This is a genomic window from Neobacillus sp. 19, assembly GCF_049463095.1.
Taxonomy (GTDB): Bacteria; Bacillota; Bacilli; order Bacillales; family Cytobacillaceae; genus Neobacillus.
Window position 1 is genome coordinate 1 of the sequence record NZ_JBMPZU010000097.1, and the last position, 57,671, is coordinate 57,671.

The 57,671-nt window shown below is 42.7% G+C and carries 39 protein-coding genes (1 of these 39 running past the window's edge); 5 read left to right on the forward strand and 34 right to left on the reverse strand.

Translation table 11 applies throughout. The features are described 5' to 3' along the window. The 15 genes from ACO1D1_RS26040 to ACO1D1_RS26110 all read right to left on the reverse strand — a co-directional run. A partial coding sequence (locus ACO1D1_RS26040; protein WP_423337595.1) for a hypothetical protein occupies nucleotides 1–213 on the reverse strand: 213 nt, incomplete at its 3' end. Nucleotides 214–255: 42 nt separating this feature from the next. After that, a complete protein-coding gene (locus ACO1D1_RS26045; protein ID WP_149871952.1) occupies nucleotides 256–1,128 on the reverse strand; it encodes an ROK family protein in 873 nt (290 codons plus the stop codon). A 24-nt stretch (nucleotides 1,129–1,152) separates the two neighbouring features. Next, nucleotides 1,153–2,067, reverse strand: a complete 915-nt coding sequence (locus ACO1D1_RS26050) for an ROK family protein (RefSeq protein WP_149871953.1) — start codon at nucleotides 2,065–2,067, stop codon at nucleotides 1,153–1,155. Between the two features lie 42 nt (nucleotides 2,068–2,109). Continuing rightward, nucleotides 2,110–3,525, reverse strand: coding sequence for a glycoside hydrolase family 1 protein (locus tag ACO1D1_RS26055; protein WP_149871954.1), 1,416 nt, complete (start codon nucleotides 3,523–3,525; stop codon nucleotides 2,110–2,112). 263 nt (nucleotides 3,526–3,788) lie between these two features. Beyond that, entirely contained in the window at nucleotides 3,789–5,294 is a 1,506-nt protein-coding gene (locus ACO1D1_RS26060) for a response regulator transcription factor (protein ID WP_149871955.1), read from the reverse strand. Further along, nucleotides 5,287–7,089, reverse strand: a complete 1,803-nt coding sequence (locus ACO1D1_RS26065) for a sensor histidine kinase (protein WP_423337596.1) — start codon at nucleotides 7,087–7,089, stop codon at nucleotides 5,287–5,289. Before ACO1D1_RS26065 ends, ACO1D1_RS26060 begins: the two co-directional genes overlap by 8 nt. A 68-nt stretch (nucleotides 7,090–7,157) precedes the next feature. Next, nucleotides 7,158–8,615: an ABC transporter substrate-binding protein gene (locus tag ACO1D1_RS26070; RefSeq protein ID WP_423337597.1), complete on the reverse strand. Its 1,458-nt coding sequence runs from the start codon at nucleotides 8,613–8,615 to the stop codon at nucleotides 7,158–7,160. Between the two features lie 21 nt (nucleotides 8,616–8,636). Next, a complete protein-coding gene (locus ACO1D1_RS26075; RefSeq protein WP_149871958.1) occupies nucleotides 8,637–9,626 on the reverse strand; it encodes a carbohydrate ABC transporter permease in 990 nt (329 codons plus the stop codon). Nucleotides 9,627–9,670: 44 nt separating this feature from the next. Beyond that, on the reverse strand, nucleotides 9,671–10,600 hold the full coding sequence (locus tag ACO1D1_RS26080) for an ABC transporter permease (protein ID WP_149871959.1): 930 nt from the start codon (nucleotides 10,598–10,600) through the stop codon (nucleotides 9,671–9,673). Nucleotides 10,601–10,788: 188 nt separating this feature from the next. Beyond that, a complete protein-coding gene (locus ACO1D1_RS26085) occupies nucleotides 10,789–11,709 on the reverse strand; it encodes a glycosyltransferase family 2 protein (RefSeq protein ID WP_190284732.1) in 921 nt (306 codons plus the stop codon). A gap of 235 nt (nucleotides 11,710–11,944) precedes the next feature. Beyond that, a complete protein-coding gene (locus ACO1D1_RS26090) occupies nucleotides 11,945–15,052 on the reverse strand; it encodes an alpha-mannosidase (RefSeq protein ID WP_149871961.1) in 3,108 nt (1,035 codons plus the stop codon). 36 nt (nucleotides 15,053–15,088) lie between these two features. After that, nucleotides 15,089–16,969, reverse strand: a complete 1,881-nt coding sequence (locus ACO1D1_RS26095) for a beta-N-acetylhexosaminidase (RefSeq protein WP_423337598.1) — start codon at nucleotides 16,967–16,969, stop codon at nucleotides 15,089–15,091. Nucleotides 16,970–17,004: 35 nt separating this feature from the next. Next, a complete protein-coding gene (locus ACO1D1_RS26100; RefSeq protein ID WP_423337599.1) occupies nucleotides 17,005–17,625 on the reverse strand; it encodes a YesL family protein in 621 nt (206 codons plus the stop codon). 39 nt (nucleotides 17,626–17,664) lie between these two features. Beyond that, nucleotides 17,665–18,993, reverse strand: coding sequence for a glycoside hydrolase family 125 protein (locus tag ACO1D1_RS26105; RefSeq protein ID WP_149871964.1), 1,329 nt, complete (start codon nucleotides 18,991–18,993; stop codon nucleotides 17,665–17,667). 18 nt (nucleotides 18,994–19,011) lie between these two features. After that, a complete protein-coding gene (locus ACO1D1_RS26110) occupies nucleotides 19,012–21,699 on the reverse strand; it encodes an alpha-mannosidase (RefSeq protein ID WP_423337600.1) in 2,688 nt (895 codons plus the stop codon). Between the two features lie 274 nt (nucleotides 21,700–21,973). On the opposite strand from ACO1D1_RS26110, the gene ACO1D1_RS26115 reads away from it, so the two are divergent. Continuing rightward, on the forward strand, nucleotides 21,974–23,857 hold the full coding sequence (locus tag ACO1D1_RS26115; RefSeq protein ID WP_190284733.1) for a beta-N-acetylglucosaminidase domain-containing protein: 1,884 nt from the start codon (nucleotides 21,974–21,976) through the stop codon (nucleotides 23,855–23,857). 104 nt (nucleotides 23,858–23,961) lie between these two features. Here ACO1D1_RS26115 and ACO1D1_RS26120 read toward each other — a convergent pair whose 3' ends face one another. The 3 genes from ACO1D1_RS26120 to ACO1D1_RS26130 all read right to left on the reverse strand — a co-directional run bounded on the left by ACO1D1_RS26120 (nucleotide 23,962) and on the right by ACO1D1_RS26130 (nucleotide 32,689). Further along, the gene (locus tag ACO1D1_RS26120) at nucleotides 23,962–26,958 is read right to left on the reverse strand and encodes an endo-beta-N-acetylglucosaminidase (RefSeq protein WP_423337601.1); all 2,997 of its coding nucleotides are present in this window, start codon (nucleotides 26,956–26,958) and stop codon (nucleotides 23,962–23,964) included. Between the two features lie 48 nt (nucleotides 26,959–27,006). After that, nucleotides 27,007–29,676, reverse strand: coding sequence for an endo-beta-N-acetylglucosaminidase (locus tag ACO1D1_RS26125; protein WP_423337602.1), 2,670 nt, complete (start codon nucleotides 29,674–29,676; stop codon nucleotides 27,007–27,009). A 433-nt stretch (nucleotides 29,677–30,109) separates the two neighbouring features. Further along, complete coding sequence (locus tag ACO1D1_RS26130) at nucleotides 30,110–32,689, reverse strand: beta-N-acetylhexosaminidase family protein (protein WP_423337603.1); 2,580 nt, start codon at nucleotides 32,687–32,689, stop codon at nucleotides 30,110–30,112. Between the two features lie 575 nt (nucleotides 32,690–33,264). Here ACO1D1_RS26130 and ACO1D1_RS26135 point away from each other — a divergent pair. Then, the gene (locus ACO1D1_RS26135) at nucleotides 33,265–36,351 is read left to right on the forward strand and encodes a beta-N-acetylglucosaminidase domain-containing protein (RefSeq protein WP_423337604.1); all 3,087 of its coding nucleotides are present in this window, start codon (nucleotides 33,265–33,267) and stop codon (nucleotides 36,349–36,351) included. Between the two features lie 111 nt (nucleotides 36,352–36,462). Here ACO1D1_RS26135 and manA read toward each other — a convergent pair whose 3' ends face one another. Both manA and ACO1D1_RS26145 read right to left on the reverse strand, forming a co-directional pair. After that, complete coding sequence (gene manA, locus ACO1D1_RS26140) at nucleotides 36,463–37,422, reverse strand: mannose-6-phosphate isomerase, class I (RefSeq protein ID WP_423337605.1); 960 nt, start codon at nucleotides 37,420–37,422, stop codon at nucleotides 36,463–36,465. Nucleotides 37,423–37,589: 167 nt separating this feature from the next. After that, entirely contained in the window at nucleotides 37,590–38,654 is a 1,065-nt protein-coding gene (locus ACO1D1_RS26145) for a mechanosensitive ion channel family protein (RefSeq protein ID WP_423337606.1), read from the reverse strand. Nucleotides 38,655–38,914: 260 nt separating this feature from the next. Between ACO1D1_RS26145 and ACO1D1_RS26150 the strand changes: the two genes are divergently transcribed. Continuing rightward, a complete protein-coding gene (locus ACO1D1_RS26150; RefSeq protein WP_423337607.1) occupies nucleotides 38,915–39,115 on the forward strand; it encodes a hypothetical protein in 201 nt (66 codons plus the stop codon). Between the two features lie 596 nt (nucleotides 39,116–39,711). Here ACO1D1_RS26150 and ACO1D1_RS26155 read toward each other — a convergent pair. The 10 genes from ACO1D1_RS26155 to ACO1D1_RS26200 form a co-directional block, all read right to left on the reverse strand. Then, entirely contained in the window at nucleotides 39,712–40,701 is a 990-nt protein-coding gene (locus ACO1D1_RS26155; protein WP_423337608.1) for a DUF3231 family protein, read from the reverse strand. A 140-nt stretch (nucleotides 40,702–40,841) separates the two neighbouring features. Continuing rightward, on the reverse strand, nucleotides 40,842–41,666 hold the full coding sequence (gene dat / locus ACO1D1_RS26160) for a D-amino-acid transaminase (RefSeq protein ID WP_423337609.1): 825 nt from the start codon (nucleotides 41,664–41,666) through the stop codon (nucleotides 40,842–40,844). After that, the gene (locus ACO1D1_RS26165; protein WP_423337623.1) at nucleotides 41,663–42,745 is read right to left on the reverse strand and encodes a P1 family peptidase; all 1,083 of its coding nucleotides are present in this window, start codon (nucleotides 42,743–42,745) and stop codon (nucleotides 41,663–41,665) included. The genes dat and ACO1D1_RS26165 overlap by 4 nt, the downstream gene beginning before the upstream one ends. Nucleotides 42,746–42,790: 45 nt before the next feature. Beyond that, nucleotides 42,791–44,548 carry a sigma 54-interacting transcriptional regulator gene (locus ACO1D1_RS26170; RefSeq protein WP_423337610.1) on the reverse strand — a complete coding sequence of 586 codons (1,758 nt, stop codon included), beginning with the start codon at nucleotides 44,546–44,548 and terminating at the stop codon, nucleotides 42,791–42,793. Between the two features lie 21 nt (nucleotides 44,549–44,569). After that, nucleotides 44,570–45,538 carry an ABC transporter ATP-binding protein gene (locus ACO1D1_RS26175; RefSeq protein WP_423337611.1) on the reverse strand — a complete coding sequence of 323 codons (969 nt, stop codon included), beginning with the start codon at nucleotides 45,536–45,538 and terminating at the stop codon, nucleotides 44,570–44,572. Nucleotides 45,539–45,541: 3 nt separating this feature from the next. Further along, nucleotides 45,542–46,531 carry an ABC transporter ATP-binding protein gene (locus ACO1D1_RS26180; RefSeq protein WP_423337612.1) on the reverse strand — a complete coding sequence of 330 codons (990 nt, stop codon included), beginning with the start codon at nucleotides 46,529–46,531 and terminating at the stop codon, nucleotides 45,542–45,544. An 18-nt stretch (nucleotides 46,532–46,549) separates the two neighbouring features. Continuing rightward, nucleotides 46,550–47,455 carry an ABC transporter permease subunit gene (locus tag ACO1D1_RS26185; protein WP_423337613.1) on the reverse strand — a complete coding sequence of 302 codons (906 nt, stop codon included), beginning with the start codon at nucleotides 47,453–47,455 and terminating at the stop codon, nucleotides 46,550–46,552. An 18-nt stretch (nucleotides 47,456–47,473) separates the two neighbouring features. Next, nucleotides 47,474–48,394: a glutathione ABC transporter permease GsiC gene (gene gsiC / locus ACO1D1_RS26190; protein WP_423337614.1), complete on the reverse strand. Its 921-nt coding sequence runs from the start codon at nucleotides 48,392–48,394 to the stop codon at nucleotides 47,474–47,476. A 76-nt stretch (nucleotides 48,395–48,470) separates the two neighbouring features. Further along, nucleotides 48,471–50,090: a glutathione ABC transporter substrate-binding protein gene (locus ACO1D1_RS26195; protein ID WP_423337615.1), complete on the reverse strand. Its 1,620-nt coding sequence runs from the start codon at nucleotides 50,088–50,090 to the stop codon at nucleotides 48,471–48,473. A gap of 39 nt (nucleotides 50,091–50,129) precedes the next feature. Next, nucleotides 50,130–51,140 (reverse strand): asparaginase, encoded by a 1,011-nt coding sequence (locus ACO1D1_RS26200; protein WP_423337616.1) that lies wholly within the window; start codon nucleotides 51,138–51,140, stop codon nucleotides 50,130–50,132. 147 nt (nucleotides 51,141–51,287) lie between these two features. Between ACO1D1_RS26200 and ACO1D1_RS26205 the strand changes: the two genes are divergently transcribed. Both ACO1D1_RS26205 and ACO1D1_RS26210 read left to right on the forward strand, forming a co-directional pair. After that, entirely contained in the window at nucleotides 51,288–52,106 is an 819-nt protein-coding gene (locus tag ACO1D1_RS26205) for a M55 family metallopeptidase (RefSeq protein ID WP_423337617.1), read from the forward strand. A gap of 458 nt (nucleotides 52,107–52,564) precedes the next feature. After that, nucleotides 52,565–53,824, forward strand: a complete 1,260-nt coding sequence (locus tag ACO1D1_RS26210) for an SH3 domain-containing protein (protein WP_423337618.1) — start codon at nucleotides 52,565–52,567, stop codon at nucleotides 53,822–53,824. 133 nt (nucleotides 53,825–53,957) lie between these two features. Here ACO1D1_RS26210 and ACO1D1_RS26215 read toward each other — a convergent pair whose 3' ends face one another. From ACO1D1_RS26215 to ACO1D1_RS26230, 4 genes are all read right to left on the reverse strand, one after another. Next, a complete protein-coding gene (locus tag ACO1D1_RS26215) occupies nucleotides 53,958–54,695 on the reverse strand; it encodes an amino acid ABC transporter ATP-binding protein (RefSeq protein WP_423337619.1) in 738 nt (245 codons plus the stop codon). Between the two features lie 15 nt (nucleotides 54,696–54,710). Beyond that, nucleotides 54,711–55,370, reverse strand: a complete 660-nt coding sequence (locus ACO1D1_RS26220) for an amino acid ABC transporter permease (protein ID WP_423337620.1) — start codon at nucleotides 55,368–55,370, stop codon at nucleotides 54,711–54,713. Nucleotides 55,371–55,621: 251 nt separating this feature from the next. Next, on the reverse strand, nucleotides 55,622–56,413 hold the full coding sequence (locus tag ACO1D1_RS26225) for an amino acid ABC transporter substrate-binding protein (RefSeq protein WP_423337621.1): 792 nt from the start codon (nucleotides 56,411–56,413) through the stop codon (nucleotides 55,622–55,624). 1,251 nt (nucleotides 56,414–57,664) lie between these two features. Next, a protein-coding gene (locus ACO1D1_RS26230; protein ID WP_423337622.1) for an IS256 family transposase crosses the window boundary here: on the reverse strand, nucleotides 57,665–57,671 show its 3' end. 1,157 nt of this gene lie beyond the right edge of the window; only the last 7 of its 1,164 coding nucleotides appear in the window; its start codon lies beyond the right edge, outside the window; its stop codon occupies nucleotides 57,665–57,667.

The window sequence follows — 57,671 nt, forward strand, 5'->3', positions numbered from 1 at the left end:
ATCTTGATAAAAACGGTCTGGTCCATGGAAGGGATTTTCAGCATAATGAAATTTCCACATTCCATTTAACAGCTTAAACCCTTTGGAATTTGCCCTTTCATACGTTAATGCTGATAGAGTATCCGTAAACGAATAGAAGTAAGCTCGCTCAGGCAATCGTCCTCTTTGAAGGATAGAAATGTTTTCCCAGTCATTTTTCTTAGTCTGAACCACTTAAAGATCTCCCTTCCATACTGCCCATTAATGCGGGACAGATTATCTTTGTATTTCTTCTGTAAACGCCTGATGGGCAATTAGAAGTGATCCCGTAATCCCTGCATCATCGCCTAGTCCAGGGCGCACTATGTATTCTGTTAAGTCTGGCAAAGAAACATAATCAGAAAGAAACTCCTGCAAATACTTATAAATAGAAGAGAATACTTGTTTCTGATTCATCACCCCGCCGCCCAGAATAATCCGTTTTGGTGATAGGATTAAAATATACTGCATCAGTGCTTGGGCAATATAGTAGCCTTCTAAATCCCATACTTCCTTTCGATCCACCAAGTCAATCCCCTTGGCTTTCCAGCGTTCTTCAATTGCGGGGCCAGCCGCAAGACCTTCTAAACAATCTCCATGATAGGGGCACTTACCTTGATAGTGATCATTCGGATGACGCCTTACAAGGATATGGCCCATTTCTGGATGTGACAGGCCTTGAAGAAGCTTGCCTTGAACCACGGCACCCGCTCCAATTCCCGTACCAACTGTAATGTACAAGCAGCTGTCCAAGCCTTTAGCCGCACCGAGGGTGGCCTCCCCTAAAGCTGCCGCATTCACATCTGTATTGAAACCAATCGGTACCGAAAAGGCATCTCTCAATGCTTGAACAAACGGATAGCCCGTCCATGCCAGCTTCGGTGTAGATGTAATCGTTCCATATGTCGGACTTTCTCGATTGACATCAATAGGGCCAAATGAACCAACCCCAATTGCATCAAGTTCATATTTCTTAAAAAATGCCATTACCTCAGCCATCGTCTCCTCAGGCACTGTGGTTGGGATCTTGATTCGCTCAATAATTGTGCCCGACTCATCTCCAACCGCACAAACAAATTTTGTTCCTCCTGCTTCAATTGCACCATACATTTTTTGGTTTCCTCCAAATCATTATTAGTTAATGCTTTTGTGCACCCGTAAGAAATGAAACAAGGCGCCCATTAAGTTTGCGTCGTTATCAAATTGGCAGGCTTCCACCTCAATAGACAGCGTCGAGATATCATCCTTTAATCCCTTCAATTCGCGATTAATCCCGCTAATGACTTCCCGGCGCTTACTAATCCCGCCTCCGATAAGAATCTTTTCAGGATCTAAAGCATATTTCAAATTATAAATTCCAATCGCTATCCGTTTATAAAATTGTGCAATACTTTCTAGAGCAATGGAGTCTCCCGACTCTGCCAGACGAAATACTTCCTCTCCGTCTAATGAACAGTGTGTCAGTGATTTCTTCCTTTCAACTTCTCGGACAAGGGCATTCGTGGAGGCTGATTGACTCCAGGTTGAATGAAGCGGATTCTTCCCCGCTTGGAGGGCTCCGCCCATGATCATGTACCCAAACTCACCGCCATGAAGCGTTGCCCCGCGTAATATGGAATGGTTCATGACAATGCTGCCACCAATGCCTGTACCAATCACAATACAAATAAAGTAATCCACATCTTTAGCCGCCCCTAACCAGCCTTCCGCCAAAGCAGCGCAATTGGCATCATTTTCAATCGATACCGGAAGACCTGTCCGTTCCTTTATCAGGCTAGTCATGGGAACTCCATGAATATAAGGAAGAGCACTTGCACCGCCAATAAATCCTGTTTTCACTTCGACAGCACCGGGTGAACTTAAAGCAATGCCCTGGAGTTCATAGGAATCTCTCAAATCTTTTACGATCTCACAAATGGTTTGCAAAAAAGGCTCTAATCCTTCCTTCGGTGTTGGAAACTTCCCGCTGACCAGTTTGTTCCCCTCTTGATCCATTACAGCATATTTTATATACGTGCCGCCGATATCAAATACCATATAAGCTTTCATCGGAATCCCCTCTTTAAGAATTTCGTTTGCCTTGGAACCTGGTTAAAAACCGTTATGATCAGACAACTGTTTATACCATCTGCCTGATTTCTTAATGGTACGTTTTAAATCATTGTTTAAATCTACTTCTACTAATCCATAGCGATTCTTATATGCATTTGCCCATGACCAGTTGTCCACAAATGTCCAAAGGTGATAGCCAAGGCATTTGGCCCCTTCCTCTAGTCCTTTATGCACCCATTTCAGGTGTTCTTGAATAAATTCAATCCGATAATCATCCTCAATAAATCCTTCTGCATTGCGGAATTTCGCTTCCCCTTCAACTCCCATACCGTTCTCTGAGATAAAGAAAGGAATATTGTCATAATGATCACGAATATCGATCATAATGTCATAGATGACCTCCTCGCAGATTTCCCAGCCTCTATGTGGATTGATCTTCCGCCCAGGCATAATGTACGGATCAAATAGATGCTCCGGCATGAACGGGGCACCCGCCGGCACCGGCTCTTCCTTAGCTTTAACGCGGCGCGGCTGATAATAATTCACGCCCAATAGATCAATCGGGTTATTTTTGATAATCTCTAAATCTCCCATTTCGACTACCGGAAGCAGTTCTCTTTCTTTTAAAATGGCAATCAAATCGGCAGGGTACTCCCCTTTTGTAACCGGATCAAGAAAGCTGCGGTTAAAGAAAAGGTCGGAGATATGTGCGGCCTTGACATCTGCCGGATCCTGACTTCGCGGATAGGATGGCGTTAAGTTTAGGATAATACCAATCTTACCGTCGCCTAGATTCAATTTTTTAAATGCTTCTACTGCCTTGGCATGGGCCACAATCGTATGATGGGCCACCTGCGCGCCTCGCTTGAAATCTACGATATTCGGATAATGCCAATTATATAAATAGCCGGCCTCGACTGGAACGATTGGTTCGTTAAAGGTAAACCAATATTTAACCCGGTCGCCAAACAATGTAAAGCAGGTTTCAGCAAATTTCACATAGGCCTCAACGACTTCCCGGCTTTCCCAGCCGCCTTTTTCCTGCATGCACATCGGCATATCGAAATGGTAGAGATTCATGAATGGTTCAATATCATTTGCAATCAGTTCGTCAATGACGCGATTGTAAAAATCAACCGCCTGCTGATTGACTTCCCCGACTCCATTCGGAATTAACCGCGACCATTGAATCGAGGTCCGGAATGAATTATGCCCCGTTTCCTTCATTAACTCGATATCCTGTTTATATCGGTGGTAGAAGTCTGAGGTTTGCTCCGGTCCTACTTGATTATGAAAGCTCTCCGGTTCAATGCTGTACCAATAGTCATATAGGTTTGGCTTTTTCCCATCGATATTTGCTGCCCCTTCTGTTTGCGGACCAGATGATGCACTTCCCCACCAGAAACCATTTGGAAAGCGATAAGTAGGTTGATTCTTAAGCGAAGTATTTTTCATAATTTATCACCGTCTCTTTTTATAATATAAGATTTATAAATTCTGACTTCGAGAATTGTCTAGCTCCAGCGCGCTTGCGGCTAGTGTCCTTCGCTCTCCGCCCTACGATAAGTCAACATCGAATCGCCTCCGGCTCTTCGTGTTTCCTTTATCTCAGTTGGAGCGCTCCACAAGGAAAGCTTCGGCAGCATAGGCATCGCACGAAGAAAAAGCGTTAGCTTTTTCGAGGAGGCCATACGCCGCTGACCAGGGCGCTTGCGCTTTTATATTTTTCTCCACTCACTTGGTGTGAGCCCAATTGTTTTCTTAAATTGTTTATAAAAATATGTCGTATCAGAATAGCCTACTTTTTTGCCAATTTCTCCTGCCCGATAGTGGGTTGTTTTTAACAATTCCTTTGCTTTTTCCAATCGATACCGGTTTAGGTATTCAGAAAAGACAACCCCTACTTCTTTTTGAAATAGCTGTCCTAAATAAATGACATTTACATGAAACTGTTGTCCCAAGGTTTTTAACGAAATCCCTTGGTCATAGGAAGCATGAATATAATCAAGGACATTTTGGACAATGGGACTGCGCATATTTGCCTGATTATGAATGGATAAAAGCAATTCGCGACAATATTCCTTCATAATTGCTTTCAGATGCTCCACGTTTTGGCTATAGGCTATTCTTTCCACGGCAGCTGTATAATAGGAAACATCGTCTTGCTGCAGCGAATAATGGATATAGGAAATAAGATCAAACGTATATTTTCTGGCAGATTGAGGGGAGATAAAAGGCGACTTCTTGGTTAATTCCTCAAAAAACAGGTCAACCACTTGCAAGGTCTCTCCATCCGCTTTCAATAGCTGCTTAACGATACATTCTTTGAATTCCTGCTGTTTTTTGACTTCTTCATGCCTATCAATCGGTAACATTTCTGAAAGAAGTACATTAGGATTTGAAAAGGGCTGCAGCAAACAAAACCCAATGGCATTCGTAAAACTCTCTTCCAATTCCTCTATCCTTTTAACCGGATTTCCCATCGATAAATAGAATAAACCTGAAGCGCTTCCTTCATTATTGAGATGCTCCACCAGGCTTTGATTCAATTGATGTAACTCCTCTTCACTCTTTCCGCCAAAAATAATAATTAATTCTTGGTTTGGACTGTATAGACAGGCCGCTGAATAATGCTCTTCAATATAGTTCCTAATTTCCTTTGATATTTCCGCATTTTGAAACTGTTCGAAACTTAATATAGAGACATTATGAAATGGCTGAACAAATTGGATATTATATAATGATAGTCTTTCAAAGCAATCATTTTTATTAATTTCACCGTTTAAATATCGCCATAATGTATTATCCAAAAGTGTGGACCGTTCCTGTATCTGATTGCCGCCTGTCATGGTTTTCAATTTACGCCCAACATTTTGGATGGTTGTGACTAATTCATCCTCATCCACTGGTTTGACTAAATAATTTTCAATTCCCAATAACAGACCCTGCTTAATAAACTCAAACTCCTGGTAACCTGTTAACACAATACTTTTAACCTTTGGCTGGATTTTCTTCACTTCTTTAATTAGATCTAACCCGGACATCTCACCCATCATAATATCTGTGATCAGAATGTCGATTGGGTTGTCTTTTAAAAAAATGAGGGCCTCTTCTCCGCTTTCTGCTGTTAACACAATTTCAAACCCATAATCCTCCCAATCTAACAGTGCCTGAAGGCCAATTGTAATCAGTGGTTCATCATCGACAAGCATCACCCTATACATTCGTGCCCCCCCTTGCTGGAATCAATAGTGTGACAATTGTTCCCTTATCTTTGGTGCTTTTTAGTGTTAGACCGAACGGAGCCCCGTACTTCAGTTTCAGACGCTGATGGATATTTCTTAATCCAATTGATTCCATTTCATCACCCTCTTCACAATTGATATGATGGATAATCTTTTCAAGTGCCTCTATTGGCATGCCCTTACCATTATCCTCCACACTTATTTCAACCATTTCTTCATGAGACGTGGCACGTATGAATAATTCGTTATCTGACTGGCCTTTCCTAAAACCATGCACAAAATAATTTTCAACAATTGGCTGTAAAATTAATTTTTGTACCAGTGTTTGTTCAACATTACATGGAATATCAAAGTGAACCTGTAATTTGTTTGGAAATTTAAATTGCATCAATTTTAAATACTGATTGACATACTCTATTTCTGTATATAAGGGAACGGTGTCTTTTGATTCTAACGAGTAGCGGAACAGTTTCGATAAATGGAAAATCATTTTACTTGAAGTCTTAGACCCCTCGACAACGGCAACCATCCGGATCGCCTCTAGCGTATTAAATAAAAAATGCGGATCAATTTGTGCCTGGAGTGCTTTTAATTCAGCTTCCTGCTGTTTCAGATTTAATAGATAAAATTCTTCAATATAGTTATTCAACTCATCTAACATGGAATTGATATTAACCGCAATCTTTGATAATTCATCTTCACGCTTTGATTTTGGAATTCTTGCATCAAGGTTTCCCTTTTCCACCTGACGAATAATGGCAACAATCCGATTAATTCGCCGTGAATAATTGTAAGTAAAGGAATAGGTAATCAAAATCGATATGATGATGAAAAAGATGATCACACCCCACATAGTTCCCCTTACAATGGTAAGCTTCTGCCATCCCTTGTCGGGAATCACACTGATGTAGGTATAATCTCCCTTGTTGGCAATCGTATTTATATAAAAATGGTCATTGTTCCACTTCATTTTCGTTTCATTTGTTTCTTGCTTGATCTGTTTGATCATATCTGTTGGGACATGAGCCTTATTTACCGAATAGATGATCTCGCCCTCATCATCCATTAAAAAAAAGGAAGCAGGCGTCCGGTCATGCTTTTTAACAATTTTGTCTAAACGGTTAGTAGAGTAATAAATTTGTATTTCTCCTAGTTTTTTCAATGTCACTGGATTATTAATGAAAACCTTTTTTGTAATGGTATCCTTTAATTTCCGGTGATTTTCCCGGTCCCCGTTGGACCTTGGAAGCAGTTCCGCCAAAAGCGAATTTGAGTTTAATACATCAGAATTTGCTATTATACTTTTATCCCATCGCAAACGATTGTAGATTAACAAATATTCAATCGCGGGATTTTCTACCGATTGTAAATTGATGGCATTAATATCGCTGTCTTGACCAAAATATGCATTAAAATACGTATCAATATTCGTAGGTTGAAACGATGGACTTTCCGAGAATTTATCTAAGCGATATTCTAAATATTTCTCATAGCCGTTATGAAGAGCGAAGGAAAAGTCATCAATCACATCCCCTTTTACATAGAAGTCACGTTTTGCCCGATTAACATCTGAGTCTTTAGCGGAAAAGTAGTCCTCGACCCTTTCCAATGTTCTTGTATTAATATTCACTTCCTTTTGTATGATCACATCGGAATAATAGTTGCTTATGGTAACAATTAAGATAATAACGGTTACAATAATTGTGAGTGAGGAAATGAAAAATAGTTTATTGAAAATGTTTTGGCTAAACCGTAATTTTCTTCTTTTTAACATGTTGAGGCCCTCGATTATACGGAAATAAAATCAAGCCGGAATGTTACACCCAGCTTGATTTTTACTATTTACTTTTGCTTACTTTTCCAATCATCATATTGCTTTTGAATTTCTTTTAACACTTTGTCAATGCCAGCTTCTTTTAATTTCTTATTGAATTTTGGCAGGTATTCTTCAGGGTTAACAGATCCTGTTGCCAATGCCGGATAGAACTCTTTAGAGATATTCGTAATCGCTGCAAGCTCAGATCTCACTGGATCACTGTCAAAGTGGAAACCAAGTGTTGGTGCTGGTTTTGCGGATGTATTAAACTCTTCAAACTTTTCCCATTTGTCTTTAGGATCATTGTCGTATAAATCTAAGATAAAGAAGTTTCCTAAAGAATAGGTTGGAACATTGTAACGATCAATACGAGCTGGAAGATCTTTAATCGTCCCATCATCGCTCTTTTCATAGTGAACGCCTTCAATTCCTTTGTCTACTAGGTTACGAAGATATGGATCAGTGTTAAGCAGATTTAAGAATTCCATTGCTTTTTCAGGGTTCTTAGATGTTGCAGAGATGGACTGAATGGAACCGGATACAGAATCATTAATCGTAACTGGGTTTTCAGCCGGAACAGAAACCACATCGTACTTAGCAGCACGGCTCCAAACTAAATCAGCGTACGGTTGGGAATCGCCCATACGGACAAACCAGTTTTCTACATCCATTGGCCAGCTGTCTTTGCTTGTTGCCGCATCTTCTTTAAGATAGCCTGCTTTGTAATAATTATGCATTGTTTTATACGTTTTCATGGCTAGATCAGATTCGAATGGGTTAATGACCTTGTCTCTGTCGCCTTCAAACGGGATGGCAAATGGCATTTCATTATTAAAGATATAGTCAAATGGAAGATACGCTTTGAATGTTGCCATTGGCGTAATCTTTGTTTCATTTTCTTTAATGACTTTTAGCATTGGTTCAAGGTCTTCCAGGCTTTGTACCTTTGAAATATCGAAGTTGTATTTTTCGACTAGACGTTTGTTGAATGTATAAACCGTTTGTCTTGCAGCCTCTTTATTAGTCGGAACACCGTAAATTTTTCCATTTACCTTAATTCCTTCTAATAACGCAGGATTGATTGCTTGTTTTACATCTTTTCCTTCCTTATTTAACAGATCATCAATGGCCAGGAAAGCACCCTTTTGTGAATTTTGAACATAATCAGTACCATTTGTAAAGATAATATCAAATGGTTCGCCTGAATTAATCATCACTTGTGATTTTTGCGCCCAATCGCCCCAGTCTATTTGAGTCATCTTCACTGTGGCATTAATTTTCTTCTTCGTATACTTGTTTACTTCAGCAAATACTTTATCAGTATCCTTTTGTGGTGTACCAATAGTGTACCATTTAATTTCGTATGGCTCGCCTTTCTTACCGCCCTTATCTGCTGCAGAAGTGTCTTTATTGCTGCTGCAAGCAGCTAGAATGGTGCCAAGTGACAAAACTAATGCCAGTAATACAGCTAATTTCTTCTTCATTCAACTCTCCTCTTTCTATTTTTATTCTTTAACGCCGCCAATAGTCAGTCCGCTAATAAAGTACTTTTGGAAGAACGGGTACGAAACTGCTATCGGTAAGGTGGCGATTACAACCATGGCCATTTTGGCTGACTCTTGTGGGATGGTGTCAAACAAGCTTAACTGCATGCTGGCCACATCCATATTTTGTCTCATAAATTCAAGGTTTGCCTCTATTTTCATCAATAAAGATTGCAGTGGTACTAGATTTGGATCATCAATATACAGCAGCGCCGTAAACCAATCATTCCAATATCCTAGTGTACTAAACAAGGCAATCGTGGCAATCCCCGGTAATGAAAGCGGGAAGATAATTTGGAAGAAGATCCTCCACTCACTCGCTCCATCCATCCTTGCTGATTCTAAAATCGATTCGGAAACGGATTTTAAGAAGAACGTTCTCATAATGATAATATAAAACGCATTCATTGCAAGCGGCAGAATCAATGCCCAAATGGTATTCTTTAAACCTAAAAACTGGGTGACAACAATGTAAGTCGGTACCAGACCGCCGCTGAAAAGCATCGTAAAGAACGCCAGAAAGGTGAAAAATCTGCGATACTTAAATTGCGGTCTTGAAATGGCATAAGCATAAAACGTGATCATCAATACACTGATAATGGTACCGACAATCGTAATAAAAATCGTAACACCGTAAGAGCGGAAGAATTGTGCCTTCATCCCCCATAGATACTGGTAAGCATCCGTACTCCATTCTTTCGGAATCAGTTGAAATCCATTTCTTACAATACTTTCTTCACTTGTAAACGAGATAATAATGACATAGATAAAAGGAAAAATACACGCAAGCGCGAGAATCCCTAATAACACACTAAAAATGGTATTGACAACCGGGTGCAGGTGTTGAGGATCTCGGTATTTTTTCCTAACAATACTTGCCCCACCCCCTTTCAAATCTTGTGTTGATTCTGATATAGCGGCAGATGGTTGTGTTTGTAAGTTCTTTGGCATAATGAAGCCGCTAGGCGACTTTCCCTCCCTTCATGAAGGCGCTCTTAAAATAATGCGCTTTCTTCATCTACTTTTCTTACAATATAGTTCGTTATGATCACAAGGGTAAATCCAACAGCTGACTGATAAAGACCTGCTGCTGTACTCATTCCAATGTCACCTAAATTCATTAGACCGCGGTATACGAATGTATCGATAACATTTGTAACCGAATAAAGCGCACCTGAATCTCTTGGTACTTGATAAAATAATCCAAAATCCGAGTTGAAGATTCTGCCGATATTCATAATGGTTAAGATAATCATTAATGGTTTAAGCATTGGCAAGGTTACGTGCTTAATCTGTTTCCATTTTGATGCCCCATCAATCATCGCTGCCTCATAATACGTTCGATCAATTCCGACGATGGATGCTAAATACACGATACTGCCGTAACCGACACCTTTCCATAGACTCATAAACACGAGAATGAACGGCCAATATTTCGATTCGCTATACCATGAAACCGGGTCGATATGGAACCAGCCAAGAACATGGTTTAACAGGCCGTGATCCGTACTTAAGAAAGTGAAGACAAAGTAGCTTCCGATAACCCATGAAATAAAATGCGGAAAGAGAATGGAAGTCTGATAGACCTTTGATAACCTCTTATTCACCAGTTCACTGAGCAGGATCGCTGTTGCCACAGCTGCGATTAGCCCTACTACAATAAAGATAAGATTGTATACGAGGGTATTTCGCGTAATAATCCACGCATCACTCGTACTAAACAAATATTTAAAGTTATCCCAGCCGACCCAATCACTATTCATGATACTGGCAAAGAAGCCATCCGGATGAATCCGGAACTTCTTAAAGGCCAAAACTTGTCCAAACATCGGCAAATACGAGAATAATAGCAGCCAAATCGTTCCGGGTAAGACCATCAGCAGCCAGATTCTATTTTTATATATATCACTCAATATATTTTTCATGTTTTTCCTCCTCTCGGGTGTTGTAAGCACTTCCATACCTTTATTTTATAGGGAAAGGGGGCCTTTTTATAGTTGACTAATTTGGGATTAAGTGCAAAAATCTTAGAAATTATTTCACTATGTGTTTAGGGAATATGTAAATAAAAAAGCAAGTATAGAATAATTGTCTATACTTGCCCTACAAGCTACTAAAAACTATATCTTACTTTTATATGATTTAGTTTCTCTCTTAAAATGGTATCAAATAGTGTTTCATCAATCGGCAAACTCTCCGCTTGTGTTTTTAATTTACTAAACACATGTAATAGTTTATCAAAATCTCCTTTTTCAGGGATAATGACGTTGGCATCGCCAAAAAACATATTAAACGTAACTAGCTCATCGTCATTCAAATTAAACTGGTTGTTTTTGAGTGCAGTGATATGTATTTTATCAAGAATCTCCTTTCTCTTCGTTCTTAGTCCTGGATCGCGTTGGGAGGTACCTGTTGAATTGTTATGACCCGTTCGGTATTTCAAAAAGCATTTATTTATATTCTCAAGTTTACCAATTACGGATAGATCAACCCAGAATGCGTAATCTGAACAAGCGAAATAGTCCTCCCGGTGTTTTACATTCGCATTCCTCACTGGCTCCATCCTGATCATAGCCGCCGGATTAGCGATGGGATTATGAAATAGTAACGAGAGATGAATATTTTCTGAGCCACTAGGCATTTTACTATATTTATCCGTTGATCCAAAAAACTGGAAATCACTGGAAACAGCTACAATATCTTGGTTCTCATTTAAAAATTCCACTTGCTCTTTCAGTCTGTCAGGAGTTGCCAAATCATCAGAGTCAATGAATGCGATATATTCACTCTCAGTTAATTGCAATCCTAAATTAATTATTTCCGGCAAACTTATTTTTTTCGATAGTTCAATTAATCGGATTCGTTTATCGGTATAGCTTTTGATGATTTCTTTAGAAGAATCGGTTGAGCAGTCATCGATAATTAAAAATTCAAAATCCCCGTATGTTTGCTCTAAAATACTGTCAATTGTGTCTTTCACATATTGCTCAGTATTAAAAACCGGCATGAATACCGTTAATTTTTTTGAGTCCATTATCATTCCCTCTAACTTTCCAATTATTTTGACTATTCACACTTCCCGTTATTGTATCAATTTGATATGAAATGTACAATTCTTCGTTTGGCCTCCTCCCTTTTCTACACAAAAAAACGCATTGGGATTCACATATATGTGAATCCCATGCGTTTATGTTTATTAGCAGCTTGTTCAAGCCACTGGAACGGATTGAGACCAGTAAAAAAGTCTCCTTGGCAATTTTTTCAGCCTGTTACTGAATTCTAAAGGTTTTGATTTCATACGGTTTGATGTCAAACTCAATTGGTCCAGTTGATGCTACACCCATTGGCTCTTCCATCAAATTGGTTTCCACCCATGAGGTGATGTTTTCAGCAATATTAATGGCAACCTTTCCTCTGCGTCCCTCAAACTCATGTAAACGGATAATGATTCCATTGCCATCATAAGCAGGCTTCACAGCGTCAAACCAAACATGGTCAGCAGTGGCTTCTAAGAATGACGCTTCTTTCGTCCATTTGCCTTCCACAGCAGTAATCGGATCATTGAGATCCCATGCTTTTTCCACTGTCTTCCCTTGGCGCCAGTCACCGATATGCGGATACAGCGAATAAGTGAAGGAATGCTGTCCCTGGTCTGCTTGCGGATCCGGATGGATCGCTGATTTTAATAAGGTTAAGCGCATCACATTTTCCTTAATGTCATAGCCATATTTAGAGTCATTCAGTAAACTTACCCCGTAATCCGGCTCTGACAGATCAGCCCACTGATGGCCGACGGTTTCAAACTTCGCCATTTCCCAGCTTGTGTTCCAGTGTGTCGGACGTTTCACATTACCGAATTGAATATCATAAGTAGCTTCTGTTGCCCGGATATTGACTGGGAACGACGCCTTCAGCAACTTCCGCTTCTCATGCCAATCAACATTCGTTTCAAAATCAATGCGGCGGTCATTATGATAGAAGACAATCCGTTGAGAAATTTCAGAATGATGATACTTCCACGTAACAAGAATACTAAAGGCAAGCTCCCCGTTTTCTGCCACTTCGAATGTTGCGATATCACGGATTTCCTCCATTTTCTCCTGATAGAACAGATCAATATCCCACGCATCATGTGCAAGCGGTTTATCTTCAAAAATTTGCAGGACATTGCCCTTCGTGCCTTCTTCTAGCACCGAGCGCTGTGATTCCTTATCATAAAGTTTCGTCAGCTGACCGAACTCATTCCACTGAACTAGATAATATGGTGTTTCCAGCTTTCGGTCTTGATAGACAAAATTCGATGATACTGGAGCGGCTTCAGCCGGATCAAAATATAAAGTTGCCGCACCAAAAGATGGAAGACTGTTGACTTCCACAAGCCAGCCATTCTCACGTTTTTGATGATTTAGCACATTGCCGTTGCTGTCTTTCCAGACTCCTGCGGCAAAATCATCAAACTGAGAAACGAACACATTTCTTCTGTCTTTTTGATGGCTCGAATTGATTACAACGACAGAATGATCCGCTGCGGCAATTCCGTTTTGCAGAATCTCCTTGTCGACTTGCTGGACAATTTGGAAGGCTTCCGCATATTCTTCCTTTGCATCTTCATACACTTCATGAATCGAAGAGCCCGGAATAATATCGTGGAATTGATTTCGTAAAATAATCTTCCAGCCGTCTTTTAGCTCAGTATCGCCCATCCAGGCGCCATTTTCAGACAGCCAGGAGGATAGGAATTCTGATCTGCGATATAAAAGCTCAAGTTTCCGATTCATTTTTTTCATGAAGGCCTGGCTTGTATACGTACCCCGATGGTATTCCAGATACAGTTCCCCATCCCATTTATGAATATAACCTTTAGACTCTGCCACATTTTGATGAAGCTTTTCGAAGAAGTCACCAGCCGTTGACGCCTTTACATTCGGCATTCCAGGCATCATGTCTAGTTTCTCTCTCATTTCGAGCATGTGGCGATTGACGCCGCCGCCGCCGTCACCATATCCGTAGGAAAGAAGCAGGTCTTTCGATAAATCCTTATCGCGATAGCCTGTCCAGGCGCCTTTCACCGTTTTCGCGGTGATAAATCCGTTATACGTGTAGAACCAAGAGTCCGGACCGTTCCACGGTTCTGGCGTCGTGATAAAGTGTGTTAAAATCTCTGAACCATCGATTCCCTTCCAATAAAAGGTATCATGAGGCATGCGGTTGTATTGATTCCAGCTGATTTTCGTTGTCATCATGGTGTTGATGCCTGATTTTTTCAAAATCTGCGGCAGTGCCCAGCTGTAACCAAACACATCTGGCAGCCAAAGATAGGTACAATCTACACCAAATTCTTCTTTAAAGAAGTTCTTCCCGTGGAGGATTTGCCGTACCAAAGACTCGCCGCTTGGAATATTACAGTCGGCTTCCAGCCACATCGCACCGCCGGCTTCCCACTTTCCTTCGGCAATTCTCGCCTTCATTTGCTCGTAAATGTCCGGATAGTCAGTTTTGATATAATCATAGAGCTGCGGCTGGGTTTGCAGGAATAGATATTCTGGGAACTGCTTCATTAAATGCAGAACCGTTGAAAAGGAACGGGCAGATTTTTCCCTTGTGTTCCGTAAACGCCAAAGCCAAGCGACATCAATATGTGTATGACCAACCGTATGAATCGTAATATCGGACGTTTTCTCGATTGCTTGAAGCGCTTCTGTTAAGCTTGAATCTGCTTCGTAGCACGATTGATAAAATTCAGCACTTCCAGGCTCGGTCCAATTAATTTGCAGCAAGGCATCTTGAAGCAGTTGTTTTAAAACGGAATAATTAGGGTCCGCTTCATTCGTTTCTTTTAGCACTTCATATCCGGCTAAAAGTGTATAGTATAAATTATCCACTTGTGTATCGAGCCAGCCGATTTTCGCCATTTCCAGTTTAAATTCGTTCTCAACCGGAACGCCGCCACCTTCAAGACCCGACCAAAGGCGAAAATCCAGACTCATTGGCCCTTTAGTGATTTCCTTATCAAAGAGGACCTCTTCGTGATTGGAATCGACACCCTGGTATGGTTTTCCATTTACAAATAGTAAGGATTCAAACCCTGAATTATTCCCGCCGCCTGTCTTGCCGAAGGAGAACAGCCCGGCTACCTGCTTGCTGCTGATTGGCAGATGACTATCAATATCTGCATGAAGCCAAATATATCGATCCCGCCCTTTCCAATAATCACCCAGCTTCATCACGCTAGTTTCATCATAAGAAACAGGTGGATAGGCTCCCACTTTGCCATCATCTTCCTGTGCGATAAATTGCTCAATCGCAATGCAATCACGATAACGATAACCCTCTAATTCGTGAATACGGGCTTCAAATTTTCTTTCCGTTAAAAACAATCCGTTCACCCCATTTTGTTATTTTCGAATTTCCCCTTATAAAGAGAAGTTTCCTGCTGTGACGATACGGTGATACACATTGCCGCCAATTAAGCCGTCAAACATTTCCCAAGGCCCATCATGGCGTAATCGTTCCTCTTCTAATTCCTCAATAGCAGAAATCCTGCCCTCCAGCCATTCATGAATCCGATATTTTACCGAGTCCATCCGGGTAATGACACCGCCGTAACGAATATCAATAACCTCCCAGCCAAATGGTTTATAGGCAGCAAACCAGATGTTTCGATGCATTTGACGCAACAGATTCACATTGGCTTGGATCCAATCGAGCTTTGGCAGGAACGCCCTCATTTGCTCGAAGTCTTTTTTCTCATACACTTCTTTGATTTTTATTCCGATTTCCGCCTTCACACTTAAAACTCTGGCCAATTGCTCATAAAACTCAAATAGCTTTTCCCATTTGGGGTTATTGTGTTTCGCTTGTTCCATTTCCGGGACTAGTTTTTGATAATGCTCACCAATGGACAGTCCGCGAATATTTTCATCATATAATCCAATTAAGACATCCTGGTACAATAACACTTTAGAGGTCATCGATATATTCATGTTATCTTTCATCACACCGGGCGTCTCATCCAATCTTTTTAACATCATAAAGTCATCAAAGTGTCCTTCATTAAGGAAAGCAAATCGCTTGGCGGTATGGGCTATGGTTACTTCCTTATGATAGGTGTGTTCTGCAAATAATTGTAAGATTGGCATTGAGGTGGAGAATGGGGTTTCGGCTCCATTGTCGCCCCATAACGTCACAAATACTTCTTTAATACCTTCTTTTTTACATGCAGCCATAGCGGCTTCCGTTGTCGCAATGGCTTTTCCGTAGTTCGGAGCAAGCCCATTCCACGTCCAGGCCCCGCCGGCAAAAATGGTCTTCTTGGCAAGCTGTTTATGATGCCTGAAATAGGTTTCATACACTTCCTGCTCTCCCTGATAATAATTCCAATAAACAAGCTCTACATCAGGAATGGAAGCTAGAATTTCCTCGCGAATGCGGCCGTTTTCATCGCGGTATTTGCTGTCTTCTGCAAACAGCGTGAAGTACATGTCACTCCAGATCATTGGTTTAAGACCATACTTATCGGTAAGGGAAACAACTTTTTGCAGATGACGGTTCATGAGATCGATATGATTCTCAAAACCGTGCTTTTCTAAATATTTACCTAAACCGAGCTGGAAGGTCTCATCCATGCCAATATGAATCCGCTTCGTCTGAAACGGTTCCGAGGCTGCCCTAATACAGTTTTCCAAGAATTCATACGTCTTCGGCTCATCTACTAATAAAATGTCGTCTGTGTCTTTTATACTAGCAGCATCATTCCATTTAAGCGCTTCCCGCAGGTGGCCCAATGCCTGAATACAAGGGATCATTTCAATCCCTAATTTTCCGGCATAGTCATCACAGGCTTTCAACTCTTCTGTTGTATATCTTCCCCGCATATAGCCAAAATAGGGATATTCCTTTACCTCGTACGTATCCTCTGTATAAAGCATCAAGGTATCTAATCCCATAACTGCCATTCTTCGGAGCAGCTTTTCGATATCAGCAACGGTTGGCACGGCATTTCTTGATGCATCCAGCATCACACCGCTCAATTCAAACTGTGGATTTTCCGAAAGATCAAACTCATGGTCTTTATGAAAATGTTCGAGCCATAATCCTAAAGCCCGGAAAAAATGAATCGGCTTATCAAACGTTATTTCCCCATGGCCGTCTTTATTGGCTGCCCTTAATGGTCCATGTTGATTTTTCACATCAATCGGATAACCTTTCGTTGATAGGTGAATATTTAACTGTTTTGCGATACCTCGAAGACCCTCCGCAACAGAAGATACGTCTCCCCTTACGTGCAGTTCCATGATCATTCCCCCTGTTTTTCCAACATCCAACATGATTACTGCTGTTGTACTCGTTTTTCTAATGAGGCAAATCGGCCAAGACAAACCTTCATCATCCAAAGGGCCGGTGCGACCGCAGATATAAACAGGACGAGGCCGGGATACCGATTCATCACATAGCCGATAAAAATTAACCCAATTCCAATCAAAAGGGTAGATGGTAAACTTGTCACGGTAAACAGAAACGACTGCCTGATATATTCTTTATTTGACAGCTCGTAATGGACATAGATGGCAAAGAAATAACCAACAGCCATTAATAGGACAAAGATTAGACTGTAAAGAATAATTAATAGAAGGCTGGCAAAAACACCTGTCATCAACTGTTCAGCAATACGGATATCAACAAAGAGAAAAAGGCCAATGCTGTAAAACACAAGGCCTATTCCATTGCTTCTTTTCCATTCTTTAAAATAGACTTGCTTAAACGTCTTCCATACAGGTATATCCGTATCTTTTCTCAGCCATTTCCGGACAATAGTGAACAGGGCGACGGATGCCGGAAAAAAGCCAAAGACCCCTAATCCCAAGATGGTAAAGGCAATCCAGTACAGATTGGCCAAGATTGCCCTCCAAATCCATTCACAAACGACAATCATCCATGGCACTTTTTTCATGATCCATCACCCTTTCAAATGACTAAACTTGACTGTTTCTTACGCTTGATTGCCTTTGTTCTTCATTAATTGATTATAAAGCGGACTTCCTTTTACTGCCTTACCCGTTAAACTTAAGACGAATTCACTGAACATGGTGTTGGCCCATGCAAACCAATCCCTTGTAAATTCTTCAGGGCTATCAGCGTTAAAGCCTTCATGCATAAAATGAGTACCACCGTCTGTTTGTTTAAAATAAGCTAAAATTTCTTGTTTTTCTGCTTCACTCGTTGTGGTCATTCCTTGGATGGCCAATGCGATATGCCAAATATAATGATCAGGCGTATGCGGACTGCCAATTCCATTAGCATATTTTCCTTCATAATAATAAGGATTATCCCTGCTTAAAAGGAAGGAACGTGTGTGTAAATAGGTTGGATCATCATACGAAAGATAGCCTAAGTACGGTGCTGCAAGCAGGCTCGGAACATTGGCATCATCCATGACATTCACTCGGCCTTCTCCGTCTGTTTCGTATACATACATGTCGCCATGAATCGGGTGGTCCAGCTTCGCGTATTGTTCAATCCCCTTTTGAATTTCACCGCGAAGTTTCAGGCATTCTTCTTTAAGTGCTGGATGGTTTAATACATCACACATTTCCGCTGCATACCCTAAGACGACTACGGCAAACATATTAGCCGGGACAAGGTAGCCGTATGTGCAGGCATCATCGCTTGGACGGAAAGCACTCCAGGTCATACCTGTCGGAACAACTCGTCCTCCCTTGCCTTCACGGATCAACGTATCTGACTGGCGGCAATCCGTACGCTCAAAGCGGTAAGGAGATAGCTCTTCATGATCCTGCTCTGTCCGCCATACCTGAATAATGGTTTCCACTACCTGTTGGAACGTTTCATTTATTAGAGTAGTCCGTCCTGTCGACTTCCAGAATAGGTAGGCTAGCTGGATCGGATAACATAAGGAATCAATTTCATACTTCCGCTCCCAAATATGCGGTGTCATCTTGGTTAAATCCGTTTGATGCCCTTTGCCATTTGCTGTTTGATTAAACGCATTGGCATACGGATCATGCAGGATGAAATCAAATTGCTGGCGAATGACTCCTTCAAGTAGAGCAGCCATTTCTTCATCCTCTTCAGCAGCAAGTAAATAAGGTCTAACCTGTGCGGCTGAATCTCGCAGCCACATTGCCGGGATATCCCCGGTAATCACGAATGTTTTCCCATCTTCTTGTTTCTTCAACGTAGTGGTATACGTATTAACAAAGCATTGCTCAAACATATGCTGTAACTTTTTATCGTGCGGAAAAAATTCGTTTACATGTTGAATCAGTTTTTGCATGGATTCAGGAATTACTGAAGTCATTTGTACCCGCTCCTATCTCTATTTTTGAAAACCTAATGTGATAATTTCGTATTTTCCTACTTCATATGAATCTTTGGCATTGTCTGACTGTTTTTCTAGGATGTTGCTTTTATAGGATTCATGGTCCTGGATATTGGCCTGAAGATTAGTCTTTTCTTCGGCCGGATTAAACCAGCGAACCATCACATCATCTCGCTCTTCCGCTACCCTCATGGACGTCCATACAAGTCCATTGGATTCGGATTGAACAAATTGATGTGTCTCCGGGAACGCCCCTTCATGGATGTCCGTCTGAACAACGACGAGCGGAACTTTGTATTGATAGGCATCGACAAAGGCTTGTGACTGAATGACATCTTTCTCGTGCGGCAGCACTTGCCATTCTGCAGTCTGCATCCCTAAGCATTGTGCTTCCGGTGTCGGGAAGTAGCCCCAGTCCCCAAGCTCGGCTGTCGCACGAAGCACGGTAACCGCAATGGTGCCATTCTCCGGGATAATTTCATATTCTTGCAAACCATCTGTTGCTACGGTTAATCCCATTCTCTCATCCGCCAGGCTGGCAAAGCGCTGCTGGTGATGGCAGAAGCTCGGATTCTCCCACTCTTTTTCCGGTGTGTTCGGGCGGGTGACTATTTCAAAAATACTGTCTGCTTGATGTGTTTCTGTCTGTAAACCTGTTGGGAACAATACACGCAGACGGTGGTCTGTAGCTTGGTTGTCAATGGTCAGTTTAAATGCCGGACCCTTCATTCCCTTTTCAAGGGTAACAACCGTTTTTAAGGTAATCGCAGTCATTTCGTTCGATCTGCCTGACGCTCTTTCTTTGTGCCAAATAAGCTTATTGCGTTCGATTGCTAAGCGATCGTCCGCTGAAACCGGGATCGATAACGTATGTGTAAACTCCAGGACGGTTCTGAGTGTGCTTCTTTCTAACCATGTAAATTCTGCCGGTACACCCTTTGTCGTAATTGGGGCATGTCCCTCTGCTTCCTTGTACATATATTCGTTTCCAACATCTCCTGTGTCCTCATAAATGCCAAGCTGATGGAACGACTCCCCTGTTTCCTTCTGCATGAGATCATAGCTGCCGTCTTCATGAAACTGTAGATGTACATATTCATTTTCCATTTCGAACTGGGTATCGGAAGCAGGTACATCCTGCTGCACTCCTTCGGTACCCTGTACAAGGTAGAAGGTTTTATAACCAAATGACGGTACGCCCTCCGCGAAGAACGAAACCTTTGCCCGTTTGGCAAAATACGGCTGACGGAATTTATCATCCGGCAGATCGTAGCCAAATTCGACTGCAGGTTCCTCTAGCTGCATGTCTACCATATTACCTTCCCCATCAACCAGCATATAGCTTGGCGTTTCCTTATCCTGTAGGTAGGCTGGAATTTCTTCGAAGTGCATTTGTGAAAAATACACTCTTTCCAAGTCAACTATTTGGGTGATGACTTCATTTTTCTCCCAGCCTGTCGTATTCATAATAACGAGTGGAATACCGCCTTCAGGTGTCTGCGAAGTATCAACTGTTTGTGCCAGCTCAGCTGCTTTTTCCCTGACAAACACCTCTCCCATTTGCGATACCGTTTCAAAACGGGTAACCATTTCACGGTGAACTTCATCTACACTGCAGCCGCAAATACTGTCATGCGGGTGGTTCTTCATGAGCGATTTCCACATGAAGCGGACATATTCCCTTGGGTAGCTGCCGCCTGCTAAATAATTCATGGCCGCCAGCGGCTCAGCATTTTTCTCTAAAAGGGTTTGACAGTGATGATTCATTTGCTTTAAATAAATCCGGCTTGACGCCGTATTGACTAGGGTGGACCAGCCGTCTGTCCGCTGATTGCGCAATTCCCCTTCAATGACCTGCAGCTCCTCAGGAAGAGCTTGTTTTAACTCTTCCGTATATTCATTAAAACTTGAATGCTTAAATTGATAATCAGGATAAAGAGCCGATGCTGTTTCAATCGCCTGTGGAATCGACTTTTGCAGCGGCTGATGATCACAGCCGTTCATAAACAATAATTGATTCGTTGAAGCATATTTTTCAGCATCCTCGAGTTTCTTATCCCAGAACGCTTTCGCTTCCTCTTGATCCACCGGGATTTCATTCCCATTGGAATACCAGTTAGCAAATAAAATTCCTAAAACACTTGAACCATCCGGTGATTTCCATATCATTTCGGAATAGGGTGATTCATAATCAGGCACATCTGATACGGTGTTATTAAAGCCCGTCGGCTTCACTCCCCTGCCAAAGGCAGCCGTATCGATTCCCGCCTGCTTTAAGAGCTGAGGGGCCTGCCCGTAAATACCGAATGTATCCGGAAAATAGCCGATTTTTGAAAAATGTCCATAGGCTTTCGTATCATTCAACCCAATCAAAAGGTTGCGGACATTCGCTTCCGAGCTTGTTAAAAAAGCATCCTGCAGTACATACCAAGGGCCGATATGAAGTTTTTCCTCTTCTATTAATTGCTTAACCAGTTCTCGATTTTCCGGGTGGACAGCGAAATAATCCTCGAGCAGAACCGTCTGCCCATCTAGATGAAACGACTGAAAACCGCTGCCGTCCTTTTTGAACTGTTCAATAAGATTATTCATAAGCTGAATGAAATAATAGCGGTGTGTTTCGAAAGGCAAGTACCATTCCCTGTCCCAATGGGAATGGGAAATAATATGGGCTGTCTTTTTCATGAGACTTCCACTCCTTTTACTATTTAAATGCGAAAACGCTGTCATTATTGAATGATAAAGTATTTCCACTCTTACAATAAAAAAAGCTGTCATAAACAGCAATAGATTCACCACAAGTCATAAAGTTATTTCAGTGTATATAAAATTAATCCATTTAAAAAGAAAAGCGCAAACGATAAAATAAACATAACGGATGGAACGTATAAATGTAAGCGTTATCCAATCAAGTAAAATAATTGGTTTCTTGTTACCAGATGATAAAGGAGATTTACTTATGACTAATACAACTGTTTCTGAAACAACAGCTGCTGCGGCATCTGCAGAAGAAAAAGCACAAATCGAATATGAGATCTATCCTATACCACATCAAGTCACCTATCATGAAGGTTCATTGAAATTTGACATGGCGATCCAAGTCATCTACGACGATACCATTGATTCCGTTACGAGAAAAAAGCTGGAAACCGTGTTGAAACAAAATGGCTGCCCGGCTCCGAGTGAAGGGACCACGCCCGCTGATGACAAAATCAATATTTTAGTAGGAACAATAGGCTCAAACGGCCCTGTCGATACCTATGCGGCAAAAGAAGTAAACGCTGATGGCATGGATTTTTCTAAAATTGATGCGTATCAACTAGACATTCAAAAGAATGTGATTACGATTCTGGGAAAAGACACAGATGCCAGCTTCTATGGTGTCCTATCGTTACATGCCATTTTATCGCAAGCCGCTGACAAAGTCGTCCGGAATGTAACCATTCAGGATTATGCCAATACAAAAATCAGAGGGTTTATTGAGGGGTACTACGGCATTCCTTGGAGCAACGAAGACCGCATGTCGCTTATACGCTTTGCCGGCCAATTTAAAGCGACCTCTTATGTATTCGCACCAAAGGACGACCCGTATCACAGGGAAAAATGGGCGGAAGTTTACCCGCCTGAAAAATTAGCGGAAATTAAAGAAATGGCGCAGGTTGGAAATGAAAATAAAACCCGTTTCGTTTGGACGATTTCCCCATTAACAGAGGTAGCCAAAATCTCGCAAACAGGCGGCGACCCGATGCTTGAGCTTGAGGAAAATACCGATAAGATGCTTGCCAAGTTTGAACAATTATATGCTGTCGGTGTACGGCAATTTGGTGTGTTGGGCGACGATGTCGGCAGCCTGCCGCATGATTATGTTGTTGCCTTAATGCATTCAGTTTCGGAATGGGCAATAGCAAAAGGCGATGTCTATGATACCTTGTACTGTCCGGCAAGCTACAATTCCGACTGGGCTTGGATTCCTGCCGAGTTGAATGCCTATGAAAAAGGATTCGATCAAAACATCCAAATCTTCTGGACTGGGTCAACGACTTGCGGGCCGATTGTCCAGTCAACCATCGATACATTTAAAACTTTAGAGAATGACGGTGTTGACAGAAGGGATCCATTATTCTGGCTTAACTGGCCAGTAAATGATGTCGATATGTCGCGCGTCTTTTTAGGCAGAGGGGAAATGCTCCAGCCGGGGATTCAACATCTAGCCGGTGTGGTGACAAACCCCATGCAGGAAGCAGAAGCATCAAAGCTGTCTATCTTCGCTGTATGTGATTATGCATGGAACACAGAGGCATTTCATGCGCAAAAAAGCTGGGAAGACAGCATGAAATATTTCGAGCCTGAAGCAGCGGAAGAGTTTTATACTATCGCAAAACATATGTCAGACGCTGACCCGAATGGTCTTAAACTGTCCGAGAGTGAAGAGATTAAGCCTTTGCTAGACTCCATCACATCTAAAGTAAATAATGGTGAATCGTTAAAAGACGCGGCTCCCAAAGCCATGGCCGAACTGCAAAAAATCGCCGATGCCGCAGATGGATTTTTGGCAAAAACCAAAAATGAAAAGTTAAAAAATGAGCTCGCACCCTTTGTCCAGTCATTACGTGATCTGGTTCTGGCGGATATTGAGTATATTAAAACGATTCTCGCTGTTGAAGCAGACAACAAAGCAGGCTCAAGGGATCATTTTGAAAAAGCAACGGCATTACGCCAGCAAAGCTTAAACTATGATCGCCCGCTCTTAGAAGGCACGATGAAAACAATGCCCGCAAAGAAAAGACTGCAGCCATTTACAGCTAACCTGGAGGAAAAGATTTTACCAATGGTCGCACAATAATAAATCGGTCCAAAAAGGGGCTAGGCCACCGCTGGATAAAAGCAGCGGAGACCTAGCCCCTTACTTGTTAATTCTGAAGAGAGGATGAAACAGGAAAACCGCTCCTATGATTCCTTCTTCAATTGCTGGATCTTTTCCATGGCCTGAACGAGTCGGTCATAGTTTGTGACTTGCTTTCTTAGTGTTGGATGGAGCTTATTGTAGGCTACTTTACAATCGTTGACGATGTGTTTATCGGCAAGCGTCAAATCGTTAACATCTGGCAGATTGTTGATTTGATGAATGACCTCGGTTACCTTTTCGTTCAAATAGGCCACGCTGTATCTTAGGCTTTCTCTTTCACCTTCGGTTTGAACCGTATAATAGATTCTTCCCGCTTCCGTGCTGCCAAAGTCTAACTGATCGAATGTGATGGTTCCATCCGTTTCAACTGTCTTCTCTGCCAGAGCAACATCCGTATCCAACGATTTATATAAGCGTACTGTCTGACCTTTCTTCACTCTTTCAAGTGTAACCTGATCGTTTGCGCCGGCATTATTTTCTGCCTTCACAAAATGCATCATGCTATTTTCTGTTCGTGGGAGAGCCGCACTTTCAAACATCTGCCATTCATAAATCCGGATCGCACCCCATGGAGAGGTTCCGCTATTGTAAATTTGCAGCTTGAATTCTTTTGCGGTCACCGGCTGGTCTAAGACGATATCCGTTACCGCTTTCGTATTACCGGTAATCTTTTTGGCGCTGACCCACTCGCCATTATCATTCTTGTAAAACAGTTCAAAATCAACGGTATTCATGTTGCTGGCTTCCCCGCCATATTCGGCATGTTCCACGCGCCAGCGACGGATGGTTTTCTTCTCACCGATATCAATTGTCATGTACCCAGTTTTGGCATTGACCGCACACCATTTACTGTTACCAATGGCCGTGCCGTCTAAAGCTTTAACTGCAGGCTCGGCAGCATTTTCTGCTGATACACCTGTAACCTTTGCATTTAGAGCCACGTTCGCTGAGGTCGGATTGCTCTCAACCTCTGTTGCATCTGTTCCCATCCCCCAGTCAAAGTCAATTTCAGCTGCCTCGCCGCGCACATAATCGCGATTAACTGGAACAACCTTCAATGTAGTCATGTTATCACTCGATGCGTTTTCCACGGTCCGGGTAATATTAGGCGTGTAGAAATAGTTATTCGGTGTTACCCCTAAAAGTGTATCCTTTCCATCAGCATTCTCTTGGTACACCTCATAATACAAGTCATTATCTTTGTCAGCCCAGCTTAGACGGGCCTCCGCCTCAAATGCGGTCCTAGGCATTTTTTCTATAATCTTCGCATCTGCAGGTTTCGTTAAAACCGGTGCCTTGGCATCATAGACGGACAGCTGGCCTAAATGGATCGAATAGTTGTCCATTTTTTCCGCATTGCTCACTTTCAGGCTTAACGCATAGGCTGTTTTTCCAGCATCCTTTCCAAGATCGACGACTGCTGTCTGCCAGCCATCACCAGACTTAGACAATGGATAATATTTCATTTGATCTTGTGCATAGTCTTCACCGTATGCCACACCAAGCGACACCTCAGCACCGGTTGGATTTTGATAGACCACACGAACCTTTGTATTATCGGTTACATCCAGTTTCGTGCTGTACAACATGGTGTCGTTGACAGAACCTGCATCAAGTGTGCCGCTGAATTTCAGGGAGTTGCCGCCGTTATAGGCCTTTTCAAAATCATAAGCTACGTTGATTCGGCTTCCTTCATGGCGGGTCCACCAGCGCCAAGTCGGCATGATGTCCTGAATGGAGCGGTTATTCCACTCAAGCTCACTGGCGGTTTTTCCATTTACAAAATACTGTTTTCCGTGCCCGCTGTTAAAATTGGTGGTAAACGGCATTTCCTCAATGACAGACGCATCCGTCACAAAGCGCGCCATCCCTTTCCAATTGGCAGAATCATCGGCAAGAGTTGGGTCGCCCTGAGGGCCTGTCCACAACGTTTTCTCTTTCTCATGGAAGTCAGCTGGGTCCTTCGCCAATCCCATGGTGGAGTTTGGTGTATAGAGCGCGATGGAAACCTTTGGCTGCTTGTTCTCATCCAGCAGGGCATCCGTATTAATTTTCGTATTATACGAATTGGCTTGAAGTTCAAAACCTGCATAGGCATCAAAAGGACTGCGCTTATGTCCATTCATGGTCTCAACCGTTGTGTTAATTTTGCTGGTTGTCCAGTTGTAGTTTAAAAAGAATTCATCAACGGCATATACACCATCTTCCGCAGGTTTTACATACATATCATTCTTGCTGTTGATGGAATCCTGATAGTTAATCGCTCCATTATTATCCTGCGCATCGTACCAGCTTACATGTAGTTTGGAATTCCGCTTGATATAGCGCATCATTTCATTCATGCGTTCCGCCGTTTCCTTGCTGACTCCGTAGGTTTCTTGGTTAAAGAAATAACCATCAAAACCGTAGTATTCTGCTATTTCAATCATTTTGTCTGCCACCGGGAAACTTCCATCAGCCTCCTGCTTGGTAAACTTCTCGATTTCGGCAACCCCTTCAGCTGACCTGCCCCACGGGAAACCAAGTGTGGCATAGACGGGAACCCCATTGCGGTGAGCTGCATCAACGATATCCGGTGTTGGAATGGCAAAAACCCCTTCATTCGTTCCTGCCCAATAAATATAGGAATCTAGCAATTGCCAGTTATCAAAGGCATATACATTAAATTCATTGCTTCCGACCGAACTTGCCTCATCGTGGTTCCAAGTGGTAATTCCTGCATTCGTTATACCTGCCTTTGGACTGGCAAGCGGATTCACCTGGGCCCCTTTGAAGCGGTCTTTATTCAACGGAACACTGGCGCGGTTTAACTCGGCGTCCGGATCATTTTCAGGTGACCACTTCAGCAATGTATCCACTCTAAAAGCTGGTGCCAGCGGCTTTAGACTGAGGTGTTCCGCATAATTTTCGTTCACGACATCTGTTCCGTCTCCATTCACTTCGGCATTTGCTCCAGTGGCCCCCATTGAACTAAGTAACATGAAGGCAGCTGAAGCAGATAACAAACGGCTGTAAAACTTATTTCGACTTCTCCACATACGATCCTTCCTCTCCGGGACAGGTCGACCCTGTCTCTTTCACAAATTCTATTTTGTTGGAAATCCATAAACCTCAAATTCATAGATTCGTGCAGCTTGGTCGCCGCCTTGGGTTGGCTTGTCCGTCCATAATCGGACAAAGCGTGCATTGGTTAAGGTGATGCTATGTTCTGAGACAGCCGCTGAATTATCTGTTACTTTCACTGCCTCTGTCCAGTTTTCTCCGTCCGTACTTACTTCAATTCTGAATGCCTGGGTATTAAAGGCACCCGGTTCCCCGCCGGCCTGGGCATGGTGAATAACGAATTTTGCAATCGAATATTGACCGCCAAGATCAACCTTTAGCCAATGAGGAGCATCTCCTAAGGCGCACCATTTACTTTTTACGTTTCCATCCAAAGCATATTGTGCCGCTTCACTCGGAGCACATTGTCCGCTCGCAATGGCCATCTTATTCAACGCAACATTTTTAATATCCTTGGCTGCTGCAGAAATGGTAATCATCGCTTCTTTAGTCAGGATACTTTCACCCTCACTGTTTTTCGCAATCAAGGTAACAGGGTAGACGCCTTCTTTTTCATAGGTGACAACTGGGTTTTTCTCATTGCTCACAGACGGTGTACCGCCTTCAAAATGCCATTCCACTGCTTCCGTTACCTCAGAGGACGTATCGAAAAATTGGATCTTATCCCCAGGTGCAGCTACCGTTTGATCTGCGCGGAAATCCGCTTCAGGCTTTGGATAGGACGGCCAGTCGAACGTTACAGCTGCAGGCTCGCTTCGTTTAAACTCTTTGTTCACGGCAACAATTTCCAAATCGGTACTGCTTTCCTTTCCGTTTCGTCTTAGATTGGAAAGGTAATACACATGATTAGGCGTGGCACCGACAAACTCTTTTTCGTGGTTTGGCAGCGTCCGGTAAATTTCATAGTGGCTTACATCGGAATTAGCCGGTTCCCAAGCAAGAGCCACATCTGCATAGATTCCTTTGTTAAACTCAGTATTACTTACCTTACCTTGCTTTGGTGCTTGGACCTTGTTGTGCTTCTCTTGTTTGTTATTAACCTTGATTTCACCAATATTTGTCGTAAAGTCCTTCACCCCGCTGTCACTTTCCACTAAAAGCGAGATGGCTGCGATGTTTTTATCACTGTATTTTTTCAATTTAAACGAATCGGTCATCCATTGCTGATGACTTTGCTTTTTCACATCGAAAAAGACAAATTGGTCAGGATTGTCGGTGAAGCTGACCCCAAGCTTCATGTTTGGCTTTTTCAAATCTGTTTTATAAGTCAGGGCGATTTCCGTATCCTTTTGAATCGGCAGGTTGGTTTTATAAAGCTTAATCTGTGTTGGATTGTTTGCATCAATGGCACCTGAAAGCTTTAAGGAGCTTCCGCCGTAATAAGAAGTTTCCCAATCAAAATCAACGTCAACCGCCTGTCCGCCCTCTTTCAGCCAGCGCCAGGTCGGCAGAAGATCCTGCAGGCTGCGGTTATTCCATGACTGTTCACTTACCGTCTGTCCATCTACTGCAAAGAACTTACCGCTGCCGGTATTAAAATGAGTGACAAAAGGAAGTTCCTCGACAGCCGTTTTGGCCGTGAAATAATGGGCCATTCCTTTCCACCTACCGTTCTCATTGGTGGACGCAGGATTTCCAGACTTGCCAACCCAGAATTCATTTTCCTTCTGGTAAAACTGTTCCATGGTTTCCGCTGTTTTGAAAGCCCAGTCCGGACGATAAATTCCTAAAGAAGTTAGGGGTGCTTTACCCTCTGGAAAGATTCCCTGCCAAGGAATAGTTGTGTTTGTTCCATTCGCTTCCACATCAATCCCGGTAAACAAGTCATACGGGCTTCTGCCTAGTTCCTGTGCTTTAGCGGCAGAAGACTGCTGATCGCGCCACCAGAAGTTTAAAAACATACTGTCGGAGACACGCTTGTTGCCGTCCTGTAAAAAACTGCTATTTTTATCCGTTAACGCATTTTGCCAATTAATTCGGCCATCCTTCGTCATCGAATCGTACCACATGATTTGCATATCTTGCGGTTTATGTTTTTGAAGATATTCAAGGAATTCCTGCATTTTTTCAGCAGTCTGGACGTTCCCGCCTTCGGTTTCCTGGTTTATGAACCAGCCGTCAAACCCATAATAGTTTGCCGCTTCAAGCAATTTGTCCGCTGCCGGGAAGGTTCCATCCTCCCGCTGGGTCAGCATTTGGTTGACCCATTCTGCCTTCCCGCCATAAACAGTCGGAGGGAAGAAAACGTTTCCTAAAATCGGTACGCCATTTTTATGGGCAGCGTCAATGACGTCCGCACTAGGCGGCACAATAATACCTTCACCGGCAGAGCCTGCCCAATACACCATAAGATCAACGTACTGCCAATAACTGAAGGTATTGGCATAAAAATCCTTCCCGCCTTGAGAAGGCACCCCGCTCGTAGTAGGGTTTAAGGCAGACAAAGCTACTACTTTCGCATCAGATTGTGCGTGGTCATTGACCTTGTATAACACTTCCCGTTTAGCTAATGGGATCTGGCTGCGGTTAAACACAGCATTAGGATCCTTCTCCGGCGTCCAGTTTAATAGTTGTTCAGGATACCAGTAGGATGATTCCGGCTGTTTAGCGAGACTTGCATTTGGCCATAACAGGATGAAACACAAGCCGAAAAAGGCAGCCATCAACAAATGGTTCTTTTTCAAATCAATCATTTTCCATCTCCCCACCTTTAATATTTTTATATTGAAGCTTTTTTAGAGCGAGCTTCCTTCTTTATACCCATGACACCCCAATTTTTAGATAGCGCTCTCATTTTCCAAAATATTCTACCAATCTGCTTTCCTCCTACAATATTCCGGCCCGTAATCTCCGTCAATGAACTAGAAACATGTGATAAGGTTTTTCCACTATTTCTATAATTTATTCATTGAAATTTCCACTTTAGGGAGCATGAGACAATCCTTATGTTTCTAATTGAAAAGGTGCCTGACACCAAAAGGACCCTAGTTTCCTAGGGTCTTCTTCCTATTACTATTAACCTGTCCGTTCAACTGCCAGTGGTCCACACTTTGCTCATTTAACCTGCTTAAGACCCTAGTTTCCTAGGGCCTTTTTTGGCTTGTTATTCATGAATGAACTTGGTTGCTAGTTTGTCTTTTCCGGGGATATTACCAGAACGACACCGTTTTCAATTTGAATGGTAGTGCCGATGGTAGTATTGTCTCGCAGCCAGTCATTTGCATGAATGCTTAGAACATATCCGTTTTTCGGAATGGTAGAATTATTCCCCCCTCTTTTCACAACTTTTCCATCGGCTACCGTAATTTCATATCCCCATGGATTTGTTCGGGTTGTCTCTCCATATGCCGGCGTGTACTGAATCAGCTGACCGGCTCCACGAGATTTATTCACCCCATCTAACATTCGATAGTCGATCACATCAAGGTCTTGCCACATGCTTTTGATTAAGAACGGCTTAATAACCTCTTTGCCAATTTCCTGTGGAAGCTGATACGCCTGCATCATGGCTGTTTTTAAACGATTTTTATAAGAATTGGCCTCATCAGACTGGCCAGCTTTCTGTGCCATCAGATACTGGACAGCAACCTCTCCAGCACCACCATAGACAGTAAGGTTCTGCAGATAAGGATCAATGGCGGTTAAAAATGCTTCATCATCAATGTCTTTGCGAATCGTACCTGGAATTTGCTGCAGTCTATTAAATTCAGCGATTAACTGCTCGGCTTCTTGGCTGCCGCCCTCGCCATCATAGGCTTGCCAAAATTGGTCCATAACTGGCTGCAACGTAAGTTCCAATGGCGGTACCGCCAAGGCACTCTTAATTAAGAATGGTTTGATGACACCTTGCCCGACCTTTTGCGGAATCTGTTCGGATTGATTAAACAAGGCAATTAACTGTTTTTGATAGGCAGCAGCCTGGTCGGTTTGGCCCTTTTTCTGTGCCATCACATATTGAACGGCCGTTTCCCCCGCCTTACCATAGATGCTTAATTTTTCTAAATAAGGCTCCATTTCCTGAAGGAACTTTTTATTATCCATTTCCTGCTGAAGTTTAGCAGGTGCCTGTTGGAACTTTTTGAATTCAGCGATTAACTGGTCTGCCGCTTGATCCGCATCACCAGCCACATAAGCCTTCCAGAACGCATCAATCAATGGCGTTAAGGTAAGAGATTCCGTGGTATTAATCGGTGAAGAATACATATTCTCGGCAACAGTTTTTAGCGTTTCGGCGGCTTGTCCGCCAAATGCTTGAATACTGCGTTTCCATGAATCAGCCGGGTCATAGGCTTCCGGGTTCCACGTATAGTCGGCAACCGTGAACAACGGAAGCTTAGAAGCCTCTGCTTCATTCATTGGATTCGCTGATAGCCCTAAGACTCCAAACTCGGATAAATTAGCATCCCGGCCAACAACGGGACCAAGGAACAAGCTATTCCGGTCATAATCATTTACTGGATAATTGTCCCATAATAACATATCGTGTTTAAATACTCCGTGAACCTCCTCAGCTTCTTCGGCAGTGACCTGTTCGGAGACTACCTTTTGGCCAGTCCACATAACAACTGTATCCTTGTCGAGTAATTCGGCAAACCGGTCACGGTAAGGAGATGGCCCGTTTCCGGTATAATCCGTCGGAACCGTGATCAACCGCTCGGCCCCCTCATGGGTATTGATAAATTTTTCTGTAAAACGATTTAATAGATACGCCTGTGCCGCTGCCGAAGGGTTTGGATCGCTGCCAAACTTGGCCTTGTCTTCCGGGGCTCGGAGGTTCGGGTCAATATCGTCGAGGAATAAGGCAAACGATCTTACTCCAAGATCCCACATAGCTTGGGCCTTATCGACCAAGGCATTTAGATCTGCCTCACTGGAATAGGTAATCGTATTCCCCGGAGAAATGGCAAACGTAAAAGTAACATGGTTTTCCTGCGCTGTTTTGATGAGTTCTGCAAGCTCAGCTAGTTTATCTGCAGGATACGGTTCCCTCCATTTTTCCCGATGGTATAGGTCATCCTTGGGGGCATAAATATAGCTGTTCATCTTATGCTCGCCGTAAAATTCTAACTGACGTAAGCGATCCTCATGTGACCATGGATCCCCATAGAAGCCCTCAATGGAACCCCTGATTGGCATCGTAGGCCAGTCCTTAATTTCCACTTCAGGAATCCAATCCGTTCCTTCCCGTTCGACAATGATTTGTTCGAAGGTTTGCGTCCCGTAATACGTTCCTGCCTCATCATGTCCGGAAATAACAATATGTTTCTTTTCCTTCGTGCCGTGCTTGGAGGTGACAATATACCCTTCCTCTTTTGTCATTTCCAAATCCTTTAGGCCAGTATGCTGCTGAATGGTTTGCAACTCGTCTGGGTCGGAAAATTCCCCCAGCCAAATAATGACAGGTGCCTGGAGTTTCGGGTTCTTGATATCACTCTCTACAATGGTGGTTACGCCTGCTTTCTTCAGGGCTTGCTTCAGTTCAGCAATCGCTGCAGGATCAGTTCCTGTTTCAGTAACCAAGCCCACTTTTGGATTGAGCGGAAAGCCTTTATCTGTATGTACTAACGATTTCGGGACAGGGGAGACAGTCAATTCGTAGGCTGTACTCGCCTTTGCTAACCCTATTTTTGGAGTATTCAGTGGAACGAATAACCCGGATACCAAACATGCTGAAACAACGGCCTTTAATGCTTTTCTTTTTACCACCTTTTCCACCTCTTCTTCTATGATTTTAATGGACCAAGGACGAACCACATGTTTTACAAAATCGCTTTCATGGTCTCTATAAAAAAAAGCAGGACAACACCATGCTGGAGGAAATCCCCTAACATAGTGTCGCCCTGCCTGATCACGTCAGTAACATGCGAATGATATTCACCCTATACCGCGTATTATAGACAAAAGGGTTTAAGGTGCATAGGGTCCAAAATACCATTTTTTGAAAATAGGTAATTATACAAAAGCAATCTCTTCTATAATATATATTGTAGAAAGCTTATAGGATAATAGTCACAATTTTCCAAATCAATTGACTACCCAAAATCGCTATGATATCGTATACATAATTTCATATGCGTCACATGTTACTAATTCGATTAGGCATGGTGGTAGATTGATAGGATGTATATCCTTTGTCACCCCATGCCTTTTTTAATTTTCAGCGTAGAATTTCGCACGGAAGTATGTGACCAAGTTCTAATTTGAGGAGGTGTGAAAGCGCTGTTAAATAATTTGTAACAAATCGGAGTACCACCTAAAAAAGAGGAAAAGGAGTTTTCACTATGTGGAAGAAAATAGCCTGCTCATTTTTATCCTTGGGAATGACATGCAGCTTAACCCTTGGCAATCAATCTGATGTTTATGCGATATATGATTCTCCCGCAAATACTATAAGCAGTAAGCTGGTTCCAATGCCTCAGAAGGTAGATATTAAAAACGGGTCTCTACAAGTAAGCAACCGTGTAAATATTATCGGAGAAGAAGCGGCCGACCAAGATGCCTTACATATTTTAACGGAATTTTTAAAAGCAAATACGATTGAAATCAATGAAGAATTTGATAGCAAATCTACCACGATCGCTTTAGGGGAAGAAGATAAACTCAACCCGGAGCTAAAGAGTTTGGAAAATCAGCTCGGGTTGCCGAATGATACAGAATTAAAAGCGGAGGGTTACACCTTGGCGGTTAACTCTGAAAAAAATGAAATGAGTAAAGGCGGCACCATCTTTGTCAAAGGAAAAGATGGGGACGGCACCTTTTACGGTGTAAAAACCCTCCTTCAGCTTGCTGAAAAAAAGGATAACACCATTGAAATGAATAATGTAATGATTACGGATGAACCATCAATGAGCGTCAGAGGGATCGTTGAGGGTTTTTACGGGAAACCATGGAGTCACAATGACCGCCTGGATCAAATAGAGTTCTATGGAGATTATAAACTGAATACGTACATCTATGCCCCTAAGGACGATCCCTATCATCGGGAAAAATGGCGTGTTCCCTATCCGGAAAATGAGATGAAACGTATGGAAGAATTAATTACTGCCGCAAAGAGAAACAAAGTTGATTTTGTGTTTGCTCTTTCCCCAGGTATCGATATTCGCTTTGATGGTCAAAGCGGGGAAGACGATTTTCAAGCACTGCTGACGAAAAGCGAATCGCTATATGACATGGGCGTGCGCAGCTTTGCCATCCTGTTTGATGATATTGGCAATAAACAAGGGGCTAAACAAGCAAACCTATTAAATCGTTTTAACGAAGAATTTATTAAAACAAAGACAGATGTGACGCCACTTATCACCGTTCCAACAGAGTATGATACACATGCAATGGGCGAAATCGGTAATTTAAGCACTTATACGAAGGCGTTCTCAGAGACACTTAATAAAGATGTAAAGGTCATGTGGACCGGTCAGGCTGTTGTTTCAGAAGCACTTCCGTTAGAAAATGTTGAATTTATGCGCGAAGTATATGGGGACCGAATTGGCGTTTGGTGGAATTATCCGGTTTCCGATTATTTGAGATCTAAGCTCGCCCTTGGTCCGATCGTTAATATCGATAATAGCCTGGAAGGAAAACTTGATTTTTTCACCATGAACCCAATGGAACATGCAGATCTTTCTAAAATCAGCTTGGCAACAGGAGCCGATTATTCTTGGAATACTTCAAACTATGATTCTGATTGGTCATGGAATCGTTCCATCGAACTCCTATTTAACGATCTTGCCCCTGAGATGAAAACTTTTGCTAACCACTCATCACGTATGACTGGTTCTTGGAGTATAGGCCGTGGAGATGCTGTCAATGTACGAAAGACGATGGATCAATTTTGGTTAAAACTATCCAAAAGACAAGATACAACACTGGAAATCAATCTATTAACGAAAGAGTTTGCTGAGATGGTCCAAGCAGCAAACACGTTAAAGGAAGAATTGCCGCCAGAGATCCTAAGTGAAGCTTTAGCAAGTTTAAACAAACTAAAACTATTGGGAGAAAACGATCAATTAGCGTTAGAAATGGTTTTAGCTAAGAGAAATACAGAGACAGAGAAATACAATGAATTAAAGAAAAAGATTGAAGCCAACTTACCTGCCCTTAATGGTGGCAATAGAGTCTCTGAAGAAACGGCTCTAGCCTTTATCAAGGAGGCCCTTGAATACGACCCATTACCCGCGGCTTCCTTTGACGTGTCCAAAACTTTCGTTGCACCGGGAGAAGAAATAAAGTTCCAAAATACGAGTTCAATGACAACGGAAGAAATAGAATGGACGTTTGAAGGGGCGAAGGTCGAGAAAAGTATAGAACCAAATCCAACCGTTGTTTATGAAAAAGAGGGGCTGTATACCGTTAAGCTTGTGGGAAAAAACCCTCTTGGTCAATCTGAAGTGATTAAAGAAAATGTAATAACAGTTTCCAATCTAGCTAAAAAGGATACAATCAATCTCGCACTTGGTAAGGCAGCTGCCGCTTCTAGTTCCTGCGCTCCATCGGAACGGCCTCAATATGCCGTTGATGGGAAATTGAATACAAAATGGTGTGGTAATGGTTCTGGGACACACCAGTTAACGGTTGATTTAGGAGGCATAAATTTAGTCAGTGAGATTGTGATGAAGCACGCTGAAGAAGGCGGCGAGCCATTAGGCAGTAATACTTCCGCATACCGTGTCCTAATCAGTGAAGATGGTGTAAATTTCAAAGAGTTAGTCAAAGTTACTGGCAATAAGAGCGGGATTACTAAGGATCAAGTCCCTGCTACAAAAGGCCGTTATGTTCGCCTAATCGTTGATAAACCAACCCAAGGGGACGATAGGGCCGCGCGTATTTATGAGTTTGAAGTGATGGGTCTAGAGGGTGATGTGGTATTACCACCGAAATACGAAAAGCCAAAAGTAGATAAATCAACCTTAGAAAAGACAGCAGCAGAGGCAAATAAGAAAATAGAGTCCGACTATACAGTTAAAAGCTGGGATTTATTTGTTCTTGCTTTAGAAAAGGCGAATGAGGTTCTAGCCGACGAGAAAGCAACGCAGGATGAAGTAAATGCAGCAAGTGAAAGCCTGGCAAAAGCGATAACAGGCCTTGTACAAAAAGAAACATTTATTGAAGCAGGAATAAACAGCTTAGATGAGGACATAAAAACAGCTTATGAGCAAGGCTTGATTGCAAATCACGGGATAGTAAACAGTTTGCTTGCCAAAGTGGATCATATCCAGAAACATCAAGCCGATAGACAGAAAGTAGTGGATGGGTTACATGCTCTTGGGAACCAAGTTAAAGCGCAATCCGGTAAAAAGATATCCCAAGAATATGCTGAAGAGCTTCTAAGCATGATTGAGGAATTGAAAAATGAAATAGCAGCCCTAAAGTAAACAGGTAACTCAGGGGTATTGAAACAAGTGGAGTGTTCTACTGCTCCTAAACATATGGGTAAAGGTACCTGAAATAATAAGACCCTAGCTGCCTAGGGTCTTTTCTAATTGTTATTCATGCGAAACAATAAACTCAGCATTACCTTGTAACTTAAACTCCCGAACACCCTGCGGCAGGATAAAATGGGTACCCTTCTTCAGCTCAAAAGATTGTCCATCCATGATAAGAGCAGCTTGTCCTTCAATAACGCTTACCTGCAAGTAATCAGCGTTCATTTCACAATCAGCCTGTCCATTCAATTGCCAATGATATACAGTAAAATACTGCTCCTCAACCAATTTCTTTTCTGCTAAACCACCATTCACCTTTTCAGTCTGCTCAACTGCGGCATCCTGATGCGGAACGGTTGTCACCTGTTTAGATCGTTCAAGATGTAATTCCCGTGTATTGCCTGCTGCGTCTTTCCTGCCATAGTCATACACACGGTAGGTAATATCAGAACTTTGCTGCGTTTCAAGAATCACGATCCCTTTTCCAATCGCATGAATCGTACCGCTTGGAACATAGACAAAATCGCCTGCCTTCACTTTAACGCGTCTTAAAAGCTTGTCCCATTGACCTTGATCAATCATCTTCGCCAATTCCTCTTCAGTCTGAGCATAATGACCTAACACAAGCTCTGCTCCTTCTTCGGCGCTTAGCACGTACCAGCATTCGGTTTTTCCATATGGAACACCTTCCACTTCACGGGCAAATTGATCATTTGGGTGAACTTGAACGGATAAATCATCAGCTGCATCCAAAATTTTCACAAGTAATGGATACTCTCCTTGTTCATCAGCCTTTTTATTAAAAAGCTCCTTATGTTCATTCCAGGCATCGGCTAATGTTTTTCCCGCAAGCGGACCATTGGTAATCATGCTTGGACCGTTCGGATGCGCAGAAATCACCCATGCCTCACCGGTCTTATCGCTCGGAATCTCATAATGGAACTCAGTTCTTAGCTTCTGCCCGCCCCAAATCCTCTCCTGTAACACAGGATGTAAAAAAATCGGCTCATTGTTGTACATAATTAACCTCCAGTTGAAAAAGCACGGGCCCCCCCTTCTAGAAATATAGAAGGAAGCAAGAGTACTGGGGCCCTTGCTTCATTGTTATTATTGAATACTCTCTTAACAGTTTATATGCTTCTTTCTTGGTTGTCACCTTTCATAACTGCTCCATGGAGTTCTTTTTTTTAAACAGATTTTTCAGGCCGGCTGGGTGCAGGGGGACTAGCCGGAGAGGCAAGCAGAATGTTATGGTTCAAAAAGACTTTCATAATGGCATGACGCAGATGGCTTTCCACCTGCTCTTTTATTTCAAAATTTAATACCGGAATTTCAATAAAAAATTCCATGCCATTGATGAGGAAGTTAATGAAGCGGATCTCCGGTTCCGGTTTTGGCAAGACCCCCTTTGAGAATGGCTTAATTTGCTCTATTGCCTCCTGAAGTAATTGAACTACTTTATCTGGATCCGTACCATACACTACGCTTATATTAACCGCAGCCATCATTTCCGCATCCGAGCGGTTTTTAATAACTTGTTCAATAAAGGTTTGGTTCGGAACAATTAAGACGCCTTCCTTTACTGTCCGAATGATAGTGGAACGCAGCCGAATTTCCTCGACCCGCCCGATTTTATCGTCCATTTCAATTGTATCCCCCACCTCAAAAGGTCTTTCAAACAACATAATAATCCCGGATACAAAATTACCTGCGATATTTCGCATCCCAAAACCGATTCCAATTCCAAGTACACCCAGTATGGCACCCACCGCGGTAAAATCAAGTCCGACACTTGTAAGACTGACCGCCAATGCGGCAATCATGACCGTATAATAAATCATTTGGTTGACCGTATAGGCGCGCCCTTTATCCAACTGATAATGCTGATAAAGCGGTGACAACACATACGTGATCACAAGCTTAATGAAATGGTGTGCCAATGTGACAATCATAAAGGACACAATCAACAGAAAGGGAGTAACCCCGACCCCATTTTGTGAATACAGCCTCGTAAACAGCCATTTGGTATCATAAAAACAATATAAAAAGACGAGAATCAAACCATAGATCGTCATCCAATTGGTAATCGATGTTAGAATCGGCAGAAACCGATATCCCAAAGTGCCATTCCTTTTCGTAAAAGAAACAGACGCCCATTTGATGAGCCAGTTTATACATAAAATGGACAAGGAAGAAAGGATAAAAGCAGCACTATTGGATTGTAATACTTGTTTGATTATGGCAATCTTCATCCGTCATCACCCATTACTCCATTATTTCTAATTTTTCCGTTATCTATAGTAATAACCTTAATAATAGTGATGAAACATGTGCAGGCGAAACTATGGTGGCAATTCCATACAATTTTCCCCTATAAAAAAGTAGAAACCGTTCATTCCCAATATCTCTAAAAACCCAGGGCATACCTGCCACCCACGTATAATCTATGAAAAATTTGTCCATACTAAGGTTATAGAAATAGTTTTATAGGTTGCAAAAGGAGCGGGCTAAAATGGGGAGAGAATTAAGAAGTATTTTTAATGAGCTTACATTAGTGAAAAGCAAGGAATTGGCTGAGTGTGAGAAGGAGCTAAGTTACGACCATCATAACCACGTCGTCAAAAAAGCATTATTAGCGTACAAGCACAGCATTCTGGAGAAGTTAGAAATGTATGACCACTATCTTGAGCAACACAAAGAATCAATCCCTTAATGGAAAGACTCCTTTTGATGAGGAGTCTTTTTTAATGCGCGTGAAGCCAGGGGACGGTTATGGTTACTCCATCTTCATGAACTATGCCGCAATTGGAGGGAAGTGGGTCGTAGAGTGTTTCTACATCGGGATTTGGGCTTGAAAGATCATGAAACCCCTACGTAGACGGGTTCTACTTAGACATTCGTACCTAAAATTCACTCTAACATCCAAGTAGACGGGTTCTACTTCGACGTTCGTACCTAATATTCACTCTAACATCCAAGTAGACGGGTTCTACTTCGACATTCGTGCCTAATATTCACTCTAACATCCAAGTAGACGGGTTCTACTTCGACGTTCGTACCTAATATTCACTCTAACATCAAAGTAGACGGGTTCTACTTCGACGTTCGTACCTAATATTCACTCTAACATCCAAGTAGACAGCTTCTACTTCGACGTTCGTACCTAATATTCACTCTAACGTCCAAGTAGACGGGTTCTACTTCGACGTTAAGTCCCAAAATCCACGAAAACATCCAAGTAGAGGAATACTAGATACATCTTTTATTTCGCAAACGCTCATTTTCCGACGATCCAGATCCCTATAGCCCCTATCTCTCCGGTGCCATCGGGGGCTGTTCTAACCATCCGTGTTTAATCATGATGTTAGCTCCATCCTCTGCAAACGTTGCTATTTCGGCAGTAAGTCTGACATAATGCAGACTGATATCCCGCCTTGGACTCATGGCCATACTTGTCCCATAAAACCCAATACTTAGGGCAATAAGGGACGTTGTATAAAACATCATCAGTTTATCTGAAAAGGTAAAAGCGGTTGACTTTGTTACACCTGGATCCCATGCCATCGACACAGGAAGGTTGTCTTCCTTCAGGATAGAACTGAAAATTTCACATTGCTTTTTAGCAATTTTCACTCCTCTTTCTAAAAACTCAGCCACTTCTTTTGACTGGGCAACTTGACTAAATCCTATGAGAGTAGCGACCCCAAAAGCATTTCTTTGGAAATTAACAAAGAGGTTGGTAATTTCTGTTCCAACTAAAGGTCTCTTATCACCAAAAAATCCTCTTAAGAAGCTTTCCCTTTTAACAAAATCAATATCCTCTGGTGCAGGTATATACGGGGACCGAATATATAGGCCTTTAGATAACAAAAGCTCCTTTACCTCTCTCATAAATGAAGTCAATTGTGAAATACACTCGTTAAAATAACTATAGATATCTGCCCTGACGGATATGGACAGATTGATACTGTATCCTTGCAGGGCAATTTGTGATGCTTGATGGAGGTAATCCAACATATAGGAGTCTGAGTACAATCTCGGAGCGGGTGCATCTACGTCCTCGTTCAGTTTAAATCCGTAGGGAATAGGATAATTTTCTTTGTTGAAAATTTCAGTTAAAGTCGTTACATTTCCTTGAGCAATTTCGAGAGCCTTTTGCATTAGGGGCCTGATCTCTTCATCCTCCACTTTGGCTAAAAAGTATGTTAACTTACATGAAATAGCACTATCATTGATATACGATGTCCAAAGAGCTGTAATCTCTGCTGATGTAAGCTTCACCTGGTTACCTTTCTCCATAAACTGACCTCCATTAATGAGACAATCCTTTTTAAAATAATCATCCCCTATGCACTCCAAAAATATGTAAAAAGACAGGGATACCTTTACACCCTGTCTTTCTATTCAAATATCATTCGACAAAATCGGGCTCAGCCTATTTAGATGATCTGCTTGAATTGTTCCTTCAATGCCTTTGTAACCGGACCAGGCGTACCATCATTGATTTGTTTGTCGTCCACGCGTATGATTGGTGTGATTTCTAATGTTGTACTTGTTATGAATACTTCATCAGCTTGGATCATTTCATCCGGTGTAAACTGTTTTTCTACAAATGGAATTCTGAGAAGCTCTGCCAAGTTTTTCACTGCCATTCTCGTAATTCCGGATAAAATATGTTTGGAGAGTGGTGTAGTGATGATTGAGGAATCTTTTACAATGTATGCATTGGAGCTTGTTCCCTCGGTCACTTTACCATCTCGCACCAGAATCGCTTCCAAGTAGCCTTTTTCATACGCCACCTGCTTGGCCAGAATGTTAGGTAGCAGGTTCAACGATTTAATGTAGCAGTTTGCCCAACGCTCATCAGGATGCAAAATGACACTTGCTCCTTTATCCCCAACTGGTATGATTCGAAATGGTTTAGCAGTCATCGAAACAGATACGGGGCATTCCGGGAATAGATGATTTCTTGGTGCCATTCCTCTTGTCACCTGTACATAAAGGTCGAGATTCGTTAAACCACTTCTTTCTACCAACTCCAACATAGAGTTTTTGAAGGCCTCCCGATTAGGTTCAATACGTAATTTGATCGCAGCAGCACTTTGATACAATCGATCCAGATGCTCATCCATCATGAAGGGTTTTCCGTCATAAATTCTAATAACCTCATAAACACCGTCACCAAATTGATGACCTCTCTCATCAATAGGAACGACGGACTCATTTGGTTCAACAAATTTTCCATTAAAATAAGCCGAAATCATTTCAAAACCTCTCCTTTATGAGTGGATTCCAATAAAATATGGTAAGGAACCGCCTCTCGAACTCTTCCCTTATTTCCTTCTGTTGTGGTCGCCATGCAAATAGAATTCCAAATCGCTTCTTCCACTGCCTCAACCGTCATCTCAAATAGTTGGGAAATCCATTTGCCGTCCTCTCTCATAAATGAATACGAGATCGTTTCTTGATCTGGTTCATGAGGGACCCGATGCGCTGTAGAGAATGCGATAACGATATCACCACTTCCGTGAGCCCCATATGAACCCGTTCGGCTAAGTCCGAATGTAGATCGTTTAGCTAATCGGCCAAGTTGTCTCTCATTGAGTGGTGCATCCGTTGCGAGAATGATCATAATTGATCCATCGGGCATTTTTTCTTCTTCCCCTGAACGGTGCAACCAGCCGCCTCCAGGAATGCGCAAATCCTTCTCTTCGCCGAAATTGCTAACCACCAACGCACCAACGGTATAGGACTGTTCTCCAAAGGAAGCGACTCTCGAGCTTGTTCCAACGCCTCCCTTGAAACCTAGACAAGACATTCCGGTTCCTGCCCCGACACAGCCTTCTTCCACTATTCCAGATTTGGCAGATTGAATCGCTTGATAGGCATGTTCCGGTCTGACATGTAATCCGCGAATATCATTAAGGTAACCATCATTGCATTCTCCAACGACTACATTTACCGTACCAGTTGTATCACCAATTTGGGGATTTTGGTCGAGGAGATAACGGATGGTACCTTCCAAGACCGCCGGAACAGAAAATGTATTGGTTAAAAGAATGGGACTTTCTACTACGCCAAGCTCCTGCAGTTGAATGGTCCCCACAGTCTTGCCAAATCCATTGATCACATAGGAACTCCCCAATACCTTTTCTTGAAACAAATTGCCCGAATGCGGAAGTATGGCTGTTACTCCCGTTTGAACCATTCGATTTTCTGCACCCTTATAGGAAAGGGTCGTATGCCCGACCATAACTCCAGCGATATCTGTAATCGCATTATAAGTTCCAGTTTTGTATCTTCCAATGTTTATACCAAGGTCACGAATCCGGACTCTATTCATCATCTACACCACCAAAACATCTTTCTGCTCGTTAGCTTTGGACATTTATTTTTTCATCCGAAGCGTTTGAAGGAACAACTCCCCTTTTCTCGATATCGTTGTTCCAGAACGTCCTTGACGTACATTCAATAATTCTAATTGGTTAAGGGCATCCAGCCGTGTTCTTAACTGCTGTTCGGAAAGAGTCACATCTTTTTCCTCAAGCCTTTTCTGCACCATAGCACGGCCATAAGATGTATGCTGTTTCTTCCCTTCATCATAAACTTCAAGGATCGCTAGGCTTTCCTCCAAGAAACCGTGCTCTTCAATACTCATAAACAATTCATTTAATTCACTTTCATCCATTTCTTGCGGTAGGGAAGAATCAACAGCCGCTTTTTGAAGCCTCCCCTTTATATAGAAGGGTAATAATTCTAAAGTGATTTCTTTTTCTTCCAAACAGGCCATATATGAGAGGGCATTAAACAATTCTATTACATTCCCTGGCCAAGGATATTGTCGCAGCAGCTTAATCATATCAGGCGGAATAACCAAATCATCCCTATGTAAATGGGACTGCAGATACGTTTGAATAAGGGGCTCAAAATCCTCCTCGCGCTCTGACAAGGACGGAACTTTGCAGGTTAAAGCAGCCAGATAATAAAATAGATCCCTGCGGAATTTTCCATCATCCGCCAATAAGGAGAGATCGGCATCGCTTGTCGTAATGATTCTTACCTGAATAGGAATCGGAATATGCCCATTGATTCTAATAATTTGACCTTCCTCAAGCACTTGCAGGAGTCTGGCTTGCAAGGAAACAGGTAATTCATCAATTTCTTCCAAACACAAGGTTCCGCCATTAGCCAATTCGAATAAGCCTGGAGAAGTCTGCCCACCCGATTCTGTACCAAACAATTCCCTTTCCAGCACGTCTGATGATCGTGCCGCACAATTGATATGGAGGTAGGGCCCCATTTTTACCGGAGAATCGTTATGTATCGCCTGTGCAAGCATCCTTTTGCCCGCACCCGTTTCTCCAAAAATATGGACTGGCTCACTTGTTTTCGCAAGTTTCCTGACAATCCTTAGAACATCGTTCATGGCTTGACTATGAGCAATCACGTCATCAAAGAAATACTTGGCGGTTTTTCCGCCAGTATACTCGGTCCATTTGCTAATAGTAGCGCCTGTTTTAAGAGCGTGATTCCCATTGGATAATGCAACAAGGGATTTCATATAGCGATTGGCCAGGAAGAATGGCTGACTATCTAATTCTAACGCCTCAAATATTTCACAAACGGTTTCCAAAGCAAGAACACGAAAGCCAATATCGATTACCTTCATGTCCCCCTCCGGAACAAGCTGCATCTCTCCAGGGGTAATGATGTAATCGATTTGCTCCGGAATCGGGGTATCTGGAGCATATGCGAAATAATTATGCTCAAACACTGTCTCCCGAAGCGCTTGAATTGTTTCCAGCGTGGTATGCTCCGTATCGTTTACAACTAAAATATTCTTTCCTTGAGGCGCAAAAAGTAGTTTTTTTATGTTTACAAAGTTCAGGCCTCGCTTCGCTTCGATGCATCTTACCCCTTTTGGCAAGAAAGGCCGGACAAGCGGAAGAATGAAGCTGGCACCTAATAAAACGATATCACCTTCCGAAATCGTTTCTCTCGCCAAGTTTTTTATGGATATAGGACGAATCTTGATTAAATCACCGGCAATCTCTGTCATCTGTTTTGAGACCATCGACAAATATTCATCCTGAATGGAAATAATCGTTAACACTTTATTAACCAATGTATCTTTCACTCCTAACATTAAGGAAACCCATCATTCCTATTATACATACAAATGACATGCGGAAAAATGCCCAGGTTCGATCTCCTTTAGTTCAGGAACAGTTGTTTTACAAATATCCATACAAGACCTGCAACGGGGATGGAACGTACATCCAGTTGGAGGATTCGAAGGACTTGGAATATCTCCTTCGAGAATAATTCGTTCTCTTTTCATACGCGGATTGGCCACGGGAACGGCGGACATTAAAGCTTTGGTATATGGATGCAGCGGATTTTCATACAGGGATTCCTTTTGGGCAATTTCCACAATTTTACCTAAATACATAACACCTACACGATCGCTTATATGCTCTACCACACTCAAATCGTGGGAAATAAACAGATAGGTCAGCCCTAGGTCTTTTTGTAAATCCTGCATGAGATTTAATACCTGGGATTGTATGGACACATCCAAAGCAGAAACAGGCTCATCCGCCACAATCAGCTTCGGATTTACGGAAAGCGCCCTTGCAATGCCAATTCGCTGCCTTTGCCCTCCGCTAAATTCATGGGCATAACGGTTTGCGTGATAATGGGTAAGGCCGACACATTCTAATAATTCGTGAACCCGTTTGTCTCTCTCTTTTTTTGCCATCATGTTATGCACAATCAAAGGCTCTGCAATAATTTCTCCAACCGTCATCCGAGGATTGAGGGAGGCGTAAGGATCCTGAAAAATCATCTGGAAGTCTTTCCTGACTTCACGCAGCTGTTTGTCGTTTAACTTGCTGATATCCTGACCATTAAACCAAATTTCCCCTTCCGTGGGTGCCAGCAGCCGCATCATCATGCGTCCTGTTGTGGACTTTCCACATCCGCTTTCTCCAACCAATCCCAGTGTTTCTCCTTTTCGAATGGAAAGGGAAACTCCGTCAACAGCCCGGACGTATGATTTATTTTGGCCGAACAATCCTTTGCTAATCGGAAAGTGCTTCTTCAAACCCTTAGATTCTACTAACAACTCTGCCATTTATTACGCCTCCCTTGCCAATTCACTTTGATACAGGAAGCACCGACATTGATGCCCTTCTGCGATTTGCAGCAGATCCGGATCTTGTTCCTTACAAATGTCCATTACTTGAGAACAGCGCGGAGCAAATTTACACCCCTGCGGCATATTCCCGGGTGTAGGAACGTTTCCAGGAATCGAATCAAGCCGATTCGTTTTCTGCCCCATCTTAGGAACAGAGTTAAGCAATCCCTGGGTATAAGGGTGTTTTGGATGTTCAAAGATTTCCAATACATCTGCTTCCTCTACCACTTTTCCAGCATACATAACCACGACACGATCGCACATTTCTGCCACAACCCCTAAATCATGCGTAATTAACATAATGGCTGTTCCTTTTTCCTCTTTCAGCTTCCTCATTAATTCTAGGATTTGAGCTTGAATGGTCACATCAAGAGCCGTGGTTGGTTCATCGGCGATTAAAAGTGTCGGGTCACAAGACATCGCCATAGCAATCATAATTCTCTGCCTCATACCACCAGACAACTGATAGGGAAACTCGTCAATAATCTCCTCTGCACGCGGGATTCCCACTAATTTCAACATCTTGATCACGTGTTCCCGGGCCTTTTTCTTGTCATACTTTAAATGGAGCTGGACAGCCTCGCCAATCTGTTGCCCAATTTTATATACCGGGTTCAAGGAAGTCATCGGTTCCTGGAAGATCATCGCAATTTCGTTACCGCGTACCTCTCTTATTTCACTTTCGGAAAGGGATAAAAGATCTCTTCCTTCAAACAGAATCGATCCATCCACTACTCTTCCAGGTGTATCTGTGAGCAGACGCATGATGGAAAGGGATGTGACGCTTTTCCCGCAGCCAGATTCACCCACGACTCCGAGCGTCTCCCCTTTGTTTATATATAGATCAACACCGTTAACGGCAGGTATATGACCTTTGTCTGAGAAAAAATAGGTTTTTAAATTGGATATTTCCAATAGCTTGTTGTTCATATGATCGCTCCCTGTCTATTAATCTTTTAACTTCGGATCAAGGGCATCCCGCAATCCATCACCCAGCAGATTGAAGGCAAGCACGGTAATGAAAATAGCGAGTCCCGGAAAGAAGGTGACATGCGGAGCTGTATTCAAAAAGTCCCGGCCGGAGCTGAGCATCGCACCCCACTCGGGTGAAGGAGGCTGGGCACCCAATCCTAGAAAGCTAAGGCTTGCCGCCGTTAAAATTGAAGTTCCAATCCGCATCGTAAAATACACAATAATGCTGGACACCGTACCTGGGAAAATATGCTTCCAGATGATCCGCCGAGGGGCTGCTCCAATGGACTGTGCTGCCTCGACAAACACGGTAGCTTTGATGGAAAGGGTGCTGCTTCGTACAATTCGTGCAAAAATCGGAATACTGAAAATGGCTACAGCAATAATCACATTCCCCAGACCCGGCCCTAAAATGGCAATAATGCCGATTGCTAAGAGAATTCCTGGGAAGGCGAATAATACATCACAAAATCGCATGATGAGGCTGTCTATCCATTTTCCATAGTAACCGCTGATCAGCCCAAGAATGGTTCCGGCAATGGCACCTACCAACACGGAGGTCAAGCCAACAAAGAGAGAAATCCTCGTTCCTTCGAGAATCCTGCTAAAAATATCCCGGCCGAAAGCATCTGTACCCGCCAAATGTTCCATCGAGGGGGGACTTAAAATATTTTCGTAGTCCGGTTCTATGGAAGAATAAGGAGCAATTGCAGGACCTATAAGGGCAATTAGAAACAGTAAAACAATAAAGCACCCTGCGACCATAGCTAAACGCTGTTTTTTAAATTTCCTGCAAAACTCTAGAAACGGGGTGCGTACCTTCTCTACTTCTCGTTGATTCGCTTGTTCATTCGATTGAATAACTACACTGCTATTTGCCAATTTTCATTCCCCCTTTCACTACTTATAACGAATTTGCGGATTCATTACCCCATACAGGATATCCACAAGTAAATTAATCAAAATGAATTCTAAAGCAAATAGTAGCATTTCTGCTTGAATCAATGGGTAGTCGCGGAATGATACCGAGTCAATCAGTAACCGTCCCAATCCAGGCCAACTGAATACCGTCTCCACTACGATGGAACCTCCCAATAGAAATCCAAACTGCAATCCTGTCATGGTAATGACGGGAATCATTGCGTTTTTTAAGGCATGTCTCCACACGACAGCGTTTTCCTTTAATCCTTTGGCTCTTCCCGTACGAATATAATCCTCTTTTAAAATTTCCATCAGGGAAGAACGCGCAAAGCGAGCGATGACAGCAGCTACTCCAGCTCCTAAGGTGATGGACGGCAATATATACGACTTCCAAGAATCACTACCTCCTGTTGGAAACCAGCCCAGCTTAACGGAAAATAGTTGAATCAGCATTAAACCCAGCCAAAAAGATGGTAAAGAAATTCCTGATACAGCACTAAACATACCCGCATAATCCTGCCATTTATTCCGTTTTGTTGCAGAAACCACGCCAATTACCAGCCCGAAAACGATTGCCCAGACCATACTCCAAACGGTCAGCCAAAAAGTTGGCATAAATCTTTGGGCAATCTCATCATATACAGGTCTCTTCGTTTTCATCGATACGCCCAAATCGCCTTGGAATAGATTGCCTATGTAAGTGAAATACTGCGTCGTAATCGGTTTATCCAGACCAAGCTGTTGACGAACAAGCTCCACATCCTTGGGGCCTGCATCCGGACCAGCTACAAGCCGTGCAGGATCCCCAGGAATCATATGGACAAACATGAAAATAAAAATGGAAACGATCAATAGAATAGGAATGATGCCTAATAAACGCTTTAAAATATAACGAAACATAACCCGCCTCCTTTTCCGTCCTGTCTTCAAGATAGGGCGATCACTAATCGTTAATTAGCGATCGCCCACTATTTCCCTACCTTTTAATTTCTGCTTCTTTTGCACTTAGAGAACCATCAGGCAGCAGGTATACGCCTTCTAGGTAGTTCTTTTTCCCAGCGATTGTATCTTCGACAATCAGAGGTGCCCAAGGTGCATCATCCCAAATCACTTTCTGCACTTCAGCGTAAGCTGCTTGGCGCTTTTCAGGATCTGCTGTTTGTAAAGCTGCGTTAATTAGCTGATCCGCTTTTTCATTTTGGTAATAGCCTACATTATAGGATTTTGGTGGAATGGAATCTCCGGCAAGCAACGGACGAATTCCCCAATCCGCATCCCCCGTGGAAGAAGACCAGCCGCCATAGTAAAGCTCGACTCCGGCATCTTTCGCATCCTGAACGGACCAAATTTTCTCCGAAAGTGTACCTGCTTCCATAGGAACTACTTCTACCTTAATGCCAACCTGCCCCAATTGCTGTTGCAAAAACTCCATTGCCTTCATGGCATCTGAGTTGTTTGCTCCCCAAATGGTAGTGGTAAAACCTTTTTCATAGCCTGCTTCCTTCAACAGCTTTTTTGCTTTTTCTAAATCATATTGATATGGTTTTTGCTTAGAATAAAATTGAAGGCCGGACGGAATGATTGAATCCATTTCGCTTCCAAATCCGCGGTACACAACCTTCGAGAATGCTTCTTTATTAATCGCATAGTTAATCGCTTGACGTACCTTAACATCATTAAAAGGCTTCTTTGTCGCGTTCATGGTCATATAACGGGCTACAATGGAAGGTTTATTTTCTACTACAATACCGTCTTTTCCATTAATGGCTTCCACCTGTTCGGTAGGAACTGGATAAATAAAATCAGCTTCCCCTGTTTGTAACATCGCTACGCGCGCTCCGTTTTCCGGTACAGGCTTAAACTTGATGCTATCTACCTTCGGCAAATCTTTTTCCCAGTAGTCCGGATTCTTTTCAACAGTCAAATGGTCGCTTGGATCCCACTCTTTAAATTTGAACGGGCCAGTTCCAACTGGATTCTTGGATACCTCTTTCCCGTATTTCTTCAAAGCTTCGGGACTGATGATTCTCGCCGCAGGATGGGCAAAGTTATTCAGCATGGCTCCAAACGGTTCCTTTAACGTGACTCTAAAGGTGTACTCATCTACTGCTTCAGTTTTGTCAACTAGTGCAAACATGCTATATCTTTTTAATTTATTATCTGGATTAGCTACGCGGTCGATGTTTACCTTCACGGCTTCCGCATTAAATGGGGTACCATCGTGGAACTTGATTCCCTGCTTCAATTTGAAGGTGAATACTTTTGCATCATCGCTAGCTTCATAGCTTTCCGCTAAAACAGGAACCATTTTCATATCTTTGTCGAATCCAACCAAGCCTTGGTACATCGTTGCTTGGACGGAACCGGACAACGTATCGTTCGTGTCCTGCGGATCCATGCTGACGAGGTTATCCTTGATGGCAATCGTAAGGCCGTTTCCGTCCTTTTTCGCAAGCGGTTGTTCTTTTTGCTTTGTCACTGTTTTCGGTTTCTGACTTTCTTCCGACGAACCAGACTTACTTGAACAGCCTGCAAGCACAAGGCTTATGGCCATGAATCCTGTAAGAACGGCGGTCAGGTATTTTCTTTTTACCATTTTATTTCCCCCTTGAACATTTTTATTTACAAAAGTGCCTTAACACCTATGTAACGAAAAGGATGGTACCATTTCACCCACATTTTCTTGGCGGGTATTCTTCAGAACAGGGCGGTAATGATGGATAACTTTGTTGAGCTGCTCTTCAGTGATGAGGTTAAGTTGTCTCAGAGTTTCTAGAGCGACAGGATAGGCGGCTCGTCCATTTCCGTCCTCTATCTTAATCGCGATCCCGATTCCCGTTTCCCTATCCCCAAGCAGGTAGACAGCTTCTGCTCCTGCTTTCCCAAATAAACGGCCTTCAGCCGCTTTCATAAAATCAGTACAGAAACGGTCCGTTCCGCCTACCATCTCGGGATACTTCATCATGGCAGTTGTAATTCGATTCGCGACCTTGGCTCTTTCTTCTCCTAAAGAATCAGGGCGGGCCATTCTGGCAAAAGCATAGGCAAACCGTTCTAGCGGCAGGGCATGGACAGGTACACCGCAGCCATCTGTTCCCATTTCTATTTTTTCAATTGGATAATCAGCCACTTCAGAAATCGCTTTCAAAATCCTTTGTTGTACTGGATGGCTGGGCAGATAGTAATCTTCAAGCGTTTCTCCCATATGCTTAGCGGTCACCAGCATACCTGTATGCTTGCCAGAGCAATTGCTATATAAAGGAGTGAGATCCTTGCCCGCTGCGATTAATTTCTTATATGTATCCTGCGAGTGTGGAATATGGGTTCCACATTTTAAAGAACTGTCTTCAATTCCTGCTCGTCCAAGAATTTCCAGTACCCGATCCGTATGCTGGGACTCCCCACTGTGTGAAGCGCAACATAACGAAATATCCGCTTCACTCAGCTCATAGTGATCTGATGCTCCTGTTTCCACTACCGGAATGGTTTGTAAAGGCTTCACAGAAGACCGAGCGTACGTTACCCGATTTGGATCACCAAGCGAATATAACAATTTACCTTCCGAATTAACGACAGCTATGTGTCCGAAATGGGAACTTTCTACCCTTCCCCCGCGGTATACATCTACTAGTTTTGATGGATACATAACTTTGCACCTCTCCTTTATCATTTTTCAGAATCTTTCGTTAATCATATTATATAATTCAACCTATTTCAACCTATTTTTTTAAAAGGGAAATACAGCACCAATGTAGAATTATTAATAAATAGGTTTTAATAGGGGGTAATAAGTATGAGAGTTTTTATTTCTGCGGACATTGAGGGAGTAGCCGGAGTCGTTCATCTTGAACATACCACACGGGACGGTCGGGAACATGATCGGGCCAGAATGCTGATGACCGAAGAGGTAAACGCATGTATCGAAGGTGCCTTATTAGGAGGTGCTACAGAAATTGTTGTGAATGATTCACATGGAACGATGCGTAACCTGATCCCCGAAGCTATGCACCCAGATGCGGAGTATATCACTGGTTCCCCGAAAACACTTGCGATGATGGAAGGGATTAGTTCGGAGTTTGATGCAGCTTTATTTTTAGGATATCACTCTAGGATGGGAAACGACGGTATTTTGAATCATACCTTTCATGGAGGGGTAATTCGAAATATAAAAGTCAATAACGAAGATATGGGTGAAATCGCACTGAATGCGGGAATCGCCGGGGCTTTCGGGGTGCCTGTTGCCCTTGTCACGGGATGTCAGTACGCCGCCCAAGAAGCAATGGACTTCATTCCTGGAATTGAAACGGCTGTCGTCAAACACACAATCAATCGGCAAACAGCAAAAAATTTAAGCCCAAAGAAAGCGCGATGCCTAATCAAGGAAAAAACAGTTGAATCACTTTCGTGTCTTCATAAGATACAGCCTGTAACAATAAATGGTCCCTTCCAGATCGAGGTCACTTACCTACATCCAGGTTTGGCTGATGCAGCTGGAATTCTGCCAATCGTCGAAAGAGTGAACTCGACAACCCACCGCTTTGAAACAGATGACTACATCACTGCTTTTCGGTATATTCGTAGTCTAATTGCAATTGCGGGAGCACTGAACTAAGGACGATGAATTCCCTTTAAAGGTGCAAAAATGAATAATCCCATCAGTTCTATCCGAATTAGCCGGTCAAAAAAAGCCAGTAACCGTCACCATGGTCTTTTTTTGGTCTTTTTTTAATTTATTGTCAAACCGTTTACTAATCAATCGTTTGATTAAATTAGGAATCCTACACCCATCTTCTGAAGTAACTTCTAGTCAATTTTAATCACACTGAACTGAACACATCGCAACCAAAATCCCTTCCACCAAACATGGTAATAGGCCCAACATCATCTATTTTCGACTAATTATGACAAATATGGGACAGAAAATGACACCGAGCATCGAATATTACAGAGGAAGGATTATTTTGATAGCTGTTATATAGGAAAAACGGATGGACGTGCCACCCATGAAAAAAGCCGGCAGAACCGTCGCTGTGGTTCTGCGATAAAGAGTGAATAGGAGAACTGATTATTTTGACTGAAGAATTATTGGTAAATGGCGAGTTAACACGAAGCAGGAAAGAAACACACGGAAAAAGCATGCAAACCAAAAGTGTGCCCGCCTTCACTTCAAGGATGGAAAAACGCGAATATTATAAAAGTGTCCAGTTTGATATTCGAAATGTATTGGATGTCAAAGGATTCTTAAAGGACATACGCGGAAATTGGAATACATATGTTTCACAGGTTCATCAATGGATTCAAAACAGTGCAATTAAAAAACTAATCGTGACCGGCATTTTTACCGTTGTCCTGGGCCTGTCCTCAACCGCTGCGAATGCGGCATATATTCAAGAATACACGTATCAGGTAAAAAGTGGTGAAAAAATTGAAACAATCGCTGCGGCCCATGGTGTCACAGCACAGGAAATTTTAGAAGCAAACGGGCTGACTTCCATTAACGGTAAAAAAATTCTTTTGCCAAAAGTAGAAGATAGAACGGTTACCGCCATATCACTCAATGTCCGCTCCCAGCCAAACACGGCAAGCAGTATTATTGGATCTTATAAAAAAAACGATGTTGTCAAGGTTGTCTTCATCGAAAACGGATGGGCCGGCATTCTGATTAAAGGCCGAGTTTGTTTTGTGAGTGCTGAGTATCTTTTACAAAAACCAGCAGTGGAATCTCAAGTAAAAACAATGGTTGTCACCGCAACATCGTTGAGGGTCAGGGAAGCAGCTTCTACAAGCAGCGCAGTACTAGGTTCATTAAAACTAAATGACCGTGTAGCTGTGACATCCATTTCGAATGGCTGGGCTAAGATTCAGTTCAACGGCAAAGCAGCATATGTTAGCGCAGCCTATTTAACGAACAACAAGCCCGCGAATACACAAAGTGATTCAACGAGCAATAGCGGCACATCAATAAGTTCAACCGTGTATGTGATAAAAGGCGGCGATACCTATACAAAAATCAGTAAGGCCTTGGGCGTCTCTGTCGCATCGATTCAAGCACTGAATCCAACTGTCGAGCCAACAAAGTTGAAGATTGGCCAAAAAATCAACATCCCTGCTGGGACTGCCTCTACGCCTAATCAACTAAAAGTAGTTGCCCACATCACAGGAGTAGACGCAAACGGAACCTTCCGCTTTATCACGGCAGATGGCAGTACCTATGCCGCAAAAGCAGCAGGCAACATGATCAATGAATTATTTGCCCACCAAGGGAAAACAGTAACCTTAACCCTTGAAGGAAAAAGAGGCCAGCACATGACCTTGCGATCCCTTCAATAAAACATGGGAATGATGCTCTTTTTACCATTTTCATAAAGAAAGGGTTCAGTTACGCAGCAATAAGCAGCGGGACTGAACCCTTTTGAATACTTAGTAAAATGAAGAGAAAGCAAAGCACGCTTTCTTGTTATCATCAACGGTTTAAGAATGCTTTCGTCCGATCGAATTGCGGGTTGGTGAACACCTCAGAAGGATGACCGGATTCGATAATTTCGCCATTGTCCATAAAGATCACCCGGTTGGCGACTTCTTTGGCGAATCCCATCTCATGGGTGACCACGATCATCGTCATGTGTTCTTCGGCCAGTTCCTTCATCACCTGCAGGACTTCGCCGGTTAACTCGGGGTCCAGTGCCGAAGTTGGCTCATCGAAAAGCAGAATATCCGGGTTCATCATCAAGGCCCTGCCAATGGCTACCCTTTGTTTTTGACCGCCTGATAACTGCGCTGGGTAGGCATCTGCACGGTTCGTAAGGCCGATTTTTCCAAGCAGTTCGGTACTGCGGTTCCGAATAACAGCTGCGGACTCCTTTTTCACTAACCTTGGTGCCATTTCCAAATTCTCTTTGACCGTTAGGTGCGGGAACAGATTAAAATGCTGGAACACCATCCCCATTTTGGCGGTAATCTGCTTGATTTCCTGCGGTTTTGCGTACATACCGTCCTTTACAAGATAATCACCGGAAACCCGGATACTGCCGGCATTGATCTCTTCCAGATGGACAAGACTCCGAAGCATCGTGCTTTTCCCCGATCCGGAGGGGCCAATCACAGCCACTACATCGTTTTTATTAACATCAAAGGTAATCTGTTTTAACACTTCCAGATCTCCATACGACTTTTTGAGATTCGAAACTTCAATGATTGCCATCTTCACACCCCCTCCTTATTCAAACCGAAACCGTCGCTCAATCCATTTAAAGATCAGCGTCAATACTAGTGTCATCAGTAGATAAATAACACCCGCCACAGCAAAAGGAATAATGGTAAAATCACGATTCACTGCGGTCTCCGCGAAATGCAATAATTCCGGAACCGCTACGGCATAAAGCAGGGCCGTATCCTTGACAAGTGTCACCGATTCGTTTGCCACAGCCGGCAGGGCAATCCGAAACATTTGCGGCATAATAATGCGCGTCATCATCTGCCATTTGTTGAAGCCGAGGACCTGTGCAGCCTCATATTGTCCTTTATCAATCCCCAACAGCCCGCCGCGGAAAATCTCAGCAAAATAAGCAGCATAATTGAGAATAAAACCGATACAAGCAGCCACAAAGCGGTCAAGCACCAAATATTCGCCGATTCCCGGAATCATCGGCAGACCAAAACAGATCACTAATAACTGAAGCAATAGCGGTGTCCCGCGCATCACATAAATATAGGCTTGTGCCAGCCAGGATAGCGGCTTGAAGCTGCTTTTTACAGCTAACGTTAATAAAAAGCCCAGCGGAATCGACAAGATAATGGCAATGACAAACAACAGGATCGTCATCTGTGCCCCTTCAAGCATCGGCTTAAGGATGGTTAGTATATAATCAAACGACATACAGGATTCCTCCTAAGAAAAGCGCAAGCGCCCTGGTCAGCGGCGTATGGCCTGGAGCTCTCCAACTGAGATAAAGGAAACACGAAGAGCCGGAGGCGATTCGATGTTGACTTATCGTAGGGCGGAGAGCGAAGGACACTAGCCGCTAGGGCGCTGGAGCTAGACAATTCTCAAAGTCCAAAAATTTTCTACTTTCTTACCTTTAAAACAAAACAGGGTCCCGTCGGAATCCTGTTTTGTTCCCTATTTCATTACTTTAAAACTTTATCTTCGCCAAACCATTTGGTTGAAATTTCAGCTGCAGTTCCGTCTTCATTCATTTCATCCAATGCTTTTTGCAGCTTGTTTAACAGTTCTTCGTTTCCTTTTTTCACACCTACACCATATTCTTCAGGTGCAAGAGATTCATCAAGCACTTTGAACGTGCCCTTTTCTTTTGACATGTAATAATCGATGACTACTTCGTCAATCACGACAGCATCTAGCCGACCGCTTTTTAAATCATTCAAGGCCATTACATTATCGGAGAACTCAGTTACTTCTTTAATCTTCGCTTTAATTGGGTTTGCCTCCAAGGCATCCGATGCAGAGGACAGAGATTGAAGTCCGACCACTTTGCCATCTAAATCAGCCAGTTTGGATACCTTAGAATCAGCCAGGGTGACCACAACCTGAGCATTTATTAAATAAGGCTTTGTAAAAAGAACCTTTTTCTTCCGTTCATCAGTGATAGTGTAGCCGTTCCAGATAAAATCAATGCGCCCGCTGCTTAGTTCTGATTCCTTCGTTTTCCAGTTGATTGGTTGGAACTTAGGCTTGGCACCCATTTTTTCTACAGCTGCTTTCGCGTAGTCAATATCAAAACCTACAATATTATTATCCTCATCACGGAATCCCATCGGAGCAAATTTATCGTCGATGCCGATGACCAGGGTTTGATCACCCTTTTCCTTTGCCCCAGTAGTATTACTCGAGCAAGCTGTTAAAGCAGAAAATACCGCTGCAATCACTAGAACCATAGATACTAAACGTAGACGTTTCATATAAAAAAACCACCTTTATTGGATTGTCAATTCGTTCATTCACTTTAGCACGTTACCATATTATCACACTAGCACATTATAACACTATAATATTTCAAAATACAATAGCTAAATTTGGATATCTGGGACGAATAAGGAAAAATGCACTTGGAGGGAAGGGCGACGTAGAGTCTTTCTACATCAGGGTTTGGGCTTGAAAAATCATGAAACCCATACGTAGACAGCTCCTACATCGGGATTTGAGCTTAAAAATTCGCGAAACCCCTACGGAGACCGCTCCTACATCGGGGTTTGAGCTTAAATATTCGCGAAACTCCTACGGAGGCCGATTCTACATCGGGGTCTGGACTAAAAATCCACTCTAACATCCAAGTAGACGGGTTCTACTTGGACTTTCGTACCTAAAATCCACTCTAACATCCAAGTAGACAGGTTCTTCTTCGACGTTCGTACCTAAAATCCACTCTAACATCCAGGTAGACAGGTTCTTCTTCGACGTTCGTACCTAAAATTTACTCTAACATCCAAGTAGACGGGTTCTTCTTCGATGTTCGTACCTAAAATTCACTCTAACATCCAAGTAGACGGATTCTACTTCGACGTTCGTACCCAAAATCCACTCTAACATCCAAGTAGACAGGTTCTTCTTCGACGTTCGTACCCAAAATCCACTCTAACATCCAAGTAGACGGGTTCTTCTTCGACGTTCGTACCCAAAATCCACTCTAACATCCAAGTAGACGGGTTCTTCTTCGACATTCGTACCTAAAATTCACTCTAACATCCAAGTAGACAGGTTCTACTTCGACGTTCGTACCCAAAATCCACTCTAACATCCAAGTAGACGGGTTCTTCTTCGACATTCATACCTGAAATTCACTCAAACATCCAAGTAGACGGGTTCTACTTCGACATTCGTACCTAAAATTCACTCAAACATCCAAGTAGACGGGTTCTACTTCGACATTCGTACCTAAAATTCACTCTAACATCCAAGTAGACGGGTTCTACTTCGACGTTCGTACCCAAAATCCACTCTAACATCCAAGTAGACAAGTCAAGTCCTTATTTTTGTGTAAAATCACTGGCAAGTGCTTTCAACCTATACCCTTTCATTTTTTTAGCGAAACTTCCATGGATTTTTACCTTCATATCCGGTAAGGGATGTCAAATGGTTTTCAATTTGACATCCCTTACCGGATATGGAACCATCCATGATGGAAGTTTAGCTGAAAATGCCTCCCACTTTATTCACCTT

Excerpts from the sequence above, each read along its gene's own strand:
- ACO1D1_RS26115 (WP_190284733.1), top strand. The coding sequence starts at position 21,974 with ATGACTAATACAACTGTTTCTGAAACAACAGCTGCTGCGGCATCTGCA.
- ACO1D1_RS26175 (WP_423337611.1), bottom strand. The coding sequence starts at position 45,538 with ATGGCAGAGTTGTTAGTAGAATCTAAGGGTTTGAAGAAGCACTTTCCG.
- ACO1D1_RS26080 (WP_149871959.1), bottom strand. The coding sequence starts at position 10,600 with ATGAAAAATATATTGAGTGATATATATAAAAATAGAATCTGGCTGCTG.
- ACO1D1_RS26045 (WP_149871952.1), bottom strand. The coding sequence starts at position 1,128 with ATGTATGGTGCAATTGAAGCAGGAGGAACAAAATTTGTTTGTGCGGTT.
- ACO1D1_RS26105 (WP_149871964.1), bottom strand. The coding sequence starts at position 18,993 with ATGACTTCAGTAATTCCTGAATCCATGCAAAAACTGATTCAACATGTA.
- ACO1D1_RS26225 (WP_423337621.1), bottom strand. The coding sequence starts at position 56,413 with ATGAAACGTCTACGTTTAGTATCTATGGTTCTAGTGATTGCAGCGGTA.
- ACO1D1_RS26155 (WP_423337608.1), bottom strand. The coding sequence starts at position 40,701 with ATGGAGAAAGGTAACCAGGTGAAGCTTACATCAGCAGAGATTACAGCT.
- ACO1D1_RS26150 (WP_423337607.1), top strand. The coding sequence starts at position 38,915 with ATGGGGAGAGAATTAAGAAGTATTTTTAATGAGCTTACATTAGTGAAA.
- ACO1D1_RS26195 (WP_423337615.1), bottom strand. The coding sequence starts at position 50,090 with ATGGTAAAAAGAAAATACCTGACCGCCGTTCTTACAGGATTCATGGCC.
- ACO1D1_RS26180 (WP_423337612.1), bottom strand. The coding sequence starts at position 46,531 with ATGAACAACAAGCTATTGGAAATATCCAATTTAAAAACCTATTTTTTC.
- ACO1D1_RS26065 (WP_423337596.1), bottom strand. The coding sequence starts at position 7,089 with ATGTTAAAAAGAAGAAAATTACGGTTTAGCCAAAACATTTTCAATAAA.
- ACO1D1_RS26110 (WP_423337600.1), bottom strand. The coding sequence starts at position 21,699 with ATGAAAAAGACAGCCCATATTATTTCCCATTCCCATTGGGACAGGGAA.
- dat (WP_423337609.1), bottom strand. The coding sequence starts at position 41,666 with ATGATTTCGGCTTATTTTAATGGAAAATTTGTTGAACCAAATGAGTCC.
- ACO1D1_RS26100 (WP_423337599.1), bottom strand. The coding sequence starts at position 17,625 with ATGAAAAAAGTGCCATGGATGATTGTCGTTTGTGAATGGATTTGGAGG.
- ACO1D1_RS26095 (WP_423337598.1), bottom strand. The coding sequence starts at position 16,969 with ATGGAACTGCACGTAAGGGGAGACGTATCTTCTGTTGCGGAGGGTCTT.
- ACO1D1_RS26055 (WP_149871954.1), bottom strand. The coding sequence starts at position 3,525 with ATGAAAAATACTTCGCTTAAGAATCAACCTACTTATCGCTTTCCAAAT.
- ACO1D1_RS26215 (WP_423337619.1), bottom strand. The coding sequence starts at position 54,695 with ATGGCAATCATTGAAGTTTCGAATCTCAAAAAGTCGTATGGAGATCTG.
- ACO1D1_RS26205 (WP_423337617.1), top strand. The coding sequence starts at position 51,288 with ATGAGAGTTTTTATTTCTGCGGACATTGAGGGAGTAGCCGGAGTCGTT.
- gsiC (WP_423337614.1), bottom strand. The coding sequence starts at position 48,394 with ATGTTTCGTTATATTTTAAAGCGTTTATTAGGCATCATTCCTATTCTA.
- ACO1D1_RS26050 (WP_149871953.1), bottom strand. The coding sequence starts at position 2,067 with ATGAAAGCTTATATGGTATTTGATATCGGCGGCACGTATATAAAATAT.
- manA (WP_423337605.1), bottom strand. The coding sequence starts at position 37,422 with ATGTACAACAATGAGCCGATTTTTTTACATCCTGTGTTACAGGAGAGG.
- ACO1D1_RS26120 (WP_423337601.1), bottom strand. The coding sequence starts at position 26,958 with ATGTGGAGAAGTCGAAATAAGTTTTACAGCCGTTTGTTATCTGCTTCA.
- ACO1D1_RS26070 (WP_423337597.1), bottom strand. The coding sequence starts at position 8,615 with ATGAAGAAGAAATTAGCTGTATTACTGGCATTAGTTTTGTCACTTGGC.
- ACO1D1_RS26075 (WP_149871958.1), bottom strand. The coding sequence starts at position 9,626 with ATGCCAAAGAACTTACAAACACAACCATCTGCCGCTATATCAGAATCA.
- ACO1D1_RS26085 (WP_190284732.1), bottom strand. The coding sequence starts at position 11,709 with ATGGACTCAAAAAAATTAACGGTATTCATGCCGGTTTTTAATACTGAG.
- ACO1D1_RS26145 (WP_423337606.1), bottom strand. The coding sequence starts at position 38,654 with ATGAAGATTGCCATAATCAAACAAGTATTACAATCCAATAGTGCTGCT.
- ACO1D1_RS26220 (WP_423337620.1), bottom strand. The coding sequence starts at position 55,370 with ATGTCGTTTGATTATATACTAACCATCCTTAAGCCGATGCTTGAAGGG.
- ACO1D1_RS26135 (WP_423337604.1), top strand. The coding sequence starts at position 33,265 with ATGTGGAAGAAAATAGCCTGCTCATTTTTATCCTTGGGAATGACATGC.
- ACO1D1_RS26060 (WP_149871955.1), bottom strand. The coding sequence starts at position 5,294 with ATGTATAGGGTGATGCTTGTCGATGATGAACCACTGATTACAATTGGC.
- ACO1D1_RS26170 (WP_423337610.1), bottom strand. The coding sequence starts at position 44,548 with ATGTTAGGAGTGAAAGATACATTGGTTAATAAAGTGTTAACGATTATT.
- ACO1D1_RS26165 (WP_423337623.1), bottom strand. The coding sequence starts at position 42,745 with ATGAATAGAGTCCGGATTCGTGACCTTGGTATAAACATTGGAAGATAC.
- ACO1D1_RS26125 (WP_423337602.1), bottom strand. The coding sequence starts at position 29,676 with ATGATTGATTTGAAAAAGAACCATTTGTTGATGGCTGCCTTTTTCGGC.
- ACO1D1_RS26200 (WP_423337616.1), bottom strand. The coding sequence starts at position 51,140 with ATGTATCCATCAAAACTAGTAGATGTATACCGCGGGGGAAGGGTAGAA.